This is a genomic window from Agromyces sp. NPDC029043, from assembly GCF_055564615.1.
Genome location: NZ_JBVHVX010000001.1, coordinates 636,410 through 692,517, shown reverse-complemented (window position 1 = coordinate 692,517; position 56,108 = coordinate 636,410). Strand labels below are relative to the sequence as shown.

At 69.7% G+C, this 56,108-nt stretch carries 55 protein-coding genes, 1 tRNA gene and 2 pseudogenes (2 of these 58 running past the window's edge); 36 read left to right on the top strand and 22 right to left on the bottom strand.

The window, feature by feature from the left end; genetic code table 11:
• The 6 genes in view from ACZ4TW_RS03355 to ACZ4TW_RS03330 are tightly spaced (at most 42 nt apart) and all read left to right on the top strand, a layout consistent with a single transcriptional unit that may run on beyond the window.
• Nucleotides 1–589, top strand: the end of a protein-coding gene (locus tag ACZ4TW_RS03355; protein WP_465540104.1) for a sulfate adenylyltransferase subunit 1. The gene continues 737 nt to the left of window position 1, outside the view; 589 of the gene's 1,326 nt are visible here — the last part of the coding sequence; its start codon lies off the left edge, out of view; its stop codon occupies nt 587–589.
• A complete protein-coding gene (locus ACZ4TW_RS03350; protein WP_465540102.1) occupies nt 586–1,713 on the top strand; it encodes an ABC transporter substrate-binding protein in 1,128 nt (375 codons plus the stop codon). The genes ACZ4TW_RS03355 and ACZ4TW_RS03350 overlap by 4 nt, the downstream gene beginning before the upstream one ends.
• Nucleotides 1,714–1,715: 2 nt before the next feature.
• Entirely contained in the window at nt 1,716–2,534 is an 819-nt protein-coding gene (locus ACZ4TW_RS03345; RefSeq protein ID WP_465540100.1) for an ABC transporter ATP-binding protein, read from the top strand.
• Nucleotides 2,527–3,429 carry an ABC transporter permease gene (locus ACZ4TW_RS03340; protein ID WP_465540097.1) on the top strand — a complete coding sequence of 301 codons (903 nt, stop codon included), beginning with the start codon at nt 2,527–2,529 and terminating at the stop codon, nt 3,427–3,429. Before ACZ4TW_RS03345 ends, ACZ4TW_RS03340 begins: the two co-directional genes overlap by 8 nt.
• Entirely contained in the window at nt 3,426–4,196 is a 771-nt protein-coding gene (gene cobA, locus ACZ4TW_RS03335) for a uroporphyrinogen-III C-methyltransferase (RefSeq protein ID WP_465540095.1), read from the top strand. The genes ACZ4TW_RS03340 and cobA overlap by 4 nt, the downstream gene beginning before the upstream one ends.
• Nucleotides 4,197–4,238: 42 nt before the next feature.
• Complete coding sequence (locus ACZ4TW_RS03330; protein ID WP_465540092.1) at nt 4,239–5,651, top strand: FAD-dependent oxidoreductase; 1,413 nt, start codon at nt 4,239–4,241, stop codon at nt 5,649–5,651.
• Nucleotides 5,652–5,840: 189 nt separating this feature from the next.
• On the opposite strand, the gene ACZ4TW_RS03325 is transcribed toward ACZ4TW_RS03330, so the two are convergent.
• Nucleotides 5,841–6,518 carry a TetR/AcrR family transcriptional regulator gene (locus tag ACZ4TW_RS03325; RefSeq protein WP_465540090.1) on the bottom strand — a complete coding sequence of 226 codons (678 nt, stop codon included), beginning with the start codon at nt 6,516–6,518 and terminating at the stop codon, nt 5,841–5,843.
• A 72-nt stretch (nt 6,519–6,590) separates the two neighbouring features.
• Between ACZ4TW_RS03325 and ACZ4TW_RS03320 the strand changes: the two genes are divergently transcribed.
• Nucleotides 6,591–7,523 carry an alpha/beta hydrolase family protein gene (locus ACZ4TW_RS03320; protein ID WP_465540088.1) on the top strand — a complete coding sequence of 311 codons (933 nt, stop codon included), beginning with the start codon at nt 6,591–6,593 and terminating at the stop codon, nt 7,521–7,523.
• 58 nt (nt 7,524–7,581) lie between these two features.
• Entirely contained in the window at nt 7,582–8,592 is a 1,011-nt protein-coding gene (locus tag ACZ4TW_RS03315) for a glycosyltransferase family 2 protein (protein ID WP_465540086.1), read from the top strand.
• Between the two features lie 19 nt (nt 8,593–8,611).
• On the opposite strand, the gene ACZ4TW_RS03310 is transcribed toward ACZ4TW_RS03315, so the two are convergent.
• A complete protein-coding gene (locus ACZ4TW_RS03310) occupies nt 8,612–9,310 on the bottom strand; it encodes an arsenate reductase/protein-tyrosine-phosphatase family protein (protein WP_465540084.1) in 699 nt (232 codons plus the stop codon).
• Between the two features lie 58 nt (nt 9,311–9,368).
• Nucleotides 9,369–10,511 (bottom strand): glycosyltransferase family 4 protein, encoded by a 1,143-nt coding sequence (locus ACZ4TW_RS03305; RefSeq protein WP_465540082.1) that lies wholly within the window; start codon nt 10,509–10,511, stop codon nt 9,369–9,371.
• 282 nt (nt 10,512–10,793) lie between these two features.
• Here ACZ4TW_RS03305 and ACZ4TW_RS03300 point away from each other — a divergent pair, with 282 nt between their 5' ends.
• Genes ACZ4TW_RS03300 through ACZ4TW_RS03275 form a run of 6 tightly spaced genes read left to right on the top strand, consistent with a single transcriptional unit; the run spans nt 10,794 to nt 18,110 of the window.
• On the top strand, nt 10,794–12,770 hold the full coding sequence (locus ACZ4TW_RS03300) for a glycosyltransferase (RefSeq protein WP_465540080.1): 1,977 nt from the start codon (nt 10,794–10,796) through the stop codon (nt 12,768–12,770).
• Nucleotides 12,767–13,972 (top strand): glycosyltransferase family 4 protein, encoded by a 1,206-nt coding sequence (locus ACZ4TW_RS03295; RefSeq protein WP_465540078.1) that lies wholly within the window; start codon nt 12,767–12,769, stop codon nt 13,970–13,972. Before ACZ4TW_RS03300 ends, ACZ4TW_RS03295 begins: the two co-directional genes overlap by 4 nt.
• The gene (locus tag ACZ4TW_RS03290; protein WP_465540077.1) at nt 13,969–15,096 is read left to right on the top strand and encodes a glycosyltransferase family 4 protein; all 1,128 of its coding nucleotides are present in this window, start codon (nt 13,969–13,971) and stop codon (nt 15,094–15,096) included. Before ACZ4TW_RS03295 ends, ACZ4TW_RS03290 begins: the two co-directional genes overlap by 4 nt.
• Nucleotides 15,093–16,130, top strand: coding sequence for a glycosyltransferase (locus tag ACZ4TW_RS03285; RefSeq protein WP_465540076.1), 1,038 nt, complete (start codon nt 15,093–15,095; stop codon nt 16,128–16,130). The genes ACZ4TW_RS03290 and ACZ4TW_RS03285 overlap by 4 nt, the downstream gene beginning before the upstream one ends.
• Complete coding sequence (locus ACZ4TW_RS03280) at nt 16,127–17,281, top strand: glycosyltransferase (RefSeq protein WP_465540074.1); 1,155 nt, start codon at nt 16,127–16,129, stop codon at nt 17,279–17,281. Before ACZ4TW_RS03285 ends, ACZ4TW_RS03280 begins: the two co-directional genes overlap by 4 nt.
• A gap of 10 nt (nt 17,282–17,291) precedes the next feature.
• Nucleotides 17,292–18,110 (top strand): ABC transporter permease, encoded by an 819-nt coding sequence (locus ACZ4TW_RS03275; RefSeq protein WP_465540071.1) that lies wholly within the window; start codon nt 17,292–17,294, stop codon nt 18,108–18,110.
• A 75-nt stretch (nt 18,111–18,185) separates the two neighbouring features.
• Here ACZ4TW_RS03275 and ACZ4TW_RS03270 read toward each other — a convergent pair whose 3' ends face one another.
• Nucleotides 18,186–18,695, bottom strand: coding sequence for a hypothetical protein (locus ACZ4TW_RS03270; RefSeq protein ID WP_465540069.1), 510 nt, complete (start codon nt 18,693–18,695; stop codon nt 18,186–18,188).
• Nucleotides 18,696–18,935: 240 nt separating this feature from the next.
• Here ACZ4TW_RS03270 and ACZ4TW_RS03265 point away from each other — a divergent pair, with 240 nt between their 5' ends.
• Nucleotides 18,936–20,156 (top strand): ABC transporter ATP-binding protein, encoded by a 1,221-nt coding sequence (locus tag ACZ4TW_RS03265; RefSeq protein ID WP_465540067.1) that lies wholly within the window; start codon nt 18,936–18,938, stop codon nt 20,154–20,156.
• Here the strand turns inward: ACZ4TW_RS03265 and ACZ4TW_RS03260 are convergent.
• The 3 genes from ACZ4TW_RS03260 to ACZ4TW_RS03250 are packed head-to-tail and all read right to left on the bottom strand — an operon-like array spanning nt 20,126 to nt 23,459.
• Nucleotides 20,126–21,250: a glycosyltransferase family 4 protein gene (locus ACZ4TW_RS03260; protein WP_465540065.1), complete on the bottom strand. Its 1,125-nt coding sequence runs from the start codon at nt 21,248–21,250 to the stop codon at nt 20,126–20,128. The genes ACZ4TW_RS03265 and ACZ4TW_RS03260 overlap by 31 nt on opposite strands.
• Nucleotides 21,247–22,341 (bottom strand): glycosyltransferase family 4 protein, encoded by a 1,095-nt coding sequence (locus ACZ4TW_RS03255; protein WP_465540061.1) that lies wholly within the window; start codon nt 22,339–22,341, stop codon nt 21,247–21,249. The genes ACZ4TW_RS03260 and ACZ4TW_RS03255 overlap by 4 nt, the downstream gene beginning before the upstream one ends.
• Nucleotides 22,338–23,459, bottom strand: coding sequence for a glycosyltransferase WbsX family protein (locus tag ACZ4TW_RS03250; protein WP_465540059.1), 1,122 nt, complete (start codon nt 23,457–23,459; stop codon nt 22,338–22,340). The genes ACZ4TW_RS03255 and ACZ4TW_RS03250 overlap by 4 nt, the downstream gene beginning before the upstream one ends.
• 77 nt (nt 23,460–23,536) lie before the next feature.
• On the opposite strand from ACZ4TW_RS03250, the gene ACZ4TW_RS03245 reads away from it, so the two are divergent.
• Entirely contained in the window at nt 23,537–24,658 is a 1,122-nt protein-coding gene (locus ACZ4TW_RS03245; RefSeq protein ID WP_465540058.1) for an acyltransferase family protein, read from the top strand.
• A gap of 30 nt (nt 24,659–24,688) precedes the next feature.
• Here ACZ4TW_RS03245 and ACZ4TW_RS03240 read toward each other — a convergent pair whose 3' ends face one another.
• A complete protein-coding gene (locus ACZ4TW_RS03240) occupies nt 24,689–25,690 on the bottom strand; it encodes a glycosyltransferase family A protein (RefSeq protein ID WP_465540056.1) in 1,002 nt (333 codons plus the stop codon).
• A 72-nt stretch (nt 25,691–25,762) separates the two neighbouring features.
• Nucleotides 25,763–27,268 (bottom strand): tyrosine-protein kinase domain-containing protein, encoded by a 1,506-nt coding sequence (locus tag ACZ4TW_RS03235; RefSeq protein WP_465540055.1) that lies wholly within the window; start codon nt 27,266–27,268, stop codon nt 25,763–25,765.
• Between the two features lie 64 nt (nt 27,269–27,332).
• On the opposite strand from ACZ4TW_RS03235, the gene ACZ4TW_RS03230 reads away from it, so the two are divergent.
• Nucleotides 27,333–28,478, top strand: a complete 1,146-nt coding sequence (locus ACZ4TW_RS03230) for a hypothetical protein (RefSeq protein WP_465540053.1) — start codon at nt 27,333–27,335, stop codon at nt 28,476–28,478.
• A 44-nt stretch (nt 28,479–28,522) separates the two neighbouring features.
• On the opposite strand, the gene ACZ4TW_RS03225 is transcribed toward ACZ4TW_RS03230, so the two are convergent.
• From ACZ4TW_RS03225 to dcd, 5 genes are all read right to left on the bottom strand, one after another.
• Nucleotides 28,523–29,902, bottom strand: a complete 1,380-nt coding sequence (locus ACZ4TW_RS03225) for an O-antigen ligase family protein (protein ID WP_465540052.1) — start codon at nt 29,900–29,902, stop codon at nt 28,523–28,525.
• Nucleotides 29,903–29,957: 55 nt separating this feature from the next.
• On the bottom strand, nt 29,958–30,224 hold the full coding sequence (locus tag ACZ4TW_RS03220) for a PqqD family protein (protein ID WP_465540050.1): 267 nt from the start codon (nt 30,222–30,224) through the stop codon (nt 29,958–29,960).
• Complete coding sequence (locus ACZ4TW_RS03215; protein WP_465540047.1) at nt 30,221–31,090, bottom strand: nucleotidyltransferase family protein; 870 nt, start codon at nt 31,088–31,090, stop codon at nt 30,221–30,223. Before ACZ4TW_RS03215 ends, ACZ4TW_RS03220 begins: the two co-directional genes overlap by 4 nt.
• Nucleotides 31,087–32,154 carry a glycosyltransferase gene (locus tag ACZ4TW_RS03210; protein ID WP_465540045.1) on the bottom strand — a complete coding sequence of 356 codons (1,068 nt, stop codon included), beginning with the start codon at nt 32,152–32,154 and terminating at the stop codon, nt 31,087–31,089. Before ACZ4TW_RS03210 ends, ACZ4TW_RS03215 begins: the two co-directional genes overlap by 4 nt.
• Before the next feature lie 129 nt (nt 32,155–32,283).
• A complete protein-coding gene (gene dcd, locus ACZ4TW_RS03205) occupies nt 32,284–32,889 on the bottom strand; it encodes a dCTP deaminase (RefSeq protein ID WP_465540043.1) in 606 nt (201 codons plus the stop codon).
• Nucleotides 32,890–32,994: 105 nt separating this feature from the next.
• Between dcd and ACZ4TW_RS03200 the strand changes: the two genes are divergently transcribed.
• Nucleotides 32,995–33,065, top strand: a tRNA-Gly gene (locus tag ACZ4TW_RS03200).
• 111 nt (nt 33,066–33,176) lie between these two features.
• Here the strand turns inward: ACZ4TW_RS03200 and ACZ4TW_RS03195 are convergent.
• Genes ACZ4TW_RS03195 through ACZ4TW_RS03175 form a run of 5 tightly spaced genes read right to left on the bottom strand, consistent with a single transcriptional unit; the run spans nt 33,177 to nt 37,608 of the window.
• Nucleotides 33,177–34,289 carry a tyrosine-type recombinase/integrase gene (locus tag ACZ4TW_RS03195; RefSeq protein ID WP_465540041.1) on the bottom strand — a complete coding sequence of 371 codons (1,113 nt, stop codon included), beginning with the start codon at nt 34,287–34,289 and terminating at the stop codon, nt 33,177–33,179.
• A gap of 31 nt (nt 34,290–34,320) precedes the next feature.
• Entirely contained in the window at nt 34,321–35,424 is a 1,104-nt protein-coding gene (locus ACZ4TW_RS03190) for an alpha/beta fold hydrolase (RefSeq protein ID WP_465540039.1), read from the bottom strand.
• Entirely contained in the window at nt 35,421–36,389 is a 969-nt protein-coding gene (locus tag ACZ4TW_RS03185) for a hypothetical protein (RefSeq protein ID WP_465540037.1), read from the bottom strand. The genes ACZ4TW_RS03190 and ACZ4TW_RS03185 overlap by 4 nt, the downstream gene beginning before the upstream one ends.
• The gene (locus ACZ4TW_RS03180; RefSeq protein ID WP_465540035.1) at nt 36,386–36,946 is read right to left on the bottom strand and encodes a hypothetical protein; all 561 of its coding nucleotides are present in this window, start codon (nt 36,944–36,946) and stop codon (nt 36,386–36,388) included. The genes ACZ4TW_RS03185 and ACZ4TW_RS03180 overlap by 4 nt, the downstream gene beginning before the upstream one ends.
• A 2-nt stretch (nt 36,947–36,948) precedes the next feature.
• On the bottom strand, nt 36,949–37,608 hold the full coding sequence (locus ACZ4TW_RS03175; RefSeq protein WP_465540033.1) for a helix-turn-helix domain-containing protein: 660 nt from the start codon (nt 37,606–37,608) through the stop codon (nt 36,949–36,951).
• A 130-nt stretch (nt 37,609–37,738) separates the two neighbouring features.
• On the opposite strand from ACZ4TW_RS03175, the gene ACZ4TW_RS03170 reads away from it, so the two are divergent.
• From ACZ4TW_RS03170 to ACZ4TW_RS03085, 18 genes and pseudogenes are all read left to right on the top strand, one after another.
• Nucleotides 37,739–37,981 (top strand): helix-turn-helix domain-containing protein, encoded by a 243-nt coding sequence (locus ACZ4TW_RS03170; RefSeq protein ID WP_465540031.1) that lies wholly within the window; start codon nt 37,739–37,741, stop codon nt 37,979–37,981.
• Nucleotides 37,978–38,268, top strand: a complete 291-nt coding sequence (locus tag ACZ4TW_RS03165) for a helix-turn-helix domain-containing protein (RefSeq protein ID WP_465540028.1) — start codon at nt 37,978–37,980, stop codon at nt 38,266–38,268. The genes ACZ4TW_RS03170 and ACZ4TW_RS03165 overlap by 4 nt, the downstream gene beginning before the upstream one ends.
• Before the next feature lie 99 nt (nt 38,269–38,367).
• Complete coding sequence (locus tag ACZ4TW_RS03160) at nt 38,368–38,640, top strand: hypothetical protein (protein WP_465540027.1); 273 nt, start codon at nt 38,368–38,370, stop codon at nt 38,638–38,640.
• Nucleotides 38,637–38,807, top strand: coding sequence for a hypothetical protein (locus ACZ4TW_RS03155; RefSeq protein WP_465540025.1), 171 nt, complete (start codon nt 38,637–38,639; stop codon nt 38,805–38,807). Before ACZ4TW_RS03160 ends, ACZ4TW_RS03155 begins: the two co-directional genes overlap by 4 nt.
• A complete protein-coding gene (locus ACZ4TW_RS03150) occupies nt 38,804–39,796 on the top strand; it encodes a ParB N-terminal domain-containing protein (protein WP_465540024.1) in 993 nt (330 codons plus the stop codon). Before ACZ4TW_RS03155 ends, ACZ4TW_RS03150 begins: the two co-directional genes overlap by 4 nt.
• A 1-nt stretch (nt 39,797) precedes the next feature.
• Complete coding sequence (locus ACZ4TW_RS03145) at nt 39,798–40,580, top strand: hypothetical protein (RefSeq protein WP_465540022.1); 783 nt, start codon at nt 39,798–39,800, stop codon at nt 40,578–40,580.
• Nucleotides 40,581–40,614: 34 nt separating this feature from the next.
• Entirely contained in the window at nt 40,615–41,769 is a 1,155-nt protein-coding gene (locus tag ACZ4TW_RS03140; RefSeq protein WP_465540020.1) for a hypothetical protein, read from the top strand.
• Nucleotides 41,770–41,788: 19 nt separating this feature from the next.
• Nucleotides 41,789–42,622, top strand: a complete 834-nt coding sequence (locus ACZ4TW_RS03135) for a hypothetical protein (protein ID WP_465540018.1) — start codon at nt 41,789–41,791, stop codon at nt 42,620–42,622.
• Nucleotides 42,623–42,683: 61 nt separating this feature from the next.
• On the top strand, nt 42,684–43,178 hold the full coding sequence (locus ACZ4TW_RS03130) for a hypothetical protein (RefSeq protein WP_465540016.1): 495 nt from the start codon (nt 42,684–42,686) through the stop codon (nt 43,176–43,178).
• A gap of 5 nt (nt 43,179–43,183) precedes the next feature.
• Nucleotides 43,184–44,101 (top strand): hypothetical protein, encoded by a 918-nt coding sequence (locus tag ACZ4TW_RS03125; protein WP_465540013.1) that lies wholly within the window; start codon nt 43,184–43,186, stop codon nt 44,099–44,101.
• A gap of 3 nt (nt 44,102–44,104) precedes the next feature.
• Complete coding sequence (locus ACZ4TW_RS03120; protein WP_465540011.1) at nt 44,105–45,214, top strand: M23 family metallopeptidase; 1,110 nt, start codon at nt 44,105–44,107, stop codon at nt 45,212–45,214.
• 74 nt (nt 45,215–45,288) lie between these two features.
• Nucleotides 45,289–45,591, top strand: coding sequence for a hypothetical protein (locus ACZ4TW_RS03115; protein WP_465540008.1), 303 nt, complete (start codon nt 45,289–45,291; stop codon nt 45,589–45,591).
• Between the two features lie 17 nt (nt 45,592–45,608).
• Nucleotides 45,609–46,814, top strand: a complete 1,206-nt coding sequence (locus ACZ4TW_RS03110; RefSeq protein ID WP_465540006.1) for a hypothetical protein — start codon at nt 45,609–45,611, stop codon at nt 46,812–46,814.
• A gap of 21 nt (nt 46,815–46,835) precedes the next feature.
• Entirely contained in the window at nt 46,836–48,338 is a 1,503-nt protein-coding gene (locus ACZ4TW_RS03105) for an SCO6880 family protein (protein ID WP_465540004.1), read from the top strand.
• Between the two features lie 294 nt (nt 48,339–48,632).
• Nucleotides 48,633–49,994: an ATP-binding protein gene (locus ACZ4TW_RS03100; protein ID WP_465540002.1), complete on the top strand. Its 1,362-nt coding sequence runs from the start codon at nt 48,633–48,635 to the stop codon at nt 49,992–49,994.
• Nucleotides 49,995–50,185: 191 nt separating this feature from the next.
• A pseudogene (locus ACZ4TW_RS03095) lies at nt 50,186–51,068 on the top strand (IS3 family transposase); the annotation flags it as partial.
• A gap of 94 nt (nt 51,069–51,162) precedes the next feature.
• Complete coding sequence (locus tag ACZ4TW_RS03090) at nt 51,163–52,515, top strand: IS30 family transposase (RefSeq protein WP_465540001.1); 1,353 nt, start codon at nt 51,163–51,165, stop codon at nt 52,513–52,515.
• A 4-nt stretch (nt 52,516–52,519) separates the two neighbouring features.
• Nucleotides 52,520–52,813 (top strand): annotated as a pseudogene (locus ACZ4TW_RS03085) (integrase core domain-containing protein); the annotation flags it as partial.
• A 139-nt stretch (nt 52,814–52,952) separates the two neighbouring features.
• Here the strand turns inward: ACZ4TW_RS03085 and ACZ4TW_RS03080 are convergent.
• The 3 genes from ACZ4TW_RS03080 to ACZ4TW_RS03070 form a co-directional block, all read right to left on the bottom strand.
• Nucleotides 52,953–53,093, bottom strand: coding sequence for a hypothetical protein (locus tag ACZ4TW_RS03080; RefSeq protein ID WP_465539999.1), 141 nt, complete (start codon nt 53,091–53,093; stop codon nt 52,953–52,955).
• On the bottom strand, nt 53,090–53,368 hold the full coding sequence (locus ACZ4TW_RS03075; RefSeq protein WP_465539997.1) for a hypothetical protein: 279 nt from the start codon (nt 53,366–53,368) through the stop codon (nt 53,090–53,092). The genes ACZ4TW_RS03080 and ACZ4TW_RS03075 overlap by 4 nt, the downstream gene beginning before the upstream one ends.
• A gap of 481 nt (nt 53,369–53,849) precedes the next feature.
• Nucleotides 53,850–56,108 carry the 3' portion of an N-6 DNA methylase gene (locus tag ACZ4TW_RS03070; protein WP_465539995.1) on the bottom strand. It continues 417 nt past the right edge of the window, so only the last 2,259 of its 2,676 coding nucleotides appear in the window; its start codon lies off the right edge, out of view; its stop codon occupies nt 53,850–53,852.

The following is a 56,108-nucleotide window of genomic DNA, read 5'->3' as shown; positions in this document are numbered from 1 at the left end:
GCTCTCCCCCGAGCTGGCTGCGGCCGCCGACGACTTCCGCGACTACCGCGCGTTCGCGGGCCGCATCGAGTCGGGCACGGTCCGCGTCGGCGACACGGTCGAGGTCTTCCCCGCCGGCATCACGACCACGGTCGCGGGCATCGACCGCGGACCGGTCGCCGTCGAGGAGGCCTCCGCGCCGCTCTCGGTGTCGCTGCGCCTCGCCGACCCGGTCGACGCCGCACGCGGCGCCGTGATCGCGGCCGCCGGGTCGCTCTCCGCGCCTCGGCGGGAGATCGAGGCCGACGTGTTCCAGCTCGACGGGCGTCCGCTCACCACGGGGAGCCGGGTGCTGGTGAAGCACGGCACGACGACCGTGCAGGCGCTCGTGACCGACATCCGGGGCCGGCTCGACCTCGACACGCTCGAGACCACGCTCACCGCGGCGCTCGAGACGAACGACATCGGACTCGTGCGGCTGAAGCTCGCGGCGGACCTCGCCGTCGAGCCGTACGCCGCACACCGCCGGGCGGGGGCGTTCCTCGTCATCCATCCGCACGACGGCGCCACCCTCGCCGCCGGCATCGTCACCGAAGGAGATTCAGCATGACCGCACGTCCGCGCGCCATCCGCTCGACCCGACTCGGAGACCTCGCCGGCATGATGCTCGCCGGCGCGATCCTCACGACCGCGACCCTGTCGGGCTGCGCGGCCACGCCCGCGTCGGGCGCGGGCAGTCAGCCCGAGGCACCCGCCGCCGAGGCGACCGGCACGCCCGCCGAGGAGCTCCGCCTCGGGTACTTCGCGAACGTCACGCACGCGCCCGCACTCGTCGGCCTCGAGGAGGGGCTCATCGAGGAGGCGCTCGGCGACACGACGCTCTCGACCCAGGTGTTCAACGCCGGGCCCGCTGCCATCGAGGCGCTGAGCGCCGGCGCGATCGACGCGACCTACATCGGCCCGAACCCGGCGATCAACACCTTCGTCGCGTCGGGCGGCGAGTCGGCGCGCATCGTCGCGGGCGCGGCAAGCGGCGGCGCGGCGCTCGTCGTGCAGCCGGATATCGACGACGCGGCCGATCTCGCGGGCACGAACCTGGCGACGCCGCAGCTCGGCAACACGCAGGATGTCGCGCTGCGCACCTGGCTCGCCGAGGAGGGCTACGAGACCTCGACCACGGGCGGCGGCGACGTGACCATCTCGCCGACCGAGAACTCGCAGACGCTCACGCTGTTCCAGGCGGGTGATATCGACGGGGCCTGGCTCCCCGAGCCGTGGGTCTCGCGGCTCGTCGTCGACGCGGGCGCCGAGGTGCTCGTCGACGAGGCCGACCTCTGGGAGGACGGCGAGTTCCCGACGACCGTGCTGCTCGTGCGCGCGGACTACCTCGCCGAGCACCCCGAGACGGTTCGGGCGCTCGTCGCGGGCCACGTGGCATCCGTCACCTGGCTCGAGGAGAACGCGGATGCCGCGGCCGACGTCATCAACGCCCGCCTGACGGCCGATGCCGGCAAGGGCCTCTCGGACGAGGTCATCGACCGGGCGCTCGAGCACGTCGAGTTCACGTTCGACCCGCACGCCGACACGTTCGAGCAGCTGCTGCAGGACGGCGTCGACGCGGGCACCTCGAAGACCGGCGACATCGACGGCCTGTTCGACCTGTCGGCCCTCAACGCCGTGCTCGAGGAGTCCGATGAGGAGCCCGTGAGCGCGGCGGGCCTCGGAACGGAGTAGTCATGTCCACCATCACCGCCGGCAGAGTGGCACCGAAGGCGCGTCCCGAGACCCCGGGCTCCGGTGCCGCCACGACGCCTGCTCCCGCCATCCGCATCGCCGGCCTCGGCAAGCGGTACGCCGACGACGGTCCGGTGGTGCTCGAGGGCATCGACCTGGATGTCGCGCCGGGGGAGTTCACGTGCCTGCTCGGCGCGTCGGGCTGCGGCAAGTCGACGCTGCTCTCGGTCGTCGCCGGGCTCGAGAAGCCCACGACCGGCTCGGTCGAGGTCGCCGACGGCGGGGCTGCGGTGATGTTCCAGGATGCGTCGCTGCTGCCGTGGCTCACCGCCCGGCGCAACGTCGAGCTCGCGCTGCGGCTCGGCGGGTCGGGGTTGTCGACCTCGGCCCGCCGGGCTCGCGCGCTCGAACTGCTCGACGTCGTCAACCTCGCGGATGCCGCGGAGAAGCGACCGCACGAGCTGTCCGGCGGCATGCGCCAGCGCGTCGCCCTCGCCCGCGCGCTCGCGCAGGACCGCCCGGTGCTCCTCATGGACGAGCCGTTCGCGGCGCTCGACGCGATCACGCGCGACCTGCTGCACGAGGAGCTCGAGCGCGTGTGGCGCGAGACGGGCCGCACGATCGTGTTCGTGACGCACAACGTGCGCGAGGCCGTGCGCCTGGGGCAGCGCGTGCTGCTCATGTCGAGCCGCCCGGGTCGCGTCGTGCGCGAATGGCGGATCGCCGACGAGGGCCCGCGTCGCATCGAGTCGCCGCAGGTCGGCACGCTCTCGATCGAGATCACCGAGCACCTGCGAAGGGAGATCCGTCGCAATGCCTGAGATCCGGACCCTCGAACGGCCGCTGTCGGTCGACGCCGATTCGCTGAGCGCCGACCTGCGCGGGCTCGACGCACTGCAGACCGAGACGCGCACCACGCGCCCGTGGTGGCGCCGCCTGATCGACGGCGCGCTGCCGCCGATCGTGCTCCTCGTGCTGCTCGTCGCGGCGTGGCAGGCGTACACCGTCATCGCCCAGCCGCGGCCCGACCTCTCGCCGGGCCCGCTCGACGTCGCCGCCGCGCTCGGCCAGTCGTGGGAGGCCGGCCGGCTGCAGCTCGCGGTGACGACGAGCCTCGAGCGCGGCATCCTCGGCTTCCTCATCGCCATCGCCATCGGCACGCCGCTCGGTCTGCTCCTCGCAGAGTCGCGGCTGCTGCGCCGCGCATTCCAGCCGCTGCTCTCCGGCCTGCAGGTGCTGCCGTCGGTCGCATGGGTCCCGGCCGCGATCATCTGGTTCGGGCTGACGGATGCCACGGTGTACTTCGTCGTCCTGATGGGCGCCGTGCCATCCATCGCCAACGGGCTCGTCGCCGGCATCGACCACGTGCCGCCCCAGCTGCGGCGCGTGGGCACCGTGCTCGGCGCCTCGCGCTGGCAGCTCGCCATGGCGGTCGTCGTGCCCGCGGCGCTGCCCGGGTACCTCGCGGGCCTGCGGCAGGGCTGGGCCTTCTCGTGGCGCTCGCTCATGGCGGCCGAGATCATCGCGTTCGGCGGCACGATCGGCTTCGGCCTCGGCTCGATGCTGCAGCAGAGCCGCGACCTCGCCGACCTGGCCGGCGCGCTCGGCACCATCCTCGTGATCCTCGCGATCGGCGTCGTCATCGAGCTGCTCGTCTTCGCACCCATCGAGCGCGGCCTGCTGCGCCGTCGTGGCCTGACGGGAGCGAACGCATGAGCGGCCGCGTCACGCTCGTCGGCGCGGGCCCGGGCGACGCCGGCCTGCTCACCATCCGCGGCCTGCGCGCCCTCGAGGCCGCCGACGTCATCGTCGCCGACCGCCTCGGCGCTCGGTCCGTGCTCGACGGCCTCGCCGCAGACGGCGTCGCGCTCACGGCCGACGTCGTCGACGTGGGCAAGCTGCCCGGCCATCACGCCGTGCCGCAGGACGCGATCAACGAGCTGCTCGTCACGCTGGCCCGCGATGGCAAGCGCGTCGTGCGCCTCAAGGGCGGCGACCCGTACATCTTCGGGCGGGGCGGCGAGGAGCTCGCGTTCTGCCGCGACCGCGGCGTCGACGTCGAGGTCGTGCCCGGCATCACGAGCGCCGTCTCGGTGCCCGCCATCGCGGGCATCCCGCTCACGCACCGCGGCCTCGCGACGACCTTCACGGTCGTCACCGGCCACGACCAGATCCAGCAGCTGGGCGGCGGCCGCGACCACACCGTAGTGCTGCTCATGGGCGTCGGCACGCTCGCGAACTCGGCGATCACGCTCGCCCGCGGCGAGCGTGGCAGCGATTGCCCAGTCGCGATCGTGGAGGATGGGTACGGCCCTCGCCAACGAGTGACGATCGGCACGCTCGGCACGATCGCCCACCAGGCGGCCCTGCGGGGCGTACGATCGCCCGCCGTCGTGGTGGTCGGCGACGTCGTGCGGCTCAGCCCGTACGCGCCCGCCGAGCTGGCGACATCCGCCTTCGCGGCGCCGCCCGCCATCGACTGACCTCCCTCGACCCCTGCACTCCCTCCGAAAGGCCATGCCCTCATGACCCTCAACCTCCGTGTCGCGATCGTCGGAGCCGGCCCCGCCGGCATCTACGCGGGCAACATCCTCCGCCGCCAGGTCGACGAGGCCGGCGGCGAGGTCGCGATCGACCTGTTCGAGTCGCTACCCGCGCCGTACGGCCTGATCCGCTACGGCGTCGCGCCCGACCACCCGCGCATCAAGGGCATCGTCAACTCGCTGCACGAGATGCTCGACGAGGGCACCATCCGCCTCATCGGCAACGTCGAGGTCGGGCGGGATGTCACGGTCGACGAGCTGCGCGAGCGCTACGACGCCGTGATCTTCGCGACGGGCGCCCTGAAGGACGCGCCGCTCGACATCCCCGGCATCGATCTTCCCGGCTCGTACGGCGCGGCCGACGTGGTGGCCTGGTACGACGGGCACCCGGATGTCTCCCGCGAGTGGCCGCTCGAGGCCGAGTCGATCGCGGTGATCGGCAACGGCAATGTGGCGCTGGATGTCGCGCGCGTGCTCGCCAAGCACCCGGCCGACCTGCTCTCGACCGACATCCCCGCGAACGTGCACGCGGGACTGCTCGCCTCGCCGGTCACCGACGTGCACGTCTTCGGCCGCCGCGGCCCCTCGCAGGTGAAGTTCACGCCGATCGAGCTGCGCGAGCTCGGCGAGGTGCCCGACGTCGACATCGTCGTCTACGACGACGACTTCGCGCGCGCCGAGGGCGACGAGCACGCCGCGCACCTGCTCGCGACGAACAACCAGGTCAAGGTCATGACGCGCACGCTCAACGGATGGCGCAAGCCCGCCGACTGGCAGCCGACCGCGTCGCGCCGCCTGCACCTGCACTTCTTCCACTCGCCCGTCGAGGTGCTCGGCACCGACCGCGTCGAGGGCGTGCGCTTTGAGCGCACCCGCCCGGTCGGCGACGGCTCGGTCGAGGGCACCGGCGAGTTCGTCGACGTGCCCGTTCAGGCCGTGTACCGCGCGGTCGGCTACGCGAGCTCGCCGATCGCGGGCGTGCCGTTCGACGACCGGGCCCGCGTCATCCCGAATGCGGGCGGCCGCGTCACGGATGGCTCGGGCGTGCCGATCGCGGGCGTGTACGCGACCGGCTGGATCAAGCGCGGCCCCGTCGGCCTCATCGGCCACACCAAGGGCGACGCGCTCGAGACCATCACCAACCTGGTTTCCGACGCGAACGCCGGCGTCCTTGCGCCGCCGACGGTGGCGGCCGACGGCGGCGGCGAGGTGCTCGAGCTGCTCGAGGCCCGCGGCATCCGCTACACGACCTGGAACGGATGGCTCGCGCTCGACGCGCACGAGCGCGGCCTCGGCGACGCGTTCGAGGGCCCGGTCGCACGCGAGCGCGTCAAGGTCGTGCCGCGCGACGAGCAGGTCGAGATCTCGCGCTCGGGCGCGCTCGTGGCGGGCTGAGGTCGGCACACCCCCGCCGTTCACAGGAGTCCTGACGATCTGCAGGACGATTCGCGCGATCGCGTCCGGCACATCGCGGGATCTCCTGTGAACCGTGGGCGCCGGCGCGGGCAGGCGCCGGGGTCTCGAGGCGGCCTTCGCGCCGGGGCTCGAGGCGGCCTTCGGCCTCCTCGACCCTCACGGGGTGCGTCAGGCGTCGGATGTCGCGGCGAACGCGTCGATCGCGGCGCCGTCGCCTCCTGCGGCGCGCAGGCGCGCGGCGACGCCGGCGCGCGCGCGACGGTACGGAACGTTGGTGCCGCGCAAGACGCTGTCGCGGTTCGCGAGCTCGAGGAGCGCGCTGAACTCGAACGCCGCTTGGGCGGGGTCGTCGAGCGCAGGCAGCTCGCCGAGATCGCGCGCGTGCGCGAGCGACGCGGCGAGGTAGCCCTCCCAGTCGTCGAGCGCCCGGCGGATCGCCTCGCGGACCTCACCCGGCTTCGCATCGAAGTCGGCGGCCGCCGCGCCGAAGAAGCAGCCGCCCGGGAACACGCGATCGCGCGAGTACGCGATCCACCGGTCGACCAGCACGAGCAGGCGGTCGAGTCCGCGCGGCAGTTCGCGCGCCGGCGTGATCACCGTCTCGACGAAGCGCTCGCGAGCCGACTCGACGGTCGCGAGCTGCAGTCGCTCCTTGCTGCCGAACAGCGTCGCGACGCCGCTCTTGCTCACGGACGCCGCCTCGGCGATACGCCCGATCGAGAGCTGGTCGAGGCCTTCGACGGATGCGAGGTCGGCCGCGACGGCGAGCACGCTGCGGCGCGACGCATCGCCGCGGACGCGACGCCCATCGGGGCGCATGTTCCGTTCGTCGATCTCGGTGCTCACCCTCTAGATTTTACGCACGAACGTTCGTATACTCAACGCACGACCGTTCGTATTCATTGATCGGAGCACGTCGTGACCATCGTCGATCCCCTCCTCGCCGCGCAGGTCGCCGCCGTTCGCGCGGCCGATCGGGTCTCGCCCGATGCCGCGGCCCGCTTGGCACTGCCGCTGTTCATGCGCGTCGGCCCACGGCTGCCAGTGCGCCAAGCCGACCGAGCCGTGCACGACGCCGCGCGGCGCCGCCTCCTCCGCGTCCGCGGTCGCGACATCGTCACCTACGAGTGGGGCGCCGGGCCCGACACGATCCTGCTCGTCCACGGATGGCGCGGCCGCGCGTCGCAGTTCGCACCGATCGTTCGCGAGCTGCGCGCCGAGGGCTTCCGGCTGGTCGCCTTCGATGCGCCCGCGAACGGCGACTCGCTCGGCCGACGCACCGACGTGCGCGACTGGCTCGCGGCGATCGAGGCGTTGCAGTCACGCGAGGGCCGGTTCCACACCGTCGTCGGGCACTCGTTCGGCGCGATGGCGAGCGCGGCCGCGATTCGCGACGGCGTGTCGGCCGGGGCGCTCGTCGCGATCGGGGGCATGGCCGACGCGCGCTACCTCGTCGACTCCTTCGCGGCCCGCGTCGGCGTGAGCGCCGCGACCGCCGACGCCGTCGCGGCCCGGTTCGCCCGACGCATCCTGCCCCACCTCGACGACCCGTGGCGCCGCTTCGACGGCACGGCCGAGCTGCTGCCCGAGCCGATGCCGCTGCTCGTCCTCCACGACCGGGGCGACCGCGAGGTGGCGTTCGGCGAGGCCGTGCGCCTGCACGAGGCGCACGGCGACCGTTCGCGTCTCGCGGCGACCGAGGGCGCGGGGCATTCGCGCGTGCTGGGGGCGGATGTCGCGCTCGACGCGATCACCGCGTTCGTCACCGCCGGGCCGTCCGGCGTCGACGCGCTCGGCACGGCCTCGTCGACACCGCGCAGGGCCGGCGCGACGCCGTCGCCTCGCAGCTGAGCCCGGCCGGGAGCGTCACGCCGCGCGCGACCGCCCCGCGCGCCGATATCGTGTCGGCATGGGGCTGAAGCAGATCGTCGCCGACGTGCTGCCCGACCCCGTCGGCGACGCCGGACGACGCGCGATGCACCGCATCCGACTCGAACGCGAGCGGCGCGGTGCACTGCAGCGCCATCTCAATCGGAACATCAGCGTGCCGGGTCTTCGGCGGTCGCCGCGACACGCGGGCTCCGTCTGGGCCGTGTGCATGGCGAAGGACGAGGCCGACGTGATCGGGCACTCCGTCCGGCACATGCTCGGCCAGGGCGTCGCCGGTGTCATCGTCGTCGACAACGGCTCGACCGACGCCACCGCGTCGGTGCTCGCGGCCGTCGCGGCCGACGATCCCCGGCTCCACGTCGGCACCGACGCGGAGCCCGCCTTCCACCAGGGCATGAAGACGTCGTATCTCGCGCATCTCGCGTGGCGCGCCGGCGCCGACTGGGTGGTGCCGTTCGATGCCGACGAATTCTGGTTCGCACGAGACGCCTCGCTGGCCGACCGGCTCGCGCGCGTCACGGCCGATCGCGTGTGGTGCGACTACCGCACGGTGTATCCGCTCGTCGAGGACGGCCGGATCGACCTCGACGCGAGCCGCCCGGTGCAGGTCGACCGCGACCCCACCATGTGGCGCAAGATCGCCTTCCGCGCGCGCCGGTGGGCATGGGTCGGCGAGGGCAACCACGACCTCCGCGATCGCGGGCCACGGCCTGCGGTGGAGCTGCACATGCTCCACTACTCCTGCCGATCGCTCGAGCAGTACTCGCGCAAAGCCTCCCAGGGCGTCGCGGCGCTCGACGAGGCCGGCAAGGACGCGACGATCGCCACCCACTGGCGCGACTGGGCGGCGCTCGACGACCGGGCCCGGGTTGCCGAGTGGGTCGCGTACCTTCGGGGCGAGGCCGGCGCGCCGGCGGATGGCGCGGACGCGGGGCCGGGCTCGGCGCCCGCCGCCGACCGGGTGGTCATCGACGATCCGCGGTCGTGGCGCACCTGGGATCCGGCCCACCTCTTCGACGACCGGCCATGACCCCGCGCCGACCGCTCGATCAGGCCTCGTGGCGGCCGCGATCGCGCTCCGACGTGGCGCGGATGCTCGTGCCGTCGTCGGCGAACGTGAAGGCCGCCTCGCCCGCGACCCGGTCGTAGGCCTCGACCTCCGAATCGGGCATGCCGAACAGCAGGCGCGCGATGCGCGCGAGCGGCGGGATCTCCTGGCGGGTCATCAGGCGGTATGCCTCATCGTCCTTGCCCTGCGGGTCGACGATGTCGTCGTCGCCGCCGACGCGCACCTCGACGGTGCGGTTGCGCGCGAGCCTCGCCACTCGCTCGCGCATCTCGTCGACGGACCCGGGCTGCGGCAGCGCCGGCAGGCCCTCCGCGATCCGTCCGGCCTCGCGGATGGTGAACGTCGAACGAAGCGCCCCGGGCACGAGGCCCAGAACCGCCTCGCGCTGGTCGGCCGAGGAGACGAGCACAAGGTCGGCGGAGCGGATCGCCGCCTCGCTGATCTGCGCGGCCCGGTGCCGCGACCAGTCGGCGCCGAGAACGTCGGCGATGGCGCGCGAACGGCGACCCATGCGGTTGCCGACGGGAGCGCGCAGGCCCGCGCTCGTCACCCTGACCTCGGCGACGCGCTCACGGGGCAGGTACCAGCCCGCCCACGTGTCGAGCAGCGCTGCGCCGAGCGCGGACCGATTGACGTTGCCGGTGCACACGACGAGCACCGTGAAGCCGTCGGCGCTCACCGCGCCGCCCCCATCACCGGGCGAGCCCACGCCGGGTGGACCTCGTGGACGCGCGCCTTCACGCCGCCCGGCTCGACGCGCTGCTGACGCTCGGCTGCCGCCGTACGATCTCGTCGTACGCGGGCACCGCCGCCGGGCGGCCGCGCGCCGCGCGCTGACGCACCGCGTCGATCACCTCGGCGTAGAACATGCCGTGCGCCTCGGCGACCTCGCTGTCGCCCAGGAGGCCCGGCGTGGTCGCCGCGGCGATGCCGAGTCGCGTGCGCAGCGCGGCGTCGGCGCCGAGCCGGCGCAGCGCGTCGGCCAGCGAGCGGATGTCGCGAGCCGCGAACTGGAGGCCGTTGACGCCGTCGTGCACCCACTCGGTGGGCCCGCCCTCGTCGGCAACGACGACCGCACGGCCCGACGCGAGGTACTGCAGCACGTTCTGGCCGAGCGGTTCGGGACGCGTGGACGCCTGCACCGCGACATCCCACTGATCGATCAGGCCGTCGACGTCGTCGACGTGCCCGAGGAACCGGACCTGCCCGGCGACGCCGAGCTCGGCCGCCCGCTCGCGCAGCTCGGCGAGGAAGTCCTCATGGCCGAACGGCGCGGCCCCGGCGAACTCGAGCGTGGCGTCGGTGCCGGCGAACGCCTCGGCGAACGCGTCGAGCAGCACGCGCTGGCCCTTCCACGGGTCGATCCGCGCGAGCATGCCCACCCGCAGGCCGCCCGGCGCGCGTTCCGGCAGCGTCTCGCGGAGCCGGATGCCGGAGGCGCTCGGGATCACCCGCGCGATCGCCTCGGGCCGCAGGTGCGGGCGCGCCGAGTCGAGCGGCGGGTGGGTGTCGCTGACCACGCCGTCGGCGCGCGGCAGGATCACGCGCGTCATGAGGAAGTGCCCGAACCGGCCGAGCGCGTCGCGGTCGGTCATGTCGCGCACGTGCACGACGAACGGCACGCGCGAGAGGCGGGCGGCGATCGCGCCGTAGGCGGCGGCGCGGGCGGTGTTCGCGTCGACGACGTCGGCGTCTCGGAAGCGCGGGTGCAGCCGCGTCGCGAGGGCCTGCACGATGAGCCGGGCGCCGGCCACGAGCTGCAGCCCGATGCCGCCCCAGCTGACGCCGGCCGGCTGGCGCACGCCGACGACGCAGTACGGCACCTCGGGTGGCAGCGTCTCGTAGACGCCCCGCCCCGGCTCGTCGGTCGGGGCGATCATGACGAAAGGCGACCAGGGAGCGCCGGCCTTCAACATGCGCAGGAGCGCGAACTCGGCACCACCGGCGACGGTGGTGTGATCGAGGTGGAGGACGCGAGGGAAACGGTTGTCGGTCGGTCGCCGGTTGCTCATGTCAGCACCGGGCTCGCTGCACTGCGGCGGGTACAGTGAAGGCACCGTTGGTCACTGTGATCCCCTTGCTTCGGGTCGAAGGGCGTTCTCCGGCGTGGGCGCACCGGCGATATCTTGTTCCTGATCTGAGATTCTACGTTGGAGGGCGACGTGCGCGTGCTGAGAATATCGCATAGCGCCGTCGTCGACGAATGGAGGGGTCGCGAGCGCGCCCTCCGTGCTCTCGGCGTCGAGGTGGCCACGCTGAGCGCGAGGGCCTGGCCCGAGGGCGGCCGGATGGTGCGCCTCGAGCCGCGTGACGGCGAACTGGTGGCCGGTGTCGCGACGGTCGGCCGTCATCCGGCGCTGTTCCTCTACGACCCGCGTCCGATCTGGCGCGCGCTGGGCGAGCACTGGGACCTCGTCGACGTCCACGAGGAGCCGTTCGCGCTCGCCACCGCAGAGGTGCTGCTGCTGCGCGCCATCCGACGCCGTCGCACCCCGGTGGTGCTGTACACCGCGCAGAACCTGCGCAAGCGCTACCCGGTGCCGTTCCGCTGGTTCGAGCGAGCCGCGTTGCGCGCCGCATCGGGCATCTCGGCGTGCAACGCGGATGCCGCGCGCATCGTCGAGGAGAAGGGGTTCGCGGGCCGGGCACGGGTCATCCCGCTCGGCATCGACCTGCACCGGTTCGAGCCGGCGCCCGCGTCCGTGACCGACGCCGTCGGTGCCGGGTCGACTTCGTCGATCATGGTCGGCTACGCGGGCCGGCTGGTCACCGAGAAGGGCCTCCTCGTGCTCCTCGACGCGCTCGACCTCGACGAGCGGCTGCGCTTGCGCATCGCGGGAGCCGGGCCGCTCGAGCCCGAGCTGCGAGCGCGCGCCGGGGGCGCGGGCCTCGCGTCGAGGGTCGAGTTCCTCGGGCCGCTCGGCACCGACGAGCTCGCCGGGTTCTACCGATCGCTCGACGTCCTCGCGGTGCCCTCCCTGCCGACGCCCGACTGGACCGAGCAGTTCGGGCGCGTGGCCATCGAGGCGATGGCGACGGGCGTGCCCGTGGTCTCCAGCGACGCGGGCGCGCTGCCCGACGTCGTCGGCGGGGCGGGGATCGTCGTGCCGACGGGCGACGCCGCTGCGCTCGCCGCGGCGCTCGCCGAGGCGGCCGGGCCGAGGGCCGACGAGCTGCGCTCGGCCGGACTCGAGCGCGCCCGCGAGTGCAGCTGGGACGCAGTGGGCCAGGACTACTTCGACCTGTACCGCTCCGTCCTCCACGAGCCGCTGACGCGGCCCTCGGCGGCGCCCCCGATCGAGGTGGTCGTCGTCGCCTACGGAGCACCCGACCTCATTCGGCGGGCCATCGAGCCGCTGACGAGCATGCCCGTCACCGTCGTCGACAACTCGTCGCTCCCCGCCATCCGCGCCGTCTGCGACGAGGTCGGCGTGCGCTACCTCGACGCCGGCCGCAACGGCGGGTTCGCGGCGGGGGTGAACGTCGCGCTGGACGACCGCCTCGTGCCCGGCGCCGACCTGCTGCTGCTCAACCCCGACGCCGTGATCGGCGTCGACGACGTCGCGCGACTCGGTGCCGCGCTGCGCTCGCGTCCCGACCTCGCGAGCGTCGGCCCCGCGCAGGTCGACGACGACGGCGACTCGGCGCGCGTCGAGTGGCCGTTCCCCTCCCCCGCCTCGACGTGGCTCGAAGCGCTCGGACTCGCGCGACTGCATCGCGCGCCGACGTTCGTGATCGGCTCCGTGCTGCTGCTCCGGGCAGAGGCGCTCGACCAGGTGGGCGGGTTCGACGAGCGGTTCTTCCTCTACTCCGAGGAGACCGACTGGGCCTATCGCGCGCATCGCCTCGGCTGGCGGCACGCCGTGGTCCCGAGCGCGACGGCGCAGCATTCCGGCGCGGCGACGAGCCGCGACGCACTCCGGCGCGAAGCCCACTTCCACGCCTCGGTCGAGCGCTACCTGCGCAAGCACCACGGCGAGCTCGGCTGGCAGGCGGCCAGGGTCGGCCAGTGGGTCGGGTCCATGGCGCGCTCGATCGCCCTGCCCGGCGAGCGCGGGCGCGATGCCCGCCGCCGAGCCGCGCTCTACCGCCTCGGACCCACCCGCGTCGAGGCGCGGTACGCCGGGAGCGCCGCGTGACCCACATCGTCCAGATCGTCCCGTTCATCGGCCCCGGCGCGGGCGTCGCGGGGGTCGCATGGAACCTGGAGCGCGAGCTGCGCGGCCTCGGGGCGACGGTCGAGCGGTACACGTTCGCCGATGCGCGGACCGCGCCGCTCCGGTGGCCGAAGGCGAAGCTCCTGCGCCGTTTCGCCCGCGGGTGGCGGGTCGTGTGGTTCAGCACGGTGGGCACCGTGCGCGCCCGGCGGTTCCTGGCCTCCCGGCCCGACGCGATCTCCATCTGCCACAACGACGTGCTGGCCGGCGACATCTACGTCAATCACGGCATCGTGCTCGCGTCGATGCGCGCACGCGGCAACCCGGCCTGGCTCATGGTCCGCAACCCGTTCCACATCTTCAACCACCTGCGCGACCGCCTCCGCTACCGCGGTCGCACGCACCGTGTGGTCGTCGCGCTCTCGCAGCGCGAGGCGGCCGAGCTCGTCGCCACATACGGTCGCGTGCGCCCGCCGGTGGTCGTCATCCCGAACGGCGTCGACCTCGAGCGCTTCCGGCCGCCGACGGCCGACGAGCGCCGGGCCGCACGCGACGCGCTGAAGCTCGGCGACGACGAGCGTGTGGCGGTCTTCGTGGGGCACGAGTTCGAGCGCAAGGGCCTCGCCTTCGCGATTCGCGCGTTGACGCATGCCCCCGACGTGCTGCTGCTGATCATCGGCGGCAACGACGACATCATCGCCGGGGCGTATGCCGACGCCCGATCCCTCGGCGTCGGAGATCGCGTGCTCTTCCTCGGGCCGCGCAACGACCCGGCTCCGTTCCTCGCGGCGAGCGATCTCTTCGTGCTGCCGAGCGCGTACGAGGCGAACGCGCTCGTCGTGCTCGAGGCGCTGGCCAGCGGGCTGCCGGTCGTGGCCACCCCGGTGGGCTTCGCCGGCGAGATCGTCGACGACGGCGTGAACGGCTACCTGGTCGAGCGCGACCCCGTCGACATCGGGCGGCGGATTCAGCACCTCGCCGAGCTGGATGCCTCGGAACTCGCCGAGTGGGGCCGGCGGGCCCGCCGCAGTGCCGAGCCGTACGGATGGCGCGCCATCGCACGCCGGTACCTCGAGCTCGCGGAGCAGCTCGCTGCGGAACCCGGTGCCCGCGAGCCGCAGCCCGGCGCCGCGTCACCGGCCGACGGCGCCAGCCGCTCGGCCGGGGCGAGGTCGACTCGATGACGCGGATCGTCCAGATCGCTCCGTCGATCGAGCCCGGGAGCGGCGTCGCCGGCGTCGCCGATGCGCTCGAGCGGGAGTTCCGGGAGCGCGGAGCGACCGTCGAGCGATTCACGGCGCGCGAGGCGGGTCGTCGTCCGCGGCGCCCGCCGCGATCGGCGTTCGCCGCGCGGGTGCGGCACGTACGCGAGGTCGTGTGGTTCAGCACCGTCGGAACGGCTCGCGCCCGGCGGTTCCTCGCCGCGCGTCCCGATGCGGTGTCGATCTGCCACAACGACGCGATGACGGGCGACATCTACGTCAACCACGGCCTGCTCGTGGTGGCCATGCGAAACCGCGGGCGCTACGCGTGGCGCATGGTCCGCAATCCGCTGCACCTCTTCACCGCGGCGCGGGATCGCATCAGGTACCGCGGGACGACGCACCGGGCGATCGTCGCACTGAGCGATGAGGAGGCGAAGCTGCTCGTCGAGACGTACGGGCGGATCCCCGCTCCCATCCGGGTGATCCCCAACGGAGTCGACCTCGAGCGATTCCGACCGGCCGACGCGGCCGAGCGCGCAGCCGCGCGGGCCGAGCTCGGCATCCCCGACGACCGGCTGGTGGTGGTGTTCATCGGTCACGAATTCGAGCGGAAGGGACTGCCACTGGCGCTGGCGGCGTTGACGCACGCGCCCGGCGCGACCCTGCTCGTCGTCGGCGGCACGCCCGAGATGATCCGGCACGCGTCGGCCGAGGCCGAACGACTCGGCGTCGCGGAGCAGGTTCGGTTCGCGGGAGCCCACCCCGACCCCGTGCCATTCCTGCGGGCGGCCGACGCGTTCGTGCTGCCGAGCGCGTACGAGTCGTACGGCCTCGTCGTGATGGAGGCGCTCGCGGCCGGGCTCCCGGTGGTCTCGACGCCCGTCGGCATCGCGCCATCCGTCGTCGTCGATGGGGTGAACGGGTTCCTCGTGGCGCCCGACGCCGAGCAGATCGGGCGTCGGTTCGCCGAGCTCGGCGCGCAGGACCTCGACGAATGGCGGCGGCGGGCCCGCGACAGCGCGATGGCCCACTCGTGGGGTGCGGCGGCCGAACGGTACCTCGCGCTCGTCGACGAGGTGCGCCGGGCGAAGGATGCCACGTGAGCGCGCCGCTCCGCATCCTGCACGCGATCCGGTCCGACGGGTTCGCGGGCGTCGAGCAGTTCGTGCTGCGCCTCGCGGGCGCGCAGGCCGGGGCGGGGCACCGCGTCGCCGTAATCGGTGGTGCGGCCGACCGAATGCGTCCGGGCCTGGCTGCGGCGGATGTCGCGTTCGCGCCCGCCGCTCGCACGATCGAGGTCGCCCGTGCGGTCCGCCGGCACGCCAGGTCGGTCGACGTGGTGAACACGCACATGACCGCGGCCGACCTCGGCGCCGTGGCGGGGCTCGCCGGGGCGCGACCGCCTCGGCCTCCCATCGTGGCCACGCGGCATTTCGCGCAGCCCCGAGGCCGGGTCGGCCCGGTGCCGATCGGGTCGCTCCTCCGCGGCCGTATCGCCGCGCAGATCGCGATCAGCGACGTCGTCGCGGCCGCCGTCGACGGGCCGAGCACGATTGTCCATCCCGGCCTCGAGCCGCGGGCGGCCGGCGATGCCACCGCACGCACGCGCACCGTGCTCATGGCGCAGCGGCTCGAACCCGAGAAGCACACGCACGTCGGCATCCGCGCGTTCGCGACGTCCCGGCTCGCCGACGACGGCTGGACGCTCGAGGTCGCCGGCACGGGTTCCGAGTCGGCGGCGCTGCACGACCTCGTCGAGACGCTCGGCCTCACCGGTTCGGTGCGGTTCCTCGGCTTCCGCGCCGACCTGCCGGACGTCATGGACCGTGCGGGCCTGCTCCTCGCGTCGTGCCCGTTCGAGCACTTCGGGCTCACGGTTCTCGAGGCCATGGCGGGCGGGCTGCCCGTCGTCGCCGCGGGCGCCGCCGGGCACCGCGCGATGCTCGCCGGCCTCGACCCTCGCGCGATGTTCCGGCCCGACGACGTCGAGGCGGCGGCCGCGAGCCTGCGTTCCCTCGCCGGCGACCCGGCCGGTCGCGACGCGCTCGGCCTCGCGGAGCGCGATCGCCAGCACCGCCAGTTCTCGATGCAAGCCCAGCTCGAGGGCACCGACGCGATCTACAGGAGCGTGCTGTGACCGATCTCGTGGTGGTCTCGCTCGAGCGCTGGGACGAGGTGTGGCGGCGCAACCAGCATCTCGTCGCGGGGCTGCTGCGGTCCGATCCCGAGCTCAGGGTGCTGTTCGTCGAGCCGGCCGCCGATCCGGTGCACGACCTCGTCTCGCGACGGCGGCCGCGGCTCGGCCGGCGGGTGCGCGAGATCCCGGCCGTCGCGCCCGCACGGCTCTGGCGGTTCGGACCCGTGAAGTGGCTGCCCCGCCGACTCGACCGGCGCGCCGACGACCGGCTCGCGCGCCGCGTCATGCGGGCCGCGCGCGGTCTCGGCATGCGCCATCCGCTGCTCTGGATCAACGACCCCGGCATGGTCGCCCTCGCGGAGCGCACGGGCTGGCCGACCCTGTACGACGTCACCGACGACTGGGTCGCCGCCGACCGCCCGACGGGCGAGCTCGAACGGACCGCCGCAAACGAGGCCCGCCTGCTCGGCCTGGCCCGCGAGGTCGTCGTGTGCTCGCCCGAGCTCGCGCGCCGCAAGGGCGCCACGCGGCGTGTGGAGCTCATCCCCAACGCGGTCGACGTCGAGGCCTATCGCCGTCCGACGGCGCGACCGTCCGACCTCCCCGGCGGACCCGTGGCGCTCTACCTCGGCACCGTGCACGCCGACCGCATCGACGTCGCCCTGTGCGAGGCGACCGCGCGGGCGCTCGGCGAGGCCGGCTCGCTCGTGCTCGTGGGACCGAACCTGCTGTCGGCGGATGACGCGAAGCGGCTCGAGCGCGCCGGCGCACGCCTGCTCGGCCCCCGCGCCCGCGACGAGGTCGTGGGCTACCTGCAGCACGCCGACGTGCTCGTCGTGCCGCACCTCGTGACGCCGTTCACCGACAGCCTCGACCCGATCAAGCTGTACGAGTACCAGGCGGTCGGGCGTCCGGTGGTCGCCACCCCGGTCGCGGGCTTCCGCGACGCGGCCGATGCGCGCCTCACCGTCGCGGAGGGAGCGGCGTTCGCCGCGGCGGTGCGCGCGGCCGTGCCTGCGCCAGCCGCGTTCCCCGAGGGCGCGGACGCCGAGGTTGCGACGTGGACCGACCGGGTCGAGCAGATGAGCGAGGTGCTGCGGCGTCTGGCGCGACCGGCCCCCGGCCCGGCCGAGGCCGTACGCGACCGGTAGTCTTGCCATCGTGCGCCCGACCGTGATCACCCCGCCCGGGCGCTTCGCGCTGCCGAACTGGCGCGAGCTCTGGGAGGCGCGCGAGGTCGCCCTGCGGTTCGGCCAGCGCGACGTGGTGCTGCGCTACCGGCAGACCGCGATCGGCGTGGCCTGGGTGCTCATCCAGCCGCTCGCGGCCGCCGGCGTGTTCTCGCTCGTCTTCGGGAGCGTCGCGAACCTCCCGACCGGCGGCACGCCGTACTTCCTGTTCTCGTACGTGAGCATGCTCGCGTGGACGCTGTTCGCGAGCATCCTCACGCGGGCGGCGCCGTCGCTCGTCGCGAACCAGGCGCTCGTCGCGAAGGTCTTCTTCCCGCGCATGCTCGTGCCCCTGTCCACGTCGATGTCGGCCCTGCTCGACTTCGCCGTGGGGTTCGGCCTCGGCGTCGTGCTGCTCATCGTCTACGGCGTGAATCCCGGATGGGGCGTGCTGCTCGTGCCCGTCTGGGTCCTGTTGTTCACGCTGACGGGGCTCGGCATCGGCCTCGCGGCATCGGCCTGGATGGTGCGGTACCGCGACGTGGCGTACGTGCTGCCGTGGATCATGCAGGTCGCGCTGTTCGCCACCCCGGTCGCCTACTCGCTCGACGCGGTGCCCGAGAACTTGCTGCCGGTGTTCCTCGCCAACCCGCTGTCGTGGTTGATGGAGCTCTTCCGGTTCTCGATGCTGGGCACGCCGTTCCCGCCGACCTGGCAGCTCGTGGGCGCCATCGTGGTGAGCCTCGGCCTCTTCCTGCTCGGCGCGATCGTGTTCCAGCGGCACGAGCGCACGTTCGCCGACCTGATCTGAGACCGGCCTCGGCTGCGCCGGGCACGCATGACGAAGGCCCCGGTCGCTAGGACCGGGGCCTTCGTCGTCAGACCATTACCGGTCGGCGCAGGGAACCGTGCTGACCTCGGTCTTGCCGCACTCGGGCGGCGACGCGATGTCGGGCGTGCGCCCGGCCACACCGTTGTAGGTGTACGTGACCCACAGGAAGTTGCCGCTGTTCGTGCCGAACCACAGGCGCTCGGTCGAGCACTCGCCGACGGTGAGGTCGAAGGGCACGATGTTGCCGGCGGCGGGGGTCAGCGGCGTGCCGCCGGGGCCGCCGGTCTTGCTGACGACGCCCGTGATCGTGATCTTCGTGCCGTCGGGCAGGTCGCAGCCGGCCGCGTCGGTGGCGCAGATCGTGAGGTAGAAGCCCCACGGGTCGCCCGTCGACTGGCCAGGGCACTTGCAGCTGGTCGGGCCGAACGTGATGATCGGCGTACAGGGGCTGGCGGCGTACGCGGGTGCGGGCACCGCGAGGGCTACCGCCGGCACCGACCAGGCCATCGCCTTCGCGACGGTCCGGCGCGAAACGCCGCTCTTCTTCTCTTCGAGGTCGCTCATGGTGGGGATTCCTCCTGGGACATGTGCTGTGACAGGGACCCCAACGCGTGGGCGATCGGGTCGGGTTGATGGTGGGCCGGGCAATACTCTGGGCACACTATCGGTTTTTCACAGCCAACTCTAGGGTCTGAGTCTTCCTCGGACGAATCGAGCGGACCCCGCGTTCGGGTGACACCCCCTGGATGTTACGGTATGAGGCACCCGCGCGCAGTCGGGCGCCACCCGAGAACGAGGGCTCGTATGTCGAACGGCACCGCGATCGCGGTCTCGAACCTCTCCAAGACCTACCGCATCAGCCATCGCCACGGCACGAACCGTGCGACCGAGGCGATCGTGGAGTTCCTGCGCCATCCGTTCCGCCGCGCCGAGGTCGAGCACTTCGACGCGCTGCATCGTCTCGACTTCGAGATCCCGCGGGGTGAGGCGGTCGGGATCGTCGGCCGGAACGGCGCCGGCAAGTCGACCCTGCTGAAGCTCCTCACGCGCATCACCGCGCCGACCACCGGTCGCATCGAGCTGAGCGGGCGCGTCGGCAGCCTCCTCGAGGTCGGCACGGGCTTCCACCCCGAGCTCACCGGGCGGGAGAACATCTACCTCAACGGCACGCTGCTCGGCATGCGCCGCCGGGAGATCCGCCGCCGCTTCGACGAGATCGTCGACTTCGCGGGTGTCGAGCGGTTCCTCGACACCCCCGTCAAGCGGTACTCGTCCGGCATGTACGTGCGCCTCGCCTTCGCGGTCGCGGCCCACCTCGACACCGAGATCCTCGCGATCGACGAGGTCTTGGCCGTCGGCGATGCGGAGTTCCAGCGCAAGTCGCTCGCGAAGATGCGCGACGCCGCCCGAGATGGCCGCACCGTGCTCTACGTGAGCCATCAGATGCACACGGTCACCTCGCTCTGCACGAGCGCGCTGTTCCTGAACGCCGGCCACCTCGACTTCCACGGCTCGGTCGACGGGGCGCTCGATCGGTACCGCGCGACCTTCGAGGACTTCGCCGCGGTGCAGCGCGACGCGGCGCGGCGACCCGGCACCGGCGAGGTCAGGGCGACCGATGTCCGCACCGACAGCAATCTCGTGCCCGGTGACGACACGGTGATCGAGATCGACCTGGCCGCCGGCACCGACTCGGGGCTCCCGTACTACGTCTCGGCCCACGTGAACGACGTCAACGGCGTCGTGATCGCGCAGTGCGATTCGCGCGTCCACGACCTGTGGCTCGACCCGGAGCGTCCGCAGCGCGCGACGCTCACGATCAACGGCCTGTGGCTGCGGCCGGGCCGGTACACCGTCGACGTCTTCGCGTGCCGCGCCGGCATCCTCGACGCCTGGCAGGGGGCCGCGGTGTTCGAGGTCCTCGCCGAGCTGCCCTATCCCGGGATGGCACCGGCCGACGCCTATGAGAAGGGGCTCGTGCTGGCCGACTTCAGCTACCGGGCCGAGCCGGGTCCGGCCGCCTGATCCGCCCGCGGGTCGCCCCGTCGGATCCAGTCGACGAGCGGCCGGGTCGTTCGCGCCCACGCCAGGCGCTCGAACGCGAAGGATCGCGCGGCTCGGCCCTGCTCGACCGCGGCGCTCCGATCGGTCAACCACGACGAGAGCCGTTCCACCCACTCGCGAGGATCGTCGGAGACGAATGCCGGTGCGCCCGGGTGCGCGCTGGCGCCGTCGTGCGTCGCGGCCACGGCCCGTCCCGAGGCGAGCGCCTCGCCGAACTTGACGGCCGCCCCCACGCCGGAGAGGACCGGAACGGCCATCACGTCGACCGCGTCGATGACGCTCATCCGGTCGGCGACGTGACCGAGGTACCGCACGCCGTCGGCGCTCGCGGCCGATCCCGCCAGGCCGTTCCCGGCGACGAGGAACTCCGCGTCGGGTACGCGTCGCCGGACCGCGGGCCAAACGTCGCGGACGAACCAGTCGATGCCCGACGCGTTGGGCGGCCAGTTCCAGTTCCCGAGCGCGCCGACCGCCGGCAGGCCGGCGGGCACGCCCGGATCGGGCCATTCACCGGGCTCGATCCCGTGGGCGACGACGATCCGCTCGGCCGCTCCGCCCTCGGGGAGCCGTTGGGCCTCGGCGTCCGAGCAGACGGAGACCGCGTCGGCCTGCTCGAGGACCAGCGCCTCGGTCGCGGCGTACGCGGCCGCACGGTCGGCGTCGCCCGCCGCCCCGGCCCACGCGCTCAGTACGTTGTGCACGTCGACGAGCAGCCGAGACCCCGACCGGTTCGGGGCCCATCGCTCGACGAAGGGCCAGGATTCGAGGTGCGCGACGATGACGGCCTCGTACGCGCCGGAGCGGAGCGCTCGCGCGACCACGGCGCGGCCATGGGGGTCGGGCAGGCCGCGGCGGTGGCGATGGACGCGCCGCACGTCGGCGAGAGCCCGGACGGACGTATCGCCCTGGAATCCGGCGAGCGTGAGAAGGTCGACACGGATGCCGGCCGCGACGAGCTCGCGAATCTGGAAGTACTGCCTTCGCTGCCCACCCTGGCCGGCGACGTCGGGCGTCTCGTTGCTGAGCCAGAGCACTCGCGTCGCGGCGGCGCTCACACCCGGGTCCCGGACCGGTAGAGCTGCTCGTACTCGGATACGACTCGGGCGAGGTCGAACTCGACCGCGCGCCGGCTCGACAGGGCGCCGAGCCGCTCGCGCTCGGCCGGGTCGCCGAGCACGTCGGCCAGCCGGTCGCCGATCTCGTCCATGCCGGTCAGCAGGCCGAACCGGCCCTCGTCGGTCACGAAGCGGGCGCCGACGTTGGGCGTGGCCACGACCGGCAGCCCGGCGGCCATCGCCTCGGCGTACGGGATGCCGAATCCCTCGTAGGTCGAGGGGAGGCAGAAGACCCAGGCCTTCCGGTACTCCTCGGCCAATTCGTCGTCGGTGAGGCGGCCCAGCGCGACGACGCCTTCGGGAAGGTCGGCCGGCGCGTCCTGGGTGACCATGCGAAGGCGTGCGCCCGGGATCCGGGGGCGCACCCGCTCCGCGAACCGAGCGGCGAGCTCGGCGCCGCGCTTGCGCCCGTGCCAGGTGCCGACGAACAGCACGGTCGGCTCCGGCCACTTCGCCGGCTCTCGGCCGCCCTGCGTCTCCGTGCCGGCGAACCGAGCGACGTCGACCCCGTTCGGGATGACGGTCCGCACCCACGGCGTCCAGCGCCGCGTCTGCGGCGAGATCAGCGCCGTGCGATCGGCCACGAGGCTCGCGAGCACCTCGGTGAAGCCCAGCAGCACCATCCGGGCCCGCTCCTTGACGCCCCGGATGCGCAGCGCCTCCTCGAAGCACGAGCCGTGGAGCGTGCGCACGTGCATCGGCACGCGTCGACGCCACATCCAGTAGTCCTCGCCGTGCGCGTGCAGCACGTCGTACGACGAGAGGTCGCGGCGCCGCATCTCGAACGCGAAGCGGAACGTGCGCAGCGACCCCGAGAGCGGCACGTGGACGTGCCCGTAGAGGGCGCCCTCCACCGGGGCGCACGGACTGTACACGTCGACGGTGTGACCCCGGCGGGCGAGCTCGTTCGCCAGCGCGTGCACCTGGTGGCCCACGCCGATCTTGCTCTCGCTCGGCAGGTAGTAGGAGATCATCGCGATGCGCAGCGGGCCGCCGGGCGGGACCGCCGGCCGGCGCGCCGCCACGCTCACGTCAGCCCGTCCCGCAGCGCGCGCAGCCACGCATGCCCCTCCCGAAGGTCGGGCTCGAGGTGGTTGCCCTCGGCCCATTCGTTCCACGACTTCACCCACAGCAGCCGCTCCGACGGCGGCCGGTCGGCGAGGAGGGCGACGGCCTGCTCGACGTTCCGCTGGAACTTCTCGGGCGTCGCGCCCTGCAGCACGAGCCCGCGGCGCCGGGCGCGCGGCGTGTTGTCCCAGTTGGGGTAGACGCAGGGCTGCACGTGCGCATCGCGCGGATATGTATCGACGATCGAGTCGGAGTACGGCCAGACCTCGGGGCCGCCGAGCACCTTGCGCATCGCGCGCATGCGGAACCGGGTCGACCGGTTCACCCTGGCGGGGAGGCGCATGTAGACGCTCGCGTCGAAGCCGTCGGCTGCGGCATCCGCATACCTGGTGCCGGCGCCCAGGAGGTCGCTCGCCTCGGCCACGAGGTAGAGCCCGCCCAGGCCGGCCTCTCGCGCCATCGCCTGCCAGCGGTCGACGAAAGCCGCGGCATCCGGCAGCTCCTCGGGGCGGAAGACGTAGAACAGCGGCCGGCCGTCGACCCGCACGTACCGCTCGTCGCGGAAGGCGGGCAGGAGCGTCTCGAAGTGGCGCCGGTCGTCATCGGGCCCGGGGTACGTCTGCCGCTTGAGCACCTTGTCGGCGGCGTCGTGCCAGATGCCCGTCCACGACTGGTTCGCCCACGCCAGCGCGAACCCGATGTCGGGCGCGCCGCTCTCGAGCACCTCGCGGAAGGGCCGCTCGAGGATGCGGTCGCCGTCGCCGAACCAGTAGTGCCAGTACACGAACGCCTCGACCCCGTAGCGGCGCGCGAGGTCGCTCTGCGCCTGCCGCGTCTCGGGCACCCGGAGGTCGTAGAACCCGAGGTCGGCCGGCAGGGTCGGCTGCACGTGGCCGGGGAACAGGCGTCGTGCGCGGGCGGTGTTCGTCCACTCGGTGAACCCGGGGCCCCACCACTCGTCGTTCTCGGGGATGGGGAAGAACTGGGGCAGGTAGAAGGCGAGGGCCCGCGCCTTGAGCGCGGGCGCGCCGGGACCGCCGGACGGGATCGCACCGGCGTCTGTCGAGGGGGTCTCGATCACCGAACCGCCATTCCTGGATCCGTCACGCGAGCATGAGGCATCCTACTTGCTGCACGAGGCGGTTATGATTCGACCTCATGAAGCCCCCGCCGCCAGGGCGCTTCCTCGCGCTCGACGGACTGCGGGGAGTCGCCGCACTGTCCGTGCTGGTGTTCCACATGTTCTGGAACGCCGCCGGTGCGGAGGAGCTGCGCGAGTGGCTGCCCGACGCGGTCACGACGACGACCGGCCTCATGCGGGGCGGCGTTGCGATCTTCTTCGTGATCTCGGGATTCGTCATCGCGCACACCACCGCGAACATGCGACGACTCAGGGAGGGCGGGCGGTTCGCACTGCGCCGGCAGGTGCGGCTCGACCCGCCGTACTACGCCACCATCGCGATCGTGCTGGTGATCGAGTACGCCCAGTCGCTCGTGCCCGGGCTCGTGCCGCGCACGTTCACCCCCCTCGAGGTGCTGATCAACATGCTGTACCTCCAGGACATCCTCGGGGTGCCGGCCGTGCTCGCGGTCGCGTGGACCCTCTGCCTCGAGGTCCAGTACTACCTCGTAGTCGTGGCGCTCGCGGTCGTCGCGACCCGGCTGACCCGGAGCGACCTCGCCCGCCGGCGGGTGATCGCCTGGAGCACCGCGGTGCTGGGCGCGATCTCGCTGGCCCTGCCGCTGGCGGGGCTGAACTCCGGACCGTGGGTGCTGGGCGCGTGGTGGATGTTCGGCATCGGGATGGTGCTGGCGTGGTTCGCCGAAGGGCTGGTCGGGGCGAGGATCGTCATCGGCGTCTTCGCGGTCCTCGTCGCCTGGGCGCTCGTCGTGCGGTTCGTGCTCGACCGGGCCGACCCGTGGGGCGGCGAGTGGTTCGCGATCGCGACCGGCGGGTTCATCGCCGTGCTCGTGGTGCGCGGTCGGCTCGCGCGTTCCCCTGGGCGGGTGCTGCTGCATGCGGGCCGGCTCTCGTATTCGCTCTACCTCGTGCACTTGCCCGTCATCTCGGTGATCAGCGGGCTCGGCTTCAAGCTCCTGCCCGATCAGCCCGCCGCTCAACTCATCGTGGTCCTGGTCGGCGGTGCCGCCGCGATCGGGTGCGCCGAGCTGCTGCACCGGTGGGTCGAGGTGCCGGCGATCGCGTGGTCGAAGCGACTCAGGCGGTCGGGGCCGGAGCGCGACCGCCCGATCGCCGTGCCATCCGCCCCGAGCCCCTGAGGTTGGAGCACCGGATGTCGCGGCGACGCGTCACGAACGGCCTCGCGCCGCGCGTACCGCGCGCCTGAGCCAGGGCAGGCGAGCCGCGAGCACGGCGCGTCGCCGTTGCCGCCGGCGACCGTCGGGCGGCCACAGTAGCGACGCGAGATGGCCGACCGAGCGGCGGAACGAGCCGTCGGCGTATTCGGGCGACCCGAGCAGCTCGAGCAGGAGGTGCCGGTGGAGCTTGCCGTCGAGCCCGCCGGCGAGGCCCTCGGAGACGGGGATCAGCCCGCCGCCGAGCCGGAGCGCGACGGCCGACGAGAGGAACGGCAGCCCGAGGCGCGTGGTGCGTGACGTGGCGCCGAGGTGCACGCGATAGAACACGGTCGGCTGTGCCACCTGCGGGATCGGCTGGAGCCGGGCGACGTTCACGAGCATCCAGTAGTCGTCCATCGCGAGCGCGTGCGGTGCGAATCCGCCCGCGAGCCGCAGGAGCTCCGGATCGGCCACGAAGCTGGTCGTGACCGAGATCGGCCCGGCGAGCATCGCCCGCAGGTCGTGCACCTCGATCGCGTCGGAGCCGGCGGTGTCGGCCCGGTCGATGAGCTCATCGAGGGTCCGCTCCCGGCCGACGAGGAAGGTCGCCCACTCGCCCACGTTCGCGTCCATCGCCCGGAGGCGATCGGTCTCGTCGGCGACGCCGAACGTGAACTCCCGGACGAACATGATCCGCTCGGCCGGGTGCGCGTCGAGCCAGGCCACCGCGCGCTGCAGGTGCGTCGGATGCCACAGGTCGTCCTGGTCGAGGAAGGCGACCCACCGCCCGCGGGCGAGCGCGAGCCCCCGGTTCCGCGCCACGGCGACGCCCAGGTGGGACTGCTCGACGAGCCTGGCGGCTACCGGATGCTCCCGGACGACCCGCATGCCGTCGTCATCGGAGCCGTCGTCGACGACGATGACCTCGATGTCGGCCAGCGTCTGCCGGTGGACGGAGGTCAGCGTCTCGGCGATGTACGAGGATCCGTTGTAGAGCGGGATGACGACGGTCACCGCCGGGCGCCGCGACTCTAGCCCGGCGTCGTACGCCGGTGGCATGGTGCTCATCGAGGGCGGCGCCGCGCGTCAGCCTCGGCGACCACGCCGGGCCGGCGTGACCTCGGGCTCGGGTACCGGCTCGGCGGCGTCGGTCAGGTCGCTCACGTCGGTCGCATCGACGGTTCCGGCGGGCGTCAGGTGCTCGACGGGCGGCGCGGAGTAGTCGCGGCGGTACTCGTAGGAGTACTGGGCCGCGTCGACGCCGCGCAGCGGCGCCTTGTTCAGCACGATGCCGAGCGCGCGGCCGCGCGCCTTCCGCAGCGTGTCGAGCGCCTTCTCGAGCAGGTCGTGCGTCGTCTTGCCGAGGGTGACCACGACGAGCGCGCCATCGGCCTGGTGCGTGAGCACCGCGCCATCCGTCACGGGAAGCAGCGGCGGCGCGTCGATGATGACGGTCGCGTGCTTCGCCAGGTCGCCGATGAGCGCATGCATGCGCTCGGAGCCGAGCACCTCGCTCGGGTTGGGCGGCACGCTGCCGGCGGCGAGCACGAGGAGGTTGTTCGACTTCGGGGTGCGCTGGAGCACCTCGGAGAGCGCGGCACGGCCGGCGAGCACGTCGCTGAGGCCGGCTCCGCCGGGGAGCCCCATGGCCTTGGCCACCATCGAGCGCCGCAGGTCGCCGTCGACGAGGACGACGGTGGTGCCGGCCGCCGCGAGCGTGAGGGCGAGGTTGCACGCGATGGTCGACTTGCCGTCGCCCGGCAGCGGGCTCGTGACGACGATGGTCTTCGGCGGATGATCGACGTCCATGAACTGGAGGTTCGTGCGCAGGGCTCGGAGTGCCTCCGTGACGGCGAAGGTGTTGTTGCCCTTCTTGTTGGACTGGGACGGGTCGACCAGTCGCTGCTCGCTGTCGAGACCCGGCGCCACGGGGATCGTGCCGACCACGGCCACACCGGTCTTCTGCTCGACGTCGTCGGCCGTGCGGATGCGGCGGTCGGAGACGGTTCGGATCATGGCGAAGGCCACGCCGAACCCGAAGCCGAGCACGCCGCCGACGATGAGGGCCGTCTGGACGTCGGGGAACGCCGGTGTCGAAGGCAGGCTCGCCGAGTCGCCGGGGATCACCGTCACGGGCGCCGATCCGGCCGTGCCGTCACCCTCGATGGCGTCGATCTCGATCTTCATCGCGCGGATCCACGCCTCGGCGAGGTCGCGCGCGCCCTCAGGCGTGTCGCCCTCGGCGGTGATGCGCATGATGACCGTGTCGTCGGGGTTCTCGACCGTGACGCGACCCACGAGCGCCTCGGGCGTCGTGTCGAGCCCGAGGTCGTCGATCGCGTTGTCGGCGACCGAGCGCCATCCGGCGATGTCGAGGTAGGACTGCACGCGCGAGCGAGCGAGGTTGTCGCCGATCGTCGAGGTTCCGACATCCTCGCTCTGCTTGGAGACCACGTACCCGCTCGCCCCGGCGACGTACACCGGGGTCTGCAGCAGCGTCCACGCGTACCCGCTGCCGACGCCCACCAGGGTCATCAGGAAGATGGCGAGCCAATGCCTGCGCAGGCCGCGCAGGTAATCGCTGAGCTGCAATGCGACCTCCGGTCCATCGAGGCCACGCGGCGCGGCAGGCCCCTCCTTGAGTAGGCTCCATGGTATGCCAACGGCCTTCCATGTGCGCGCGCTCGAGTCCGTCGTCCGAATCGAGCTCGAGGATTCTCTCACTCCCGAGGAGCAGGTCCTTCTGACAGAACAGTGGTCCGACCTTCGCGTCGCCGACATCGACGCGACCGACCGGACGGTGCTGCGGGCCGGGCTCGGCGACCCATCGGTCCTGCCCGAGTCGGCCGACGGAATCCGCTTCTTGACCGCTGTATCCGCGGAAGAGCTGGCCGACATGATCGCCTCGGCCGTGACGTTGATCGCCATCGGCGACCTGGCCGGCGAGGCGCTCATGCTGCACGCCGCAGCGGTCGCGCGGCCAGACGGCGGTGTGCTCGGATTCGTCGGCCCCTCGGGTCGGGGCAAGACCACCGCGGCCCTCGAATTGGGGCGATCGTTCGAGTACGTCACCGACGAGACGCTGGCCGTCCGCCCCGACGGCACGGTCATCGCGTTCCCCAAGCCGCTGTCGATCGGCGAGCGTCCCGCGTACAAGCGCCTCGGGAACGCGGCGTCGTTCGGGCTTCGCGCCGCGATGGGCGACGACCTCCGGCTGGAGGCGATCGTGCTCCTCGACCGCCGTCCCGGCTTCGAGCGTCCGGTGGTCGAGTGGGTTCCCCTCACCGAGGCTCTCGAGGGTCTCGTGCCGCAGACGAGCTACCTGTCGGCCATGACGCGGCCGCTCCGCACGCTCGTCGATCTCGTGACATCGACCGGAGGCATCCGCCGGGTGACCTACTCCGAGGCCTCGACGCTCGCCTCGGCCGTCGACGAGATCGTCGCGCTGCGGGACGACATCGACGCGGTCCTGCTCGACGTGTCGAACGAGTCGCAGCGCGACTGCGACTGCGCTCGCGGCAGCGAGGAGACGCCGGGCACCGAGGGCACCTACCGGCGGACCAAGCACTCCGATGCGCTGATGGTCGACGACCGGCTCATCGTGCTCCGGCCGAACGAGGTCACGGTGCTCGACGGCGTCGGTCCTGTCGTCTGGCTCGCGGCCGCCGATTCCACCGATGACGACCTCCGTGAGGCGGCCCTCAGCGAACTGCCGCCGCCGCCGCCCGGCGTCGACGCGGCCGAGGTCGTAAGCGAGGCGGTGCGGCAGCTGGTCAGCGCCGAGCTGCTCGCCAAGCGGTAGCCGCTGAGCGGCCGGCGGATGGCGCGTGGCGGTGTCGCCCGCCGCTACGAGCCCGCGACGCTCCCCGCGTGACGGCCTCGGGGCGCGGCATGGCGCCCCGCCCGGTCGGGCTCGCCGTCGGGGCGCGCCCGTTCATCGAGCGCCATCGCGCCGAGGCAGATGCCCGCGATCACGAACGGCACCGACACCTGCACGGCCGTCCAGAACAGGTCGAACTGGCCCTGCGCCAGGCGTGAGAGCAGGATGGCGACCGCCAGCGTGCCGTAGCGCGGGTCGACGTGCCACAGCACCAGGGTCATCCCAACCCACATCACGGCGAAGCCGAGCAGGCCCACCAGCCCCGCGGTGACGAGCACCTCCATCTCGGCCTGCGGAGGCTGGAACAGCGACGGGTCCTGGTACCAGTAGCGGAGCCCGTGGCCGAAGACGGGTGACTCCCGCCAGAGGTGGTACACCTCGCGGAACCAGTTGATCCGCTGGAAGACGGAGTTGTACTGGTTCTGCGAGGCGATCTGGTCGGCGACCATCGACACGATGAGCAGGACGGCCGGCACGATGAGGACGAGCATGAATCGCGACTTGCCCGTCACGCGGCGGCGGATCACGGCCACGAGGACCGCGACCATCAACCCGATGAGGGCCTGCCGCGACTGGGTGAGCAGGATCGCCACGATCATCAGCCAGAACACCGCCGTCGCCGCCCGCTTCGGCCAGTCGAACCAGTCGGGGTTGATGTACACGATCACCGCGATGAAGGCGAGGACGGTGCCGACGAAGTTCTTGTGCATCTCGAACGGGAAGACGAGGTAGACCGCGCCGAAGTCGCCGCGCGCGTACTGGATGAGCCCGTGGACGATGGTGAGGATCGCCAGCCCGCATCCGGTGAGGATCATCAGCTTGAGCGTGAGCCTCGCGTGCCCGGCGGCGCCGAGCGCCCAGCCCACGATGAGCGCCCCGGAGACGAGAAGCCAGGAGTGGAACCACTCGATGGTGTTCGCCATGAACGGGTTGACGATGACGGTGAAGAGCGTCGTGAACTGGTAGATGAGGTTGAGCCACAGCAGCTGGCGCAGTGGTGCGCTGTACGGCCGGCGGCCGAGTAGCAGTGCCGAGCCGAACGCCGCGGCGAGCGCGACATCCGATACCGAGAGGCCCCCGCCGCCGAATCCGACGCGCTGCACGATGAACAGGCCCGGCGTGGCGACGAGTGCGATCGCGAGCGGCTGGGAGTGGGTCACGACGGCCGCGACGATGAGCGCCGCCAGCGCGACCGCCATCATCGGCGCGTTCTGCACGCCCTGGTCGAGCAGGATGTACACGGATGCCACGGCGCCGGCGGCCATGAGCACCCATCGCCAGGCGCTCGCCCACCAGTCGGCGATCCGACTGCGCCAGATCAGCGCGCGGAGGCTCGTCGAACCCATGGTCACGTCCCTTTGGTGAGAATCGCTCCAGTATCGCAGGTGACCGCTCGACGGGTCACACGGGACCGGGTTCGAGGAGTCCGCGCGCGACGAGGTCGTCGACGAACGCATCGACGTCGGCGCGCACGGTCTCGGCTTCCGCGCCCGTGAATCCGGCCACCTCGTCGGCGATCGCGGCGCGGTCGACGCGGCATGCGGCATCCCAGATGACCGCGGCCACGTCCTGCAGGACGGCGATGGGACCGCCCGGCAGGATCGCCGCGTAGACCGTCCCCTCGTCCTCGATCACCGCGACGTCGTCGCGCGGCCGGAGCCCTGTCACCGCGGGGCTCCCCGGCGCAGCAGCGTCCGCCAGGCCTCGCCGGCCGCGCGCACAGGGCGTGCGGCGAACTCCACGGCGATCTCGCGCCGGCTCGGCCGGTGGCCCAGCCGGTACGCGAGGTGCTCGACGTTCACGAGCGGCGCGCGCGCCGCGATGCGCACCGCCTCGGCCAGCGACGGCGCGGCGCGCACCCGCGCCCACCACTCCTCGGACCGGGTGCCGCCGCGTGACACGACCTTCCAGAGCCGGTAGTCGCGCTCGCCGCGGAACTCGTCGAGGCCGCCCACCGATGCGGCGAACGCGACGTGCGCGCCGAGCTCGTCGACGAGCTCGCGGATCTCGGCGCGACGCTCCTCGGGCGCATCGCCCCATGCGAGCGGCACGTCCCATCCGTTCCCCCCGCTCGACCTTGCCGCGTTGAGCACGAGCAGCAGCGCCTGCGCGGGCACGCTCGGCACGTGGCATCCGACACCGGCGATCTGGGTCTCGTGCCGATCGGCCCAGAGCCGGTCGAAGGCGCGAGCCGGCTCCAGCCGGATGCCGGGGAAGAACCGGTGGATGTCGATGTACCCCCACGCGTCGTGCAGGTAGGTCTGCGCGTGCCCGAAGGGCGAGCCGTAGTCGAACGTGCTGAAGAGGCGCCATCCGTGCTCCCGCAGTGCGTGATCGAGCCGGTCGACGTGCTCGGGCCGCGCGAGCACGTCGACGTCGCTCCCGCCGCTCGCGGCCGGACGCAGCGACGGGTCGACCGCCGCGCCCTTGATGTGGAGCAGGTCGACCCCGACGCTATCGGCGAGGTACTGCACGGCGGCATGCCCGAATCGAAGGCGCACCGAAAGCGGCACGCTGACCTCGGATTCGCTCACGCCCGCTGCACCACCTCTTCCATCACTCTAGCGAGCCGGGCGAGATGCGCCTCGCGACCGAACCGCGTGCCCCACGCCCGGCACGACGCCGGGTCGATCTCGCGGGCGAGGCGGATGGCGGTGGCCAGGTCTTCCGGCGTGGGCGAGGCCGCATGGAACCCGTTCTCGCCGTCGGCCACGGTCTCGAGGTAGCCGCCCGCGGCGACGACCGCCGCCGGAGTGCCCTCGAGCGCGGCCTCGACGATGGTCAGCCCGAAGTCCTCGCGAGCGGCGCCGACGATGACCTCGGCCCGCCGGTACAGCCAGCACAGCTCCTCGTCGTCGACGCGGCCGAGCCCGTGGACGCCCTCCTCGGGCCGGTCGAGGTGCTCGGAACCCGACCCGGCGACGACGATCGGCAGGCCGGCGACCTTCGCCGCCGCGACCGCGAGCGGCACGTTCTTGTACCCGCGATCGCGTGCCACGCAGAGCGCGAACGCCTCGGGCAGGGCGCGGCCGGGTCGCCGGGCCCGGTCGGACACGGGCTCGGCCGGCGGATTGACCACGACCGCGTCGATCCCGTAGACCGCGCGCACCCGATCGCGCGTCACCACCGAGTTGGCCACCACGGCTTCGGCGCGGCGCATCGCCTCGCGGTCGCCGTGGCGCAGCAGCGGGGTGCTCGCCTTCAGGCCGGCTCGACGGAACGGACTGAGCCGCAGGCGATAGTCCTCCGCGGCGTAGAGCCACCGCGCCGGGCTGTGCACGTAGACGACGTGCGGCATCCCGTACCGGAAACGGTGGGCCCAGCCGCTGCTCGAGACGAGCGCGAGGTCGCCGCCGGTGACCCTGGTGCGCGCCGCGATCGACGGCAGTGCCGGCAGCATCCGCTCGACCTGGTGATTCAGCGACGGGGGGATGGCGGCCCGCACGTCGATCGAACGGAACTCGTCGAACGTGGCCTCGGGCGCGTACGCGAGCGTGTGCATCGCCTTCGGCCGGAAGGCGTCGACCCACGTGGCGACGACCCGCTCGGCTCCCCCGAACTGCACGAGGTAGTCGTGGGCGAGGACGATCTCGGGCACGGGCCTCCTCTCCCTCGAGCGGCTCACCGCGCTGCGTCATCGGGTGCTGACAGCGCGATCGGATGTCGCGTCTGGGGAATCCTACGTCCGCCGAAAGGAGGACAGGAAGCCGTGTGACGACGTGCGGGGTCAGCCGCCGGTCGAGCCGGCGTCGGTCACACCGACATCCGCCCTGCTGAAGTTCTGGAACGAGCGCGACGCGGTCGGCCCCCGCTGGCCCTGGTACCGCGACGAATAGGCGGGCGACCCGTACGGCCGCTCGCTCGGCGACGACAGCCGGAAGAAGCAGAGCTGCCCGATCTTCATGCCCGGCCACAGCTTGATCGGCAGGGTCGCGACGTTGCTCAGCTCGAGGGTCACGTGGCCAGTGAAGCCCGGATCGATGAACCCGGCCGTCGAGTGCGTCAGCAGGCCGAGGCGCCCGAGCGAGCTCTTGCCCTCGAGCCGGGCGGCGATGTCGTCGGGCAGGGTGACGGCCTCGAACGTCGCGGCGAGCACGAACTCGCCCGGGTGCAGGATGAACGGCTCGTCGGGCCGCACGTCGATGAGGTGCGTCAGCTCGGGCTGGTGCTCGGCCGGATCGATGAACGGGTACTTGTGGTTGTCGAACAGGCGGAAGTAGCGGTCGAGGCGCACGTCGATGCTGCTCGGCTGGATCATCGACGGGTCGTACGGGTCGAGCTTGACCCGCTCACGCTCGAGTTCGGCCCTGATATCGCGATCCGAGAGAAGCACGGTGCCAGCCTACGGCCGCCGGTCGGATGGCGCCGCCCACGGCGATGCGTACGGGGCCGTCGGGCTTGCTACGATGGTCACCGCTGCATCCACCGGATGCCGCGCGCCGATGTAGTTCAATGGTAGAACTTCTGCTTCCCAAGCAGACAGCGCGGGTTCGATTCCCGTCATCGGCTCTGATCAGGACTTTTACCGCTCCTCGGCCGGCGCTGTTTCGATTGCAAAGCGCGCTAGTGGTCACTTAGTGGTCACAATTAAATGCCCGATGCACCCGGGTCAGCGAGGGCCTACGACGCTGAGGCGCTGCCGCCAAGGGCATCGAGGCGCATCGAGAAATCGCTCCGGTCGATCTTCTGGGGAACGTAGAACCGTGAGGTGATGCGAGAGCTCGAGTGACCGAGCTGCTCGCTCGCTGCTTCGATGTCCTCTGCTGCCTCGAGGTAGGTCGCAACCGCCTTGCGACACGAGGTGGGCGTCATCCACTCGAGCTCGGTGCCTCGGACCGCGAGTGCCCACTGCGTCCGGATGTTCTCCGGCCAGCGAACGGCACCACCTGACGCGGGGAAGACCAGATCGCAATACGCATCGAGACGCCGCCTGGTGAGCACCTCGAGCGCGAAGGTCGGCAGCTTCAGCCGGCGAGTCGAGGAGTCCGTCTTGGGCCGCTCCTGGATGATCGCGCCCTGACCGGGAGACCGAATGATGGTGGCTCGGATCGTCACCGTGCGATTCCCCAGGTCGATATCTCGCCACCGGAGCGCGAGCACTTCGCCGATTCGTGCCCCCGTCGCGATCAGGATGTCGCCGATGTCCCCGAGGTCGCGGATCACCAGTCCCCTTGAACTCTCGCGTCGATCATGGGCCGCAAGCAGTTCCCGGAGCAGGTGGATCTCGTCGAGGGTAGGAGCGACCACTTCCTTCCTCCGCCGGGGAGGACCTTTCAGCATGGTGGCTGGACTTGTATCGAGAGCGCCATGCCGGACTGCCAGTGAGAACATCCCGTTGAGAACCACGATGAGCATGCGTGCAGCGCCGGGACCTGATTTGTCCGCCACGCCATTCACTAGCCGCTGCAGACGCGGGACGCTGCACTCATGAAGCCGGAGCTCAGCGCTCGGCTCCACGTGGCTGCGGATCGTGGAGGCGTAACGGACGACTGTGGCGATCGCCTTCTCTTCGCGTTTGATGTCGTCCATCCAATGGGCTGCCAGCGCACCAAGCGTCGACTCGCGCGTCAGTATCTCGAACGTTGGCGTTAGTCGCTCCTTCAAAGCCTTCGTGAGATTTCTCTCGGCCTCCGCGTACGTACGGCCGGTTCGGATCATCTTGCGCCGCTTCCCGTCACCGTCCCGAAAGTAGACGAGCGCTGCCGGCTTTCCATTGCGGAGGAGTCGCTGCATCCGCCCCCAACTCTCAAGCTCGAGCGGGGGCCTACCGCGCCCCATATTCGACTCCCCCGTCATCGAGGCGGCCAAGCCATTCACGAATCTCGCGCCCGAACAGCTCCGGATCCCGGTTCCACTCCAACGTGTGCGGAGTCGGCAGGAACTCGACAAGGTGGACATCACCGAAGGCTGCGACGGCCGATCGAGTGATCTCGATCGGGACGGTCGTATCGCCGCGCGAGTGGAAGATGAGCGTTCGAGGCGCCGAAGCGAGATCAAGACCGTCGCCGATCGGCCGGTCGATCCCGGCCAGCCGGCACACCAGCGGGGTCGAGAGAACGGCGGCCGCGGCCGCGATAAGGGCCTTCGGAAGTCGTTGTCGGGCTGCGACCAGCCGGACCACATGGAGGAGGTCGAACATCGGAGAGATCAGGACCACGCCAGCAACGTCTGGCCGGCGGTCAGCTGCGTCCAGCACCAGTCGCGCGCCGTACGACCAGCCGACCATGACGACCCGCGTCGCGCCCAGGTGCATCGCATGTTCGATCGCTGCGACCACCCGACGAACGTGTTCGACCGCCATGCCCCGGCCGCGCTTGTCGATATCGGCGCTGGCTTCGAGCGACACGATCGTGGATGGGTAGCCCGCCTCGCGGACGGACTCGACCGATCGAAGCGTCGAGCTCGGTGCAGCGCCCATTCCGTGGACGTGAACGAACCAGAGATCGCGCTCCGTCGCTGTCTCCGGCATCAGGTCCCAGTGGACGAAGGAGATCCCTTCCACCTCCCCCGAGTAAGCGATGGCCGATCGCGCAAGCGAGCTCTCTCGGCCGAAGACGTCGCCCACGAAGTCAACATCCGCTGCCCCGTCGAGATCGCAGTGCTCCACTTTGCGCTCGACGAAAGCAGCGTCCACCCGCACGATCTCCTGCACGCGGAAGAGTCGGCGCCCGAGCTTCAGGCCGAAGGTCCGAGGCTGCAGCGTGGCATCCATTCGAGGGAGCACTACCGTACCTGCATCGGCACGGAATTCAGCATGCATCGGCCGCCGCCGACCGAGCACGGCGTATCGTGCAACGGCAATGCCCGCGATTGCGGACGCGACTGCGCCGCCTGCCGCAACGGCTCCGATCCCGGCCAGCCGGCTCATCGTGCCGCCATCCGGAAGAGGTCGTCAGGGATGGCGATGTGGTCGTGAGCGAGGCGAAGGTGCTCCACCTCGTCTTCGCTCAGTGCAAGTTCTCCCCCGGACCTGAACCGAGCGTCCTCGATCTCCACGACCATTCGATGCAGCTGCATCTCATGGTCATCGTCGCTAAGCGCGCTCGGCAGCGCCGAGCCCGACACGACCCGCGTCCACAATGGCTCGAGCTGCTTGATCAGCCCAGCGGTGTGCCGACCGCGCCAATGCCGAGATACGAAGCGCGCCGCTGCGGGGATCGCGAGCCCAGTGCAAAGCAGCGCCATCACGACGAAGAACATCGGGCTGTAGAGACTCTGCAGAAATCGGAGGGTGCCCCGCCATCCCATGAGATGCGACAGGTTCATTCCGATCACGTCGACGACCAGGCCGATGCCGACGACGCAGCCGACTGCGAACATCGTGAACCCGATCGAGCTCGCTCGAGTCGTGAGCCTCGATCGGTTCTGAAGGATGACGACCCCGGTGTATCCCAGCACCAGACCGAGATACACAAACTGAACCGAGTTGTAGACGGCGGCTGGCCACTGACCGCCGAAGTCGATCATGAACCGCGTCGACGAGTGCCCCATGTCGATGAAGGCGAACGCCACCACCATCACGCACCCCGCAACCACGAGCAGCCAGACCGGCCATACGCCCTTGCGATCCTGCACGCCACGAACGGAGACGATGGCAGCCGCGGAGAGGAAGTACGTGCCCGTGATGAGTGCGCCATCCGAGATGAAGGTCGTGAGGTTGCGTTCCCCGAGCATGCGGTCGACGGTGAGGTACACCTCATCGATGTTGAGGAACATCGCCAGCGTGATGAGCGCGGACGCGTACAGGATCATCTGGCTCCGGCGGTGGCGCACGGTGAGGAACTGCACGACGGTCAGCAGCGCCATGAGGGCGGTGACGGCTACCTGTGTCATCCGAAATGCTCCTCGAGCGGATGCCGGCGAGGCCGACGAATCGCGGCTGCGAGACGATCGGCGAGGCGCTCTGCCTCGACCTCCGTCTCGTCTTCGAAGGCGACCCGACCAAAGATCGCGTCGCCACGCTCCAGGCGAATATTGGGCACGAACCGGGCGAGCTGGCCGACGCTACCCGGCGACGATTCGTCGTGGCGGAGAAGGACATGGCTGAGCTCGTGAAGCACGCACTGCAACCGGTGCAACGGCGAGGTCTCCGGCACGTAGAAGATGTGATGCATCCCCTGCCGCCTCACCACGAGGCCGCACGTCGACGTCCCCCGCAGCGTCTCAAGCGGAGTGATATTGACCTTCGTGCCGCGTTCGCGTTCGACGTACGCGACGATCGCATCGAGCGAGCAATCGTCCTCGAACGGAAGTGCCGAGAAACTGGCATCGGCTCGCGTGACGGCACTCGAGAGTTGCACTCGCTCGTCTGCGGCGACGACGTCACCCTGACTGCGAACCAACTCCACCGGCGAACGGAAATGTAGGGCTCCCCTGTCGCGCCGGCGCATGCTCAACGTTCCTCGTGCCGAAGACTCGAGGTGATCGCCCGGAGAGTCTCGGGCGTGATGTCGTCGCTGCCTCGAGCGGCGAGGCCTTCGACCTTGCTCTCGTGCAGCGCACGGAGGAAGTCGAGCTGCGCCTCGATCCGAACGACCTCGGGGTCGCCAGCGGCGCCAGTGAGGTAGACGCCATCGATGCCGAGCACGTCGGCGATGGCTTCGAGCGATTGACGGCCGGGAGCGCGCATGGCACTCCCCTCGAGCAGCTCGGCCCACTCTTCCTGGCTGAACCGGACTCCGCGCTCAAGCAGCAGCGGTGCGATCTCCTTGTACCCGTGCGCAGAGCCGCGACCCCGTGCAAGCACCGAGACCAGGAGCGCGATGCGCCGGCCGACCTCGCTGGGATTCGGCTCATCCCCGCCGTCAGCTTCGTCGAATGTGAGCTGCCCAGACGGCGCGCGGGACTCGGCCGCGAGGCGGGCCCCTGCACGGTCGACCAAAGCTGCTGGATCGACGTCGAGTGCCATCGCGACGTCGTAGAGGACGGGCACTGGCATGTCTCGGTGGTTGTTCAGGTACCGCAGAAGCGTCCCATGGAAGATGCCCGCTCGCTCCGCGAGCTGCTTGACCGTCACGTTGCGCATGCTGCGTTCGGCGCGAAGCTCAGTCATCAGACAGCGATTGAACTCTGTGCCCGAAGTCTCCATACGGATCACTTTATGCGTCCGTTTGGGTGCTTAGTGAGCCATTGTGAGAGCAAGTTTGCTTGCGCTTCCCGTTTGGGAACCATACGCTACCCATATGGGAAGCAGTGAGATTCGGACAAACGTAGCCGAACGCGTGAGGTCAGCGCTGAAGACGCAGGGGCGGAGCCAGCTCTCGCTGTCGCTCGAGATCGGCATTCCGAATACGACCCTCGGCCGGAAGCTGGCCGGTCACATCGACTTCACCGTGTCAGAGGTCTTCGCGATCGCCAGAGCGTTGAGCGTACCGGCCTCGGATCTGCTCCCAGACACCCAGCCGAGGAATGTGGAGAACCGATGAGCGACAAGGTCACGTTGAAGCGCCTGCTGGACGAGGCGCGCAGGTGTCTGTCCGGGGCGGACGAAGCACTTGAGCGCTTCGTTGAAGACCACCGTGTCGGTGAAGTCCTGGACTCCACGCGCGCCGCCGAATATTGCGGACTTGCAAAGGGCACGCTCTACAACCTCGCCTCGAGGCGTGAGGGACCGGTGCAGCACAAGCACGGCCGGAAGACGGTCTACTACCCCGTCGATCTCGACGTCTACCTGTTCTCTCGGGTTCAGCCCATCCTCGCCGACGCAGCGTGACGCTACGTCGACATCCGATCACCACCAAAGAGATGGCCCCCCGTTGCAGCGGGGGGCCAAGATTCCGTTTCGCCGGGAAGCAAGAGGAGGAATCAGTCCATGTTCAAGATTATCAGCGAGGCGCACCGCGCCGCCGTCGACGTGAGGGCGGCATCGATCAGCAGGTCTGCCACGCCGTTCAAGCGCTCGGAGGTCGAGCAACTCGGGGCTCTCGCCGAGCGAATCCGCGAAACGACCCACGGCCTCTGGTGCGGGTCAGCCTCCCCCTCCACGCCAGCGGCGGGATGCACCTCGCTCGCGTGCGCTTGGGTGGCGTGGGATATCGCCCGCGACGTCCATGCCGAGCTGCAGCGGTTCGGAGCTGCGGCATGACCGCCGAGGAGTGGGCAAAGATCCGTGCCCACGGCCGACGATGGCTCTACTTCGGCGCCGAACGGCGTGTGGTTCGGGTCATCCGTTGGTATCCCTCGGGTGTGCGCGTTCAATTCACGGATACCGGCGAGGAGTCGACGGTTCACCCGGAAGGACTGAGCGCATGACCGCCATTCAGCCCAGGCCGCCGCGGAACCGCACCGATGAGGTGAATCCGGTTACCTGGGCGGACGTCCACGCGATCGTGCTTCCGCACGATCGTTCGAGGAAGGAGCCGGACCCGACGGTCGTCGATCGCCTCGCTCGCTCGCTCGCGGATGTCGGGCTCCTCATGCCGATCGGCGTGACGCCGCGCAACGTCCTCATCTTCGGAAGCACTCGCCTGGCTGCCGCGAAGAAGCTCGGTTGGCAGCAGATCGAAGCTCGTGAGTTCGAATCGGCCGACGACCCTGAGGTGCGACGCCTGATGGAGTGGGAAGAGAACGACGCCCGTCAGGATCTGTCTCTCGAGGAACAGCTCGCGTTCAAGCGCGATGTGCTCGATCCGATTCTGACCGCGCGAGCGAAGGCAGCGCAGCAGGCGGGCGCGGCGAGTACGAACCATCGGCGATGGGGCTCGCCCGTCGGCGGTGGAAACTTGCCACCCGCGAACGACGCGGTCATCTCAGCGGCGGCGCTCGTCGCGCGCGCTGATGTCGTATCGGAGCGACCTGCAGCGGCGACGCTGCAGGCATCTGGCAAGTCCCGGGACCTGATGAGTCACTACCTTGGCGTCTCTGGGCGGACGATGGAGAAATTCGAGCGCCTCGCGGAGTGGTCGGAGGATCCGTCTCTTCCCGAGCCGATTCGTCAGGAAGCGAGTCGGGCTCGAGACCGAGCGAACACCCTAGGCAAGGTCGACGGCGAGTACAAGCGCATTCGGGCACTCGTAGAACCTCCCATCGTCGCTGAGCCGTCCGCTGCGGTGATCGCCGAGACCCAGCTGACCCGGGGGTTCAGCACCTTCGAGCGCTTGCTCGAAGATCACCCGCCGGCCGAGATTGCCGCACAGCTGTCGGAAGGCAGCTGGCGTGGCCTTGCCTCGGTCCTGCGGCGGGCGATGGAGTGGGGGCGAGATGCTCAAGCCTCGCGAACCACTACTGGGGAGGTGACCTGAGATGCAGCAGTGGTCCGGGAACCGGTTGAAGGCGGTCGTCATGGCCGCGACCTCAGTCGGGCGTGACTTCTGGTCATCGGCCGATTGTGCTGAGCTGGTCGACCAAGTCGATAAGTACCTCTCCGGCCAGATCTCGCGCTCGGTTCGAGCGAAGCTTGGATACGCGATCGAGCGTGACGAGGTGACGAACACCGTCCTTGTGCGCCTTGCGGAAGCAAGCACCGGGCAGGCGCTCGCGTCAGGCATGCTCAGCTCGCGAGACCCGTGGGCATACCTGGCCAAGTGCGCCGGGATGTGGGCGATCGGGCAGGCCGGCCACCGGGTAGGTGAGCTCGACGCACTGGTTCACCTGCCGGGCGTTGCCACCTCCGCCGCAGATGCCGGCATCGATCCTGCGCATGGGCTGACGCCACTTCCCGTCGTCATCGAGAAGACGGCGACGACCGTCGAGGCGTTCGTCGACGATGCGGCCGAGCGGTCGTATCGAGCCGCCGTCAGGTGGTTCGCCGAGAACCCCCCGACGCATCAGGGCCACGGACACGCTGAGGCGCGCCGCGCCCCTGAGTTCGCGCGGATGGGTTTCGCGCCTGATGAGGTCGCCGCGCTCGCTCGCGTCACATGGGGTGGCCGGCCGAACATGCACGTCACAAGCCTCTTTCGCGCCTTCCTCCTTGATGACGCCTTCGATCCGCATGCCTCCCGGCCACACCGCTTGGCCCTGATGAACATGCGCGCCGCTCTCGCCCGAGCAGGCGTCCAGGTGGATCAGGGCCGTGCGGCCTGATGCAAGCAGAGTCTGAATCGAGAGGGATCACGACATGAGACGGGAAACCGAGTTCGTGCGCCCAGAACTCGCGTTCGAGCGCGACTTCCTCCAGGTGCGCAATTGGTGGGTGCGGGATAAGCGGATCGTCGGGAACGCGTCGTCGATCTTCTTCTATCTCCTCTCGCACCGGTCCGACTTCCGGGTGACCCAGTCCAAGGTGATGCGCGATCTCGGCCTCGGCAAGGATGCGTACCTCGCCGCGCGGCGGAAACTGGAGGCAGCCGGCTACCTCGAGGTCGTGGTGCACCGGTATGCCCCGGGCGAGGTTGATGAGCTCGGCGCGCCGATCGGCGGTCAGAAATGGACGGAGCTCATCGTCTGCGACCCAGAGGCGCCGACCGAGCTGCTCCCCGCCGACCGTCACCAATCGACCGATGCCGACGCTCCCGCGATGAAGGTTGGAGCCTCGGCGGATATTCCGCCAAGGGCCCGATCTGGCATGGGAGAGTCGCGGCCTCAGCCCTCGGCGGAAAAGCCGCGCTGGCCTTCGCCGGGCTTGGTACCGGCGGGCGCGGCCGGCGAAAGTCCACGTGATCACTGTTCGAAGCCCTCGGCGGGAGACCCGGCGCCGGATCATCCGCCGCTTAAACAAGACCAAGCCCAAGAACACTCTTCGTCGTCTCTCGCATTCACGACCATCGCCGGTCGTGAACATCGTGCGACGGCCGCGCCGGACGACGACGACGAATCTGTAGCCGAGTCCGACCCGGCGCTCGCAGAGCGGCTCGCTGCGCTTGACTCACGGCTCCGCCTCGGCGAACTTCTCGATCGCCTGGCCCAACATCATCCCGAGGTGGCAATCGGCGTCATCGATCTGCCCCGTGCAGCCGATGACATCCTTGGCGCCGCTCCCCGACGCGTCGGGAATCCCGTCGCGTACGTTGCCTCGTCTCTCGCCGCCGAGCCCTGGCGTTGGGTCCGCGCCGAAGATCTCGATGGGGCTGGCTCCGCGAGCGCGAAGCCAGCATCGCGGCTGGAGCGGACACCGCGAAGGCCGCCGACTGGCGCCGAGTGCGCCGCGGCCGGGCATCGCTGGATCGGCGAGTTCGACGAGTCCTGCGCCTGGTGCGGGACGGAACGACCGCACTGGCGGGATGACCGCGACGCGGCACTCGCGGTCACCGCACCGTCACGATCGAAGGGATGACGCGATGAGCGCGAAGAACGTGAAGAACGTGAAGAACGTGAAGCGCACGTGGGGCAGCGTGATGTCGCTCGTGCTGCCGCTCGTCGTCGTCGGCGCCTCCGCCATGGCGATCAGCTACGCGACACTCATCGATGTCGCGCGCGTCAACGGCATGCCCTTGCCGGAGCTGTTCCCGATCCTCATTGACGTTGGAACCGTCGCTTGCATGGTCGCCGCGGCGCAGTTCCGAACGCTCGGTATCAACGGTCGCTGGCTCGCGTACGCGACGTTCTTCGCCCTGTCGGCGATCTCGGTGTTCGCGAACGCGACGCATGCGCTCGGCGCCGCTGACCTGACCTCGACCACGCTAGGCGTCGCAATCATGCTCGCAGCGACGCCGCCGGCCGCGCTCGTCGCGATCACGCATCTCGTCATGAAGCTCGTCCCCGACATTAAGGAACGGGAACGGATCGCGGCAGCGAGCGCGACTCGCGACGGCGCTCGTCATGACGCGGCCGGGCGAGCGTCGCAACGTGACGCGGGCGCCCGCGACAACGCGAGGACAGCCCGAGCGAATGCGCCAACCAGCACGACGCAGTCTGTCGCGGTTGCGACGACCGCGACAGACGCGGATGACGCCGACACGCACGCCACAGCGAACGACTCTGTCGCGCGACACAGGAAGGCTCTGACGCCAGCTCCCGCCCCGCAGACGTCGACGGGATCTTGGAGCGTCGATACACGAATCCGCGAGGCGCTTGAGCAGGGCTTGACGCCGTCAGGGCGCGAAGTCGCCGACTGGCTCGGCGGCAAGTCGACTCGCACCGGACAGCGGTACCTCGCCGCCTACCTCGAGCGCGAGAACGCGGCCTGAGCGGCGCTCTGCCACCTTTGCCGTTTGCTGCCTACTGCGCGAGCGGCGGGATCGGTGAGGCGTGTACGAGGACGAGCTTGGGCCAGGCGACCACAACACGAGTGAGCCCGACCCTGTCGCGCCCGTCACCGAGGGCGGCGGGCTGAATCCACCGATCGATTGGTGGACGCTCAGTGCGTCAGAGCGCCGCGCCCAACTGAACCGCGCATGGTCGTTCGCGCAGCGATTGGTGCGGTCCTACCGGCTCCCTGGCGAGATCGTGCCGCCGTGTTGGTTCCGGCACGACGAAATGGTTCAGGAGCTCCTCGCGCTCATGCAGTTCCGCAATGAGCAGCAGTTCATCGAGCAGCAATCCCCCGGGGCGGCGCTCGACTTCCACTATCACCTCGGTCTGTGGATCACGAGGATGCGCGGGTGGGTACTCGAGGCCGGATGCAAGCCGAATGAGCACCTCGAGAAGGCTCACCCCATGTGGGTCGTGCCGGACAGTTCGGCCGCGGTCGCGGTTGAGCGTGATTTCGACGAGGTGCTTCGGCGAATGGCGAATCAGGAGTAGAGAACATGGGCAAGGTCTGGACATCACTCACCGGGACGCTTCGGGAGCTTTGGTCGACTGGGCGTGGCCGGCTCGTCGTGATCGCAACTGGTGTGCTGACGCTCATGGTGACCGGGGCGATCGTCGCGATGAATGTCGCGATCGCGCCCGCAGCGACGCCGCCAGCTCCGGCGACTCAGTCCGGGCCATCCGAAGACCTCTTCCCCGGAGCATCGGCGGAGACGCCGGGGTCGGGCGGGGCCCCGGTCATCATGGACAACGGACAGGTGGATATCGGCGGCCCCGGGATCCCAGCAAACGTCGACGGCTGGATGGAGCCGGATGCGCCCGAGGCCAAGCCCGGCGCGGAGAGCGGACTCGCGTCGTGGCCATCGGAGGTTCCGCTCGACGAGCTCACGATTCCGAGCTACAACGAGGTGCCCGTTGCTGAATGCGCTGCACCGCAGATTCCCGAAGCTCGCGCGATGGCGAACGACATCATCGCCTACCTGTTCACCTGGAACAGCCGTGTGGCGAGCTTCGACGAGTGGGCAGGACCCGTCGACAGGGAATGGAATCGGCTGTTCGGCTACTACGGCGGCGAAGGGATGAATGGCAAAGGCGACACCGGTCGGCTTGAGGACCGGTTCACGTCGATCGGCGCCAGTGAATCCGCATGGACGGGTTGGGCGCGGAACGGGGTCCGAAGCGAGGTTCGCGTGAATCAGGTCGTGACCACGGCACCGAACCGCTCGCTGCTACAACTCGACTACACGGTGACCATTACCCGGGCCGGCGATGGCCTCGCTACCGAGTCCGCGGTGGAGACCGTCACGATCGTCCTCACGGCCCCTTGCGTCCGTGACAACTGGCCGAGTCCCGCGTCGCGATGGGACATGACCGGCCTGCAGTTGTTCGACTTCCGCGGGTGGGGCTCGGAGTAACTCGTGAAGCACCCATTGCGGGTCGCCGGTGCTCTGCTCGCACTGGTGGCGCTTGCCGTAGTCGGCCCGATCGCGCTCGTGATCGTCCTCCTGGCGAGCGGAGCGCAGGCCGCTTCGTGCGCGCCACCGCGCCCCGTCGATGCCGCGGCCGCGGAGCTCGATGTTGAGCAGACCCAGAACGCGGGGATCCTCATCGGTGCGGCGAAGGCACTCTTCCCCGACGAAGCGACCGCGCAGCGAGCGGCGATCGTGGCGATCGCCACAGCCCTGCAGGAATCGGGACTGCGAAACATCGAGTACGGCGACCGCGACTCGGTCGGTCTCTTCCAGCAGCGGCCATCGATGGGATGGGGAACGCTCGAGCAGATCATGGACCCGCCGTATGCGGCTGGCCGATTCTACAAGGCACTCGCTGATGTGCCGGGATGGCAGCAGCTTCCGGTCACCGTGGCGGCGCAACGCGTACAGAAATCCGGCTTCCCCGACGCATATGCGAAGTGGGAAAGCACCGCGTCAGGCGCGGTCGACGCATTGTGGTCTCAGCAAGGCCCCGTCTCGATCCCCCCAGAGGTCGGTTGGGCTGGCATGGCCGGCTCAGAGGCGGACGACGCCATTGGTACAGGCGGATGCATTGCATCGGGCGAGCTCGTGCTGCCGCTGCCGGCCGGGTACTCACTCACCGACGGCTACGGATGGCGCAACCTCGGGATGGGTACGAACCCGTTTCATCGGGGCGTCGACCTTGCAGCCGAATGCGGGACGCCGGTCTACGCGATGATGAGCGGCCGCGTCCTGTCCGCGGGCCCTCTCACAATGCTGATCGAGACGCCCGGCGTGGGGCAGATCGGCTACTTGCATACGGCCCCCACCGATCATCTCGTGCGCGTCGGCGACGAAGTGGCGGCTGGTCAGCAGATCTCCGCGGTCGGCAATCAGCCGCCGTCGACCGGCTGCCACCTTGACGTGCGCGTGAACCCGGCCGGCGCAACCGACCCGCGAGTCCTCGCGCTTGTACCCGATCCCGGCGCTGGCGGATGGGTGAACCCCGAGGAGTTCACACGGGCGTTCGGTGTCGACCTCTGCCCTGCGGAGAACTGCAGACGCCAGGAGTAAGCGAGTCGTGCAGTGCGCCGTCCGGTGGATCGGTGTTCCGAGCCGATGAGCGGCTCGGAAGGAGCACAACTCACATGGACACGAAGACCCTCACGATCGCGGGCGAGATCGACCCCGGGGTGACCCCCTCGAGCTCGTGGCCGATCTTCAGCTGGATCGGGCAGCAGGTCGGCAACTTCCAGACGCTGGGGGTCGTCGCGATGGTCGCGCTGCTCATCGCCGGCATCTTCACCTGGGTCGCCGGATCCGGCAGCGATAACTCGAGGCAGCAGACCGCAGGCAAGTGGATGGTGTTCCTCTCGATCATCGGCGCGGTCGTCATCGGCGCGGCACCGGCGATCATCAAGTGGGCGTCCGGCCAGAACCCGATCGGCTGATCAGGAGGAGGCGGGACATGGGCTGGCTCGGTGACTGGTTCGGTGACGGGTTCCTCGACCTGCTCCGGGCTGGGATTCTCGGACTCGCGGCATTCGTTGGCGACATCCTCAACGGCATCTTCACCATCGACTCGCGCACCACCGACGGCCGACCGACCGACGCTGACCTGGACGCAGCGACGAGCGTCGGAAACGTCGTGCTCTACCTCGCGGTGCCGCTGACGATCGCCGCCATGATCTGGCAGATCATCCGCTCAGCCGCCCAGGGGCGGGTACAAGGCGTCCTGCGCGCCCTCGTCGGCGGGGTGGCAATGGTCGCCGGAACCAGGGTGGTCTTCTGGTACGGCCCCGAACTCGTGCGTGGCTTCGATGAAACGACGATCGCCCTCCTCGACGCGTTCGAGTCCGGCCCCGGTGGCCTCGGCACGACCCTCATGGAAGGTGTCGGTCTACGCAAGGTCGGTGACGAGTGGCAGTCGACCGACGGCGGCGAGTACGAGCCTCCGGTATGGATGGTGTTCAGCGCGGCAGGCGGCAACCCCCTGGGCATCCCGCTCATCCTCTGGCTGCTGATGGCTGGCGCCGCCCTCGCGCTCATGATGATGCTCGCCTTCCGCCGGTGGGCCATCGTCGCGATGATCGCGCTCGCTCCGCTTGCACTCATGTTCCTGCCTGCCGAGAAGGCGTCGAGGAACATGATCGGCCTCTGGATGAAGATCTTCATCTCGCTCGTGGCAGCCAAGCCGTTGGCGGCAATCATCCTGTCGCTCTCGGCAAAGATGGTCTCCGTCTCGGCCGGCATGAACCTGGTCATGTTCATCGCGGCGTTCGTCGGCCTGCTCGTCGCTGCTTTCGCGCCGATGATCGCAATGAAGTTCTTCGGCTTCCTCGGCACTGAGGTCGCGGATGCATACGCACGGGCGGCAGGCGAGGGCAACCTCAAGAACGGCGCGCAGAGGACCGGCCGGGCCGCGACATCCGTGATCGCAATGGGACGTGGCGGGAGTGAAGGTGGCATTGGTGGCCGAAGCGCTCCGAAGCCGGTCCCGAATCGCTCGGTCAGATCCGCTTCCCGCGGAAATCGACCTGCGCCCGTGCCGAACCGGCCGAACTCCGCGCCATCCGCGAGCCCGGCGCCGCGGCCGAACCCGGGCCCGCCGTCGCGACCGACGCCGGGGCCCTCGAGGCCGAGTCATCAACCGATACCGGTGCCCAAGCAGTAGTCCCACGAAACGAGGCTGACCATGACACGAGAAGCTCCCACGGGCGTTCCCCGCCTCGCGTTCCCCGGTCGCCGTCGCACGGGCGTCCTCGGCAACTACAGCGGCGCCCAGCTCGCCGTCGCCGGAACCGGGGCCGGGCTCGCCATCCTGAGCATGTTCACCGCGCCGGACCCGGTCCAAGGGCTCACGACGGCGCTTATCCCCGCGGCGGTACTGATCGCCGTCGGCCTCTGGTTCGACGAGTACGGCCACCCGCTCCTTTCGACCATTCAGCAGAGAGCGTTGTTCACCATGAGGAAGCTCCTCCGTCAGACCAGCTATCGCCGCCCTGCCGGCATCCCGATCGCGGACGCTGGAAAGCTACAGCTGCCCGGAGCGCTGGGAAGCCTTCGCCTGCTCGAGACGCAGGGCGGAGGAGCGATCATCGAGGATGCCGCATCCGGAACCGCGACGGCCGTCGTGGAGGTGACGTCACCCGGCTACGGCCTCCTCGACGACCGCGATCAGGAGGGTCGGGTGGCAGCTTGGGCGCAGTTGCAGTCCGGCCTTGTCAACCACGTCGGACTCGCTCGCGTGCAGGTGCTCAGCACATCTCGTGTCGCGCAGCCGAAGCAGCTGCGGGACTACTACGAGCGCCGCGTCTCCGATTCGGTGTCGAGCTGGGCCCGCGAGCAGTACGAGACTCTGCTCGAGGCTGGAGTGGCAACGACCACCACGCATCGGCAATACCTTGCCGTCGTGCTCGACAAGTCGAGGATCGGCAAGGAGATCCGGGCGCAGGGCGGCGGCAGGGCGGGCCTCGTCTCCGTGATGGCCCGTGAGGTCGCCACGCTCAGGCGCGGCCTTGCGGACTGCTCCGTGACCGTTCGACATTGGCTCGGGTCCCGGCAACTCGCCGCGGTGACGCGCATCGGCTACGACCCCACTACGGGCGACCTGATCGAGGAACGCGCCGCCGACCGAGCCGGCGTCGCGCCGGAATCGGCCGGGCCGATGGCCGGCGAAGAGCACTGGGACCACATCCAAGTCGACGGCGTGCTGCACCGCACCTTCGAGATCACCGAATGGCCGCGCATCCCGACCCTCCCCGACTTTCTGAACGCCGTGAACACGCTGCCGTTCCAGCAGGCGATGTCTTTGTACTTCTCTCCAGTCAAGCTCAGGCAGTCGATCTCGCGGATCAAGCGTGAGCGCGGTGCGATCGATTCGAACCGGGAACTGCGGCAGAAGCGGGGCAACTACCGCGACGACAATGCGTTCGAGAAGCGCGAGCGTGACGCGATTGACCAGCGCGAGGAGGAGCTCACGCAGGGGTTCGGTGACCTCGAGTACCTCGGTCTCATCACGGTTACGGCGACGACCCTTGAGGACCTCGACGCGTTCTCGAGCGAGCTGCGGACCGCCGTCGAGGGCAAGGGCATGGAGGTTCGGCCTATGTTTGGCCAGCAGCTCGCTGCGTTCAACTCAAGCGGCCTGCCCTTTGCGCTCGCGCCGGCGAAGACGCGCGGCTTGAAGGTTTGGTGATTCGGTATGAAAAGCAAGGCGTTCGCCGGCCGGGTCATCCCGGAGAATGAGACGCGCGCGGCCCGGAAGGCGCGCGAGGCGGAAATGCGCGAGCGGGTCAGCGCGACGGCGCGGTCGCGGCGCGGACCGACTACGAGTCCTGAGCCGCGGGCGAAGGCGTGGGGTGATCGAGGACGATCGGCGTGGTGGGGGCCGGCGACCGTAACCCCCCGTCCGCACCGCGCCAGCTCGCTCGTCACCTCGTATGCCTACCCGTTCCTCACCGAAGAGGGCCTCGGAGCCCGAGGGGTATGGATGGGGAAGCTCGCCGACCTTAGCGGCGGCGGCGACTTCGTGTTCGATCCGTACGAGCTGTACAACTCGGGCTACGTCACCGGCACTTCGATGGTCTGGATCGGCACGGTCGGCACCGGGAAGTCAGCAGGTGCGAAGTCGTTCACCACGAGGATGGCGACAATGGGCGTCAAGGTCACCGTCGCGTCGGACCCCAAAGGGGAATGGGCCCCAGTCGCCGAGGCCATGGGCGGGAAGGTGATCGCGCTGTCTCCTTCGGGAGACCATCGGCTGAACCCGCTCGATGAAGGCCCGCGCGACTCGCGCTTGAGCGATGCAGCTTGGGCGCGGCTAGTGAAGTCGCGTCGGCGGCTGCTCCTGTCGTCGATCATCCCGTCGCTGATCGATCGCGACCTCAAGCCGGCCGAGCACACGCAGCTCGACATCGCCCTTGACCGCGCCGTCGCCGACAGCGCCGACGCCGGGGTCGTCACCATTCGCGATGTCTACCGGTGGCTCGTTGACCCCGAGCATGGCGCTCCCGCAGAACCGACCGCGGATGCCGACGTGGCTCACGGAATGCGTCGACTGGTTGAGGGTGACCTTGCCGGCGTGTTCGACGGCGAGTCCACGGTCGCCTTCGACTCTGACGCGCCGATGGTCGTCATGGACACCTCGGGCTTCATGGGCGCATCCGGGACGCTGCTTTCGGTCGCGATGACCGTCGTCGCAGCCTGGGTTGAGGCGGCCGTCATGGATCCGGAAGGCGGGCGCCGGATCCTCGTCTACGACGAAGGGTGGCGGATGCTGCGCGACGAGCTCATGCTGCTGCGCATGAGCGAGCAATGGAAGCTCGCCCGACAGTACGGCCTCTGCAACCTGCTGATCATGCACCGCATCACCGACCTAGACGTGGTCGGTGATCAAGGCTCGGCCGCGCGAGCGCTCGCGCAAGGGCTGCTGACGGATGCGGAGATCCGCGTCGTCTACCGACAGGAAGCGGACGTGCTCGAGGCCACGAAGGAAGCCCTCGGGCTAACAACTCGGGAGATCGAGGAGGTTTCGTCTCTGCCCAAGGGCATGGGTCTGTGGAAGATTGGCAAACGGCCGTTTCTGGTGAGCAACATTCTCACCGAGCAGGAGCTGGAGGTCTTCAAAACGAGCGGCCGCTTCGAGGTAGAGATCCCGGAAGAGATTCTTATCGACCGCACACCGACTCCTCACGATGTCGTGAGTAAGAATCAGTCCGCCGACTTGCAGGAGGGCATGGCAACTGTGATTTCATGCGATTCGCAGCAGACTCATGCGGCCACGATGCCTGGGAAGTACTGCACCCGATGTGGCTTGCAGGCGCCCCACGCCGGGCAGGAGGCCGCAGCGTGATTCGAAACAACCTTGGAGATTCTTGCTTCAATTCGCGTGTAGCGGACGACACCGGAGTCCCAAAACGCGGGCACCGGCAAGATGGGCCGGACCGGGACACGACCGTGGCGCACGCGTAATTCGGGACTGCTGAAGGTTTAGGTGACTCCTGATCTGTGGCGGCGTGGGTCGCTGCTGGAAGGATGGCCGTTGTGCCGAAGCCGTATCCGAAGGAGTTCCGTGAGGACGTTGTGGCGATCGCCAGGCGTCGGGAGTCGTCGTTCGCGCAGATCGCGAAGGACTTCGGGATCTCCGAGTCGTGTGTGCAGAACTGGGTTCGTAAGGCGGACATCGAGGACGGTGCTGCGCCGGGTAAGTCACGTGCGGAGCTCGATGAAGTTCGCGACCTGAAGAAGCGGGTGCGGTTGCTCGAGCAGGAGAATGAGGTGCTGCGCCGCGCGGCGGCGTATCTGTCGCAGGGTGTGCTGCGCTGCCCAAAATGATCTACCCGCTCGTCCGCGAGCTGGCCGCGACCGCTGCCCCTGTGCGGGTGCCGGTCGCGGTGACGTGCCGGGTCCTCAAGATCGCGAAGCAGCCGTACTACCGGTGGCTGAAGTCGCCGGTTTCGGACCGCGACTGGGAGGAGGCGCAGCTGGTCAACGCCGCGGTCGACGCTCACGCGGAAGCGCCGACGTTCGGGTACCGGTTGATCGCGGACGAGCTGGCCCATCTCGGGTTCGAGGCGTCCGAGCGGCGCGTCTGGCGACTGTGCCAAGCGAACGGGATTGCCAGCACCACGGTGCGCCGGCGGCGCGGCAAGTCCGTCCGACAGGGGCCGCCCGTGCACGACGACCTGGTGCGGCGGCAGTTCACCGCCACCGCACCGGATCGGCTCTGGCTGACCGACATCACCGAGCATCGGACGGGCGAGGGCAAGCTGTATCTCTGCGCGGTCAAGGACGTGTTCTCCAACCGCATCGTCGGGTACTCGATCGATGAGCGCATGGGCGCCGACCTTGCGGTGAACGCGCTGCGCATGCCGTGCAGCGTCGACGTCCGGCCGGCACGACCGTGCACTCGGACCGAGGCAGTCAGGGCGGATTCAACTGGTCGTCGCAACACCTCACGATCACGGAGGTGTCAGGTGGTGCGACGCCAGCAGGCAGCCGACAGGGCGATCCGTCCGAAGATGAGATCGCCGGGTCATCCGAAGTTTCAGCGTCATGTCGAGGCCGCGTTCTGGGAGCAGATCGGGAAGGGGCTGCTGGCCGAGGAAGCCGCGGGCGTGATCGGCGTGGCGCAGGCGGTCGGCGCGCGATGGTTCCACAACGCTGGCGGCATGCCGCCGTTCGATCTGAAGTACACGCCCACGGGCCGCTACTTGGCCTTCACCGAGCGTGAGGAGATCGCGCTGCTCCGAGCGGAGGGCAAGGGGATTCGTGAGATCGCTCGCGCGATCGGTCGTGATCCTGGAACGATCTCTCGGGAGCTGCGTCGCAACTCCGCGGTCCGCTACGGCAGCAGCGGGTACCGGGCGTCGGTGGCGCAGTGGAAGGCCGACATGGCCGCAAAGCGGCCGAAGGTCGCCAAGTTGGTCGCGAATCCTCGGTTGCAGGCCTACGTCCAGGAACGCCTTGCGGGGCAGATCAGCCGCCCGGACGGCACGCCGATCCCGGGACCGACCCCGCCGAAGTTCACCGGGCGAAACAAGCCGCACCGCAAGGATCGGCCGTGGACCCTGGCATGGAGCCCGGAACAGATCGCCCACCGGCTCAAGGTCGACTTCCCGGAAGATGAGACCATGCGCATCAGCCACGAGGCGATCTACCAGTCGCTCTACATCCAGGGGCGGGGCGCGCTGAAACGAGAGCTTGTCTGGTGCCTGCGCACCGGGCGGGCGTTACGGGTCCCGCGGGAGCGATCACGGCGGAAGACGTGGGCGCACGTCACTCCGGAAACGCTGATCAGTGAACGGCCTGCCGAGGTCGAAGATCGCGCGGTCCCCGGACACTGGGAAGGTGACCTGCTGATCGGGTTGGAGCGTTCGGCCATCGGCACCGTCGTCGAACGCAAGACCAGGCTCACCCTGCTGGTCCACCTGCCGCGCGAGGAGGGCTACCGGCACAAGGAAACACCGAAGAACGGCCCGGCACTGGCCGGCTATGGCGCGATCACGATGAAGAACGCCCTCGCCACCACGATGTCGACGTTGCCAGCCCAGCTGGCACGGTCGCTGACCTGGGACCGCGGGAAGGAGATGTCGGCGCACGCACAGTTCCGAGTCGAGACCGGAATCCCGGTCTTCTTCGCCGACCCGCAATCGCCGTGGCAACGAGGCACGAACGAGAACACCAACGGGCTGCTGCGTCAATACTTCCCGAAAGGCACCGACCTGTCGCGATGGACCAAGGAGGAGATCGAAGCCGTCGCTCACGCGCTCAACACCAGGCCCCGGAAGACGCTCGGCTGGAAGACCCCCGCCGAAGCATTCAACGAGCAACTACTGTTGCTCCAACAGGACGGTGTTGCAACGACCGGTTGAACCTAGTCAGTTCCGCTCCAGACGATTCGTCCTCGCCCTGCACCAAGCGGGCCTGGTCGGATCCATGGGCCGAGTCGGCGCGGCCGGCGATAACGCGGCCATGGAATCGTTCTTCGCGCTCCTGCAGAAGAACGTGCTGAACACCCGCACCTGGCCGACCCGGCTCGAGCTGCGGCTCGCGATCGTGACCTGGATCGAAGCGAGCTACCACCGGCGACGACGACAACGAGCCCTCGGTCGTTTGACACCCATCGAGTACGAGATGATCATGACCACACAGGCCGCAACAGCGGCCTAACCCGACGAGTCACCGAAACCGTCAGCAGTCCCTTCCAGCCCGCTCGAGCGTATGCACCCGAGAAGCGCGACTGCATGCAGCGAGGCCCCGACTCGCGCCGAGTGTCACGGATCGAGCCGGGTCCTCGCTGCATTGAGCTCTAGAAGAACCCGCCGCTCAGATCGTCGAGCATCTTGTCGATTTCACGATCCTCCGCCTGTGTCAAGATGCGCTCCTCTTCCTCAGGCGACACCCCAGCCGGGATACGCACGTCGAACTCGCGCCGGATCTCGTCGCTCATCGTTCAAGCGTCCCTTCGCTGATCGCGGTGGCGTACGCGCGAAGCTCCGATGTGCGCGGCGTCATGCCAAGCGCGACGATACGACCCTCGATCTCCGCCTGCACGACATCCAGTTCCCCACCTCGGAACTTGTCATCCACGTCGCGAAGTACCTGTCGAACCGCCTCGTCCGCCTCACGCTTGATGTCGCTGCCTTCGAGGTTCTGCATGACCTGGGCCTGGAGGTCACGCAATGCGCTCTCATTGAACTTCATCTTCACCTTCGTTCTGGCCATTCCGGATGACCCTCCGATCCCCCGAACACATGTTCGAGTCCCATCTACGATCTCACTCACCCCCGACATGAGCCGCTGAGGAAGTCGGACTGGCTACATGCGGGTTAGCCGCAGCCGCTCGCGCGAGGAAGCAGTCCGGAACGGCGGCCTCCTGGCACACCGTGGCAACTGCACTTCGGATCTGCTTGGTAGATGAGAGAAACCACGATGCCTTCACCCGATCCCGGCGCGTGAAGATCGCGCTCGAACGCCTCGCCCGAAGACGGGAGCTCCTTCGCACACTGTCCGACACGGCCATCGAAGTCACGAAGCACGCGGTCGCCGATCCACTCGTCGCCCGCGTCCGCTCAGCGCGTCGATGTCGAGGCCGTATGCCCCTAGGGCGCCAGCTAGTGCCGCGTGGTCGACTCTGCATCCGATGCGACACACGGACGAACGATGAACATGGCGGGGCGCAGCCACATGATGATCGGCAACCGCACTAGACCAAACGTGTCTGCTTGCTCCAAGTGCCCAGGTCGGTGATCCGTTCCTTGATCGCTTCGACCCGTGCCACGGCCTTACCGATCGCGCGCTGCATTTCCATGTCGGGCGCACCTTCAGCTGTGACCGGGACAGGGATGCTCAGTTCCTTGAGCCGGCCCTGGTAGAGCTTCGCCTCATACTGGAAATCGCCCTGCGCGATCACCGAGGAGAGCGCCACGGCGAGGTACTGCGGATCCAGGCCACCAGCGGTGGGAATGACCGCGATCACATCGTCGGTGATCATGGCTCGGCTCTCACGGAGGAACACTATTCCGACGCCGCTGGCCCCGGTGGCGTTGACGGTGACTGTGGGCCTATCAATTATCCAAGCGCCAATGCTTCTCGCCCACGCCTCGTCGACACGCCCCTTCTCGGCCGTCGATCGGGTGAAGCATGACAGGACCGGTAGATCGCCCGGATGCGCGAGCACGTCGGCGTGACGCACGCGCTTTCCAGGACGGAGCTCGAATCGATTCTGATCGCCGACGCTCCATGCCACAGTTCGCTCAGGTACTAGTTCCTCGAGGGCGCGGCTTGCCTCGTCGAGCTCGACGATGAGCTCGCGCAGCGTATCAGCCGCCTCATCGACAAACTCGGCGCGTTCGACGGGCGGCACTCGCACGCCCATCCTCACCAGTTCCTCGTCGTCCCAAAAGCGCGTTACGTCCCATCGGCGAGTCTCATCGAACTCGACTGCCGGCTCGATCTTGACCTGCTCCAGCTCTCTGGCAAGGCGATCGTCCCCGTTACTCCAACCGATGAAGGCGTCAGCGATTACCGAGAGATCGTTGTCATCCGGCGTAGGCGTTCGCCGGGCGTCAAGAGTCTCCCCGGTCGATCGTGCAATCGCGCAAAATACGTCCGGGCGAGGATCTTGGTCGGTATAGCGACGCTCCAAAACGAGGATGTACGTCGGTTGAGCAGTATTGAAGAACGCCTTCCTCGGGAGCGCGATGGAAGCAAGAATGTTGCACTCGGCCAACAGCTTGCGCTTCGGCTTCGGCTCGGAACGGTTGAGCAGCCCTAGAGGGACGACAACGAACGCTCTGCCGCCGGGTTTCAGGGCTCCGCTGATATACCGCATGAACAGGGCCTCAACGCCGAGCCCACCGTTGTCGTAATAGTCGCGCAAATCGAGCCCATTGCGGTCGCCGCGGACGTCGGCGGCCGCTTCCCGAATTACAGACGAACCCTTCGTAACGTAGGGCGGGTTAGTTAGAATGACATCCGCCTGCTCGCGCGGCGGATTCAACAACGAGCCAAGCATCTCGTGCTCATTCATCAGGACCATCGTGTTCGCCATGGCCTGATTGAGCGCATTGATACTCACCGAAGCGTCGCGAACAGACTCGGCGAGATGCAGCAGGACGTTCGCCTTGGCGAGGATGTGCAGATCTGTGTCTACGTCGATGCCAACGGTTCGCACCCGACGCGCGGCGGCACCCCCGGAGAATGAGTAGTTGCCGGGCAAGGCATCATCGAAAAGCAGCGGCTCAAGCATGAACCCCCCAACACCGGCGGCGGGATCAAGCACGAGCGCTCCGTCGGGAAGCTTCCCGAGCTGGGCCATTCGCACCATGGGACTGACGATATTCCGGGGAGTGAAGAACTGCCCAAGCCGTTGTTGGCGAGCTGAACGGCGAAGGAAGGTCTCGTACAAGCGCAGCTTGAATTCAGGGTCGATGGCCGTAAGTGGCCCGAACCGCGCGAACGCAGCAAGGATATCGACGAACGTCCGGTTGAACGCGGACAGCGAACGGTCCGACGAGTGGAGGAAGACGAAGCCGTTTATGACGCTCGTCTTGGACACGAGAGTCTTGAGCCCGAACACCTCGGCCAGGCCCGCCTCGGAGACGATCGTATTATCCGGGAAGAGGTTCTTGATCTGCGGCCGGATATCGGAGACATAGTAGTCGACCTGCAGCTTGCCGTGGTTTGCGAGAAACGCTGCCTCGTCGGCTAGCAAGGACTCGAACCGAAATCTTTGTGGCAGCACGCTAGGCGGCAGGTTGTCACTGAGGAACTTGAGCATGAAGATCTCAACGAACGTCAGCAAACAGTCCTTCGGCTCCGCCTTCGTCGCGTGCCAGATAATCTGCCAGACGGACTCCGCGAGCTCAGTCGGGTCCTTCACCTCCCCGGGATTGGCGCTAAGTAGGTCCTCGAGCAGTGACGCGCTCCAGGCGCGCGAATCTTGAATACCGACGATGGAGTC

Excerpts from the sequence above, each read along its gene's own strand:
- ACZ4TW_RS03350 (WP_465540102.1), top strand. The coding sequence starts at position 586 with ATGACCGCACGTCCGCGCGCCATCCGCTCGACCCGACTCGGAGACCTC.
- ACZ4TW_RS03345 (WP_465540100.1), top strand. The coding sequence starts at position 1,716 with ATGTCCACCATCACCGCCGGCAGAGTGGCACCGAAGGCGCGTCCCGAG.
- ACZ4TW_RS03340 (WP_465540097.1), top strand. The coding sequence starts at position 2,527 with ATGCCTGAGATCCGGACCCTCGAACGGCCGCTGTCGGTCGACGCCGAT.
- cobA (WP_465540095.1), top strand. The coding sequence starts at position 3,426 with ATGAGCGGCCGCGTCACGCTCGTCGGCGCGGGCCCGGGCGACGCCGGC.
- ACZ4TW_RS03330 (WP_465540092.1), top strand. The coding sequence starts at position 4,239 with ATGACCCTCAACCTCCGTGTCGCGATCGTCGGAGCCGGCCCCGCCGGC.
- ACZ4TW_RS03315 (WP_465540086.1), top strand. The coding sequence starts at position 7,582 with ATGGGGCTGAAGCAGATCGTCGCCGACGTGCTGCCCGACCCCGTCGGC.
- ACZ4TW_RS03305 (WP_465540082.1), bottom strand. The coding sequence starts at position 10,511 with ATGATCGCCCCGACCGACGAGCCGGGGCGGGGCGTCTACGAGACGCTG.
- ACZ4TW_RS03290 (WP_465540077.1), top strand. The coding sequence starts at position 13,969 with ATGACGCGGATCGTCCAGATCGCTCCGTCGATCGAGCCCGGGAGCGGC.
- ACZ4TW_RS03270 (WP_465540069.1), bottom strand. The coding sequence starts at position 18,695 with ATGAGCGACCTCGAAGAGAAGAAGAGCGGCGTTTCGCGCCGGACCGTC.
- ACZ4TW_RS03265 (WP_465540067.1), top strand. The coding sequence starts at position 18,936 with ATGTCGAACGGCACCGCGATCGCGGTCTCGAACCTCTCCAAGACCTAC.
- ACZ4TW_RS03245 (WP_465540058.1), top strand. The coding sequence starts at position 23,537 with ATGAAGCCCCCGCCGCCAGGGCGCTTCCTCGCGCTCGACGGACTGCGG.
- ACZ4TW_RS03230 (WP_465540053.1), top strand. The coding sequence starts at position 27,333 with ATGCCAACGGCCTTCCATGTGCGCGCGCTCGAGTCCGTCGTCCGAATC.
- ACZ4TW_RS03225 (WP_465540052.1), bottom strand. The coding sequence starts at position 29,902 with ATGGGTTCGACGAGCCTCCGCGCGCTGATCTGGCGCAGTCGGATCGCC.
- ACZ4TW_RS03195 (WP_465540041.1), bottom strand. The coding sequence starts at position 34,289 with ATGCAGCGACTCCTCCGCAATGGAAAGCCGGCAGCGCTCGTCTACTTT.
- ACZ4TW_RS03190 (WP_465540039.1), bottom strand. The coding sequence starts at position 35,424 with ATGAGCCGGCTGGCCGGGATCGGAGCCGTTGCGGCAGGCGGCGCAGTC.
- ACZ4TW_RS03185 (WP_465540037.1), bottom strand. The coding sequence starts at position 36,389 with ATGACACAGGTAGCCGTCACCGCCCTCATGGCGCTGCTGACCGTCGTG.
- ACZ4TW_RS03180 (WP_465540035.1), bottom strand. The coding sequence starts at position 36,946 with ATGCGCCGGCGCGACAGGGGAGCCCTACATTTCCGTTCGCCGGTGGAG.
- ACZ4TW_RS03175 (WP_465540033.1), bottom strand. The coding sequence starts at position 37,608 with ATGACTGAGCTTCGCGCCGAACGCAGCATGCGCAACGTGACGGTCAAG.
- ACZ4TW_RS03170 (WP_465540031.1), top strand. The coding sequence starts at position 37,739 with ATGGGAAGCAGTGAGATTCGGACAAACGTAGCCGAACGCGTGAGGTCA.
- ACZ4TW_RS03165 (WP_465540028.1), top strand. The coding sequence starts at position 37,978 with ATGAGCGACAAGGTCACGTTGAAGCGCCTGCTGGACGAGGCGCGCAGG.
- ACZ4TW_RS03160 (WP_465540027.1), top strand. The coding sequence starts at position 38,368 with ATGTTCAAGATTATCAGCGAGGCGCACCGCGCCGCCGTCGACGTGAGG.
- ACZ4TW_RS03155 (WP_465540025.1), top strand. The coding sequence starts at position 38,637 with ATGACCGCCGAGGAGTGGGCAAAGATCCGTGCCCACGGCCGACGATGG.
- ACZ4TW_RS03150 (WP_465540024.1), top strand. The coding sequence starts at position 38,804 with ATGACCGCCATTCAGCCCAGGCCGCCGCGGAACCGCACCGATGAGGTG.
- ACZ4TW_RS03145 (WP_465540022.1), top strand. The coding sequence starts at position 39,798 with ATGCAGCAGTGGTCCGGGAACCGGTTGAAGGCGGTCGTCATGGCCGCG.
- ACZ4TW_RS03140 (WP_465540020.1), top strand. The coding sequence starts at position 40,615 with ATGAGACGGGAAACCGAGTTCGTGCGCCCAGAACTCGCGTTCGAGCGC.
- ACZ4TW_RS03125 (WP_465540013.1), top strand. The coding sequence starts at position 43,184 with ATGGGCAAGGTCTGGACATCACTCACCGGGACGCTTCGGGAGCTTTGG.
- ACZ4TW_RS03115 (WP_465540008.1), top strand. The coding sequence starts at position 45,289 with ATGGACACGAAGACCCTCACGATCGCGGGCGAGATCGACCCCGGGGTG.
- ACZ4TW_RS03110 (WP_465540006.1), top strand. The coding sequence starts at position 45,609 with ATGGGCTGGCTCGGTGACTGGTTCGGTGACGGGTTCCTCGACCTGCTC.
- ACZ4TW_RS03105 (WP_465540004.1), top strand. The coding sequence starts at position 46,836 with ATGACACGAGAAGCTCCCACGGGCGTTCCCCGCCTCGCGTTCCCCGGT.
- ACZ4TW_RS03100 (WP_465540002.1), top strand. The coding sequence starts at position 48,633 with ATGGGGAAGCTCGCCGACCTTAGCGGCGGCGGCGACTTCGTGTTCGAT.
- ACZ4TW_RS03090 (WP_465540001.1), top strand. The coding sequence starts at position 51,163 with ATGAGATCGCCGGGTCATCCGAAGTTTCAGCGTCATGTCGAGGCCGCG.
- ACZ4TW_RS03080 (WP_465539999.1), bottom strand. The coding sequence starts at position 53,093 with ATGAGCGACGAGATCCGGCGCGAGTTCGACGTGCGTATCCCGGCTGGG.
- ACZ4TW_RS03075 (WP_465539997.1), bottom strand. The coding sequence starts at position 53,368 with ATGGCCAGAACGAAGGTGAAGATGAAGTTCAATGAGAGCGCATTGCGT.